This window comes from Chromohalobacter sp. 11-W, assembly GCF_029889905.1.
In the GTDB taxonomy this organism is placed as follows: Bacteria; Pseudomonadota; Gammaproteobacteria; order Pseudomonadales; family Halomonadaceae; genus Chromohalobacter.
In genome coordinates this window covers 1-56,525 of record NZ_JARANZ010000005.1, presented here as the reverse complement: position 1 = coordinate 56,525, position 56,525 = coordinate 1, and the positions used below count along the sequence as shown (strand labels likewise).

Below are 56,525 nucleotides of genomic sequence, written 5' to 3'. Positions count from 1 at the left end.
AATATACGCTGGACGTGTTGGACGCACTCGATGCATTGGGACTCGATCGCGCGCCGCTACTCGCGCATTCGATGGGTGCGGCTGTCTCGTGTCTGGTGGCGGCTGCGATGCCGGAGCGTGTCGCTCGGTTGGTGCTGATAGACGGCTTGGGCACCTTGACCACCGAGGTCGACGACACCGCCAAGCAACTGCGCATGGGCTTGATCCAGCGTCGTCGCTCGCGTTCCACGGTACCGCGCTATCCCGACGAGGCCACCGCTATTGCAGCGCGCGTGGCGGGTGGCGTGACACCCATCGATACCGATACGGCTACCCCCCTGGTACGCCGTAATCTGGATGTGGAAGACGATGGCCACGTGCGCTTGCGCTCTGACGGTCGCTTGCTGCGTCCCTCGTTAGTGCGCTTTACCACCGAGCAGATGCTGTCGCTACTGCGCACTATCGAAGCTCCGGTGCTGTTGATCGAGGGTGAGCAGGGCATTCTCGCCGAGCGTGCCTACGCCCAGCGAGCCCGTGACGCCATCGCTCGGTTAACGCGCGTGATGCTGCCTGGAGGACATCATCTGCATCTCGAAGCGCCCGCCGTCGACGCTGTGGCCGAGGCGATCATCGCCGACTCGGATGAGCCGACGAGACGTCATGCGTGAAGGAGAACGCTGACATGGGCAAGCGAGTGGCGTTGGTACTGGGCAGCGGTGGCGCGAGAGGTTACACGCATATCGGCGTGATCGAGGAATTGGTCGCTCGTGGCTATGAGATCGCCGCCATTTCGGGCTGCTCGATGGGGGCCCTGGTGGGCGGTATCTATGCGGCCGGCCAGCTCGATGCCTACCGTGACTGGGTCTGCCAGCTAGATTATTTCGATGTGCTCAAGCTGGTCGACGTCACCTGGAGCCCGATGGGTGCGATGCGCGCCAGCAAGGTGATGAACAAGCTCGAGAGCCTGATCGGGGATATCCGCATCGAGGACTTGAGCATTCCGTTGACGACCGTGGCCACCGACCTCAATCGGCAGAAGGAAATCTGGTTCCAGAGTGGTCCGCTCTTGCGCGCGATCCGTGCCTCCATCGCAGTGCCTGGCATCATCACACCGGTGCATCTGGACGGGCATGTTCTCGTCGATGGTGGTTTGCTCAACCCGCTGCCGATCATCCCCACCGTGGCGGTTCACGCCGATCTGGTGGTGGCGGTCAACTCCACCGCGCAGACCTCCCGGCAGGTGACGCTCGAGGAAATGCTGCCGCCCGAGGAAGCGGCCCAGGAAGTGGCACGCGAGCGTGAACGCGAATCGCGCGGGCAAGGATTCGGCGGCTGGCTAGGCGGTGTGCGCGAGCGTGTGCAGCACATGTTCGGCAACGGCCAGGAAGACGGTGAGGACAGCGAGTCCTCCGAACAAGCGGCGACCGAACGTGCCTGGGGCAAGCTCGATATGATGCTGGCGTCGTTCGATATCACCCAGGCGGCATTGGCCAAATACAAAGTGGCCGGGTATCCCCCCGATATCTTGATCGAGGTACCCAAGAGCGTGTGCGGTGCCTATGAGTTTCACCGGGCCGAAGCGCTGATTCAATTGGGGCATCATCTGGCCGCGCAGGCCATCGATCGTTACGAGGGGGATCGCGACATGACCGTGACCGGAGGGGACGTGACTGAAGCCAAGCATCATCCGCTGATGACACCCGCCAGGCGCAAGCCGAGTTGAAACTTGGATACGTTAAAACTTAGATATAAGTTGGAACTTGGATATAAGTTGGAACCTGGATATAAGTTGGAACCTGGATATAAGTTGGAACCTGGATAGTAGTTGGCACCTGGATGCTCGTGGCCGATAGCGGTTGATTAGACGGCATCGCCGCGCCGACGGAGCAGGATATAGACCGCTCCGGTACCACCATCCGCATCGCGTGCCGAGCAGAAGGCGAGCACTGCGGGCCATTCGCGTAGCCAAGCATTGACGTGGCTCTTGATGACGGGGTAATCGTCGTCCTTGCCCAGTAGCGATGCGCGAGCCTTGCCGTGTATCACCAGCACGCAACGCCAGCGTTGCCCGTGGGCGTCTTGAAGGAAGGTTTCGAGTTGCTCACGTGCTTCGCTGACGGTGTAGCCGTGAAGATCCAGGCCGGCTTCCCATTCGATATTGCCGCGCTTGAGCTGTGTCCGCGTTCGGTAGGGGAGGTCAGGGACCGCGAATTCCAGCGCCTCGCTGGGGCGCACCGGCTCGACGCGCCCATCACTGGTGCGGCTGGTGGGGGCTTGGGTGTCGGCGCTGGTGGCGGCGGCACGGCGCTCCGCCACGGCCTCGTCGTCGCGGCGACGCGGGCGTCCGGTATCGGCGCGGTTGGTATGCAGGCGATGCACACCGGCGTCTTCCAGCGCTTGACGAAACACGTTGATATCGGCGTCGTCGGGCTGGTCACGGCGTCGGCTCATGACGAAACTCCCCAGGCGGCACGGTCGGTTGAAAGGTCACCCAGTATAGCGACTTGCCCACGGCTGTGAACCGGCGCGCGCTCCGGGTACAATCGCCGATTCCATGGAACCGCTTAACAGGATGCTTCGTGCCTGCTTCCCGACCGACCGACGTTTCCACGCTGACCCTCGACGACGCATCACTGGCCGAAGGGCTGGTGTCGTTGCGTGATTGCCTGCGCTGGGCGACCAGTGAATTCAATGCGCATCGCCTGCATTTCGGGCATGGCACGGCCAGTGCGTGGGACGAGGCAGTGGCACTGGTGCTGGGCGCACTGCATCTGCCCTGGGATGTCGATCCGGCGGTGCTCGACGCTCGCTTGTTGCCGATCGAGCGTCGCCGGGTCGTGAGCCTGGTGCGCCAGCGCATCGAGCAGCGCACGCCACTGCCTTATTTGCTGGGCGAAGCCTTCTTCGCCGGCCATCCCTTCGAGGTCGACGAGCGGGTACTGATCCCGCGCTCACCGATCGCGGAGCTGGTCGAGGACGGCTTCGCGGCCTGGTTCCCCCAGTGGTCGCCGACGCGGGTGCTGGACTTGTGCGCCGGTTCCGGCTGTATCGGCATCGCCACGGCGCTGTACCTGCCCACGGCCGAGGTCGATCTGGTCGATATCAGTCCCGAAGCGTTGGCGGTGGCCAAGGCCAACATCGTGCATCACGATGTGGGTAAGCGCGTACGCGCGGTGACCTCGGATCTGTTCGCCGGCGTTGCCGGCCAGCGCTATGACATCATCGTTTCCAATCCGCCCTATGTAGACGCGCGTGACCTGGCGGGCATGCCGGCCGAGTTCCGCCATGAGCCGAGCCTGGCCCTGGCAGCGGGCGACGATGGGCTGGATATCGTGCGCCGCATGCTGCGCGAGGCGCGTGAGCATTTGACCGACGATGGCGTGTTGATCGTCGAAGTGGGCAATTCCGCGCGGCATCTCGACGCGGCGTTTCCCGAAGTTCCGTTCTTGTGGCTCGAGTTCGAGCGGGGCGGCGAGGGCGTATTCGCGCTGACCGCCGCCGAGCTCGACCAATATGCGGCATCGTTCGCCTGATCGTTGAGGAGCGCGGAATGTCCGGCAATACTTTTGGCAAGTTGTTCACCGTCACGACCTTCGGCGAGAGCCACGGCGAAGCGCTAGGCGCCATCGTCGATGGATGCCCACCGGGGCTCGAGCTCGATGCCTTGGATTTGCAGCATGATCTGGATCGGCGGCGGCCGGGCACCTCGCGGCATACCACGCAGCGCCGCGAACCCGATCAGGTGCGCATCCTCTCGGGAGTTTTCGAGGGCGTGACCACCGGCACGCCGATTGGTCTGTTGATCGAGAATACCGACCAGCGCTCCAAGGACTATTCGAAGATCAAGGATCAGTTCCGTCCCGCGCATGCCGACTACACCTATCATCACAAGTACGGGATTCGTGATTATCGCGGCGGTGGGCGTTCGAGCGCCCGCGAGACGGCCATGCGCGTCGCTGCCGGGGCTATTGCGCGCAAGTACTTGGCGTCGCAGGGCATCCGCGTGCGCGGCTATATGAGTCAGCTGGGCCCCATCGGCATCGACTTCAAGCAGTGGGAAGCGGTCGATAGCAACCCGTTCTTTTGCCCCGATCCGGACAAGGTCCCTGAGCTCGAGGCCTTCATGGATCAGCTGCGCCGCGACCAGGACAGTGTCGGTGCGCGGATCACCGTCGTCGCCGAGGGCGTGCCGGTGGGGCTTGGTGAGCCGGTCTTCGATCGTCTGGATGCCGAACTGGCCCACGGTTTGATGAGCATCAACGCCGTCAAGGGCGTGGAGATCGGCGACGGTTTTGCCGCCGTGGCAAGCCGTGGCAGCGAGCACCGTGATGAGATGACGCCCGAGGGTTTCCTCTCCAATCATGCCGGTGGCGTGCTGGGTGGCATCAGCTCCGGTCAGACACTGGTGGCGCACCTGGCGCTCAAGCCGACCTCGAGCATCACCCAGCCGGGGCGTTCGATCGATATCCATGGCGAAGCCGTGGAGGTCATCACCCGGGGGCGTCATGACCCTTGCGTGGGCATTCGGGCCACGCCCATTGCCGAGGCGATGATGGCGCTTACTCTGATGGATCACTTCCTGCGCCAGCGCGCCCAGAACGCCGATGTCGAGGTCGACACGCCCCGCTTGAGGTAGGCGTTTTCTTTTAAGCGTCGTTGTATCGAAAGTTGCCTGATCAGCGTCATGCATGACGAAGCCCGCCTTATTATTATCTAGGCGGGCTTTTTCGTAGGGGCGGCTCTCATTTTAGGCAAGGCTCGCTACACTGAAAGGAGCTAGCAATGGGAGCGTCTCATGAAAGTCCATGTCGAGTTCGACCTCACCCCCGCAGAATTCCGTCAGGCGATGGGGCTACCGGATGTCGAAGTCTTTCAACAGGAACTGATGGCCCATATCCGCCAGCAGATGGAAGCCGGGGTGGAGGGCTATGACCCCTGGAGTCTCATGCAGCCTTTCCTGCAGCAGGGCATGGCGCAGGGCGTCGCCAGTTTCGGCCACTACCAGCAGATGTTGATGGATATGCTGCGCCAGGCCGATACACAAAGTGACGGAGAGACTCACAGTTCGAAACGAAAAAAGTCCTAGGGTCTTGACATATGGCAATTGCAAGCTCAAAGGGGTAGGGCTATTATTTGTGCAGTGCAGCATAAATGCACTGGCCTTGCCTTAGATCCTCCAGGAGGAATCCGTCATGCAGGACAAAATGTTTAGTGCCTTTTCCGAACAGACGCGCGGCTTTTTCGAGCCGATGCGCAAGTTCAACGGTCTGATGCTGGACAATATGGAGCGGATGACCGAATACCAGCTCGATGCCATGAAGCGCTATAGCCAACTGGGCGTGGAGCGTATGCGGGCGGCCTCCGAGGTCAAGGACGCCGAGGACGCACGCGATTTCACCACCCAGCAGGCCGATATGCTGAACTCGCTGTCCAAGCAAATGCTGGAAGACGCCCGCGCAATGGCCGATATTAGCCTCAAGTTCAAGGCTGATCTGGAAGAGATGATGTCCGAAACGGGGCAGCAGGCTGCCGATCAAGCCTCTGAGAACATGAAGGCGGCGTCCGAACCCGCCAAGGCGGCGAGCAGCAATAGCCAATCGTCTTCTTCACGCAGTAGCAGTACCAGCAAAAACAAAGAGTAGAACAGCAGGCACCACGTGACGTGTCCCCGGCAGTCGCGAAGACAGGCGGCTGCCGACGGCGCGTATGCGCGTGAACCGTTTTGCGATGCGGGAGATGACGTATGTGGCAAGGGCCCGAGGAAGGCTATGACGCCTTCGGTGACCCGCACGCCTGGCAACGTCAGGTGAGCGAGTTCGGTGAGCAATACCAATCCCTCATGCAGGAAGCCTTCAATCGGTTGTGGCCCAGCGATGCGGGTGCTTCGGTGTATGCCGACATGCAGGAGAGTCTGCGTATCGGCGCCGAGGCCATGGTCTTCAATGCGCCGGCGGTCTATACCGTGCAGATGCGTCTGGCGCAGGATCAACTGCGTGTCTGGCAGAATGCTCTGCGGGAGCTCATGGGCGAGAATGTGCCTGCAGTGATCGAGCCGAGTCCCGAGGATCGACGCTTTCGCGATGATGCCTGGCACTCGCATCCCTTCTATCGCTATATCCTTCAGCAGTATTTGCTCTTCGTGCGTGCCGTCGACGAGTTGTTGGCGAATCTCGGCGGATTGACGCCGCAGACACGCCATCAACTGGAATTCTATGCGCGGCAGTACGTCAATGCGCTCGCGCCGAGCAACTTCGTGTCCACCAATCCGGAAGTGGTCCGCAAGACACTCGAAACCCGCGGGCAAAATCTTGTAGAGGGCCTCAAGCGTTTGCGCGAGGACCTGGCCAATTCCGCCGAGGGACTCAACGTCGCGATGAGCGATCGCAGTGCCTTTCGATTGGGCGAGAACCTTGCCATCACGCCGGGCGAGGTGGTCTTCGAAAACGATTTGATGCAACTGATTCAGTACCATCCGAGCACCGACGAGGTCTTCAAGACGCCGCTTCTGATCGTGCCGCCCTGGATCAACAAGTATTACGTGCTCGACTTGCGCCCGGATAACTCGCTGGTGAAATGGCTAGTGGCGCAAGGGCATACGGTGTTCATGATCTCCTGGCGTAACCCCGGGCCCGAGCAGCGTCACCTGACCTGGGCCGATTACATGCAGTTGGGACCGATCGCCGCCATGGGAGCCATCGAGCAGGCCTGTGGCGAGAAATCCGTCAACCTGTTGAGTTACTGCATCGGTGGCACGCTGGCGGCGACCACGGTGGCGTATCTGACCAGTAGTCTGCGTGGTCGCAAGGTACGTTCTGTCACCTACATGGCGACGCTGCAGGATTTCAGTGACCCCGGCGAAATCGGCGTGTTTCTCAGTGAGCCGGTGCTGGCTGGCATCGAGCGTCAGCTTGCGCGTGACGGCTACCTCGATGGTCGTGCCATGGCGTTTTCCTTCAACATGCTGCGCGAGAACGATCTTTTCTGGTCGTTCTATATCAGCAATTATCTCAAGGGCGAGGCGCCGGCGGCGTTCGATCTGCTGTATTGGAACAGCGACGGCACCAACCTGCCGGCGGGCACCCACGGCTGGTACCTGCGCCACATGTATCGCGAGAATCGTCTCGTCCAGCCCGGCGGCATCGAGCTCGATGGCGTCAAGATCGACCTACGCAAGGTCTCGACACCGAGCTATTTCGTCTCCACGCGCGATGACCACATCGCCAAATGGCGCGGCAGCTATTTGGGAGCTCGACTGCCTAAGGGCCCCGTGACCTTCGTGCTGGGGGGCGCCGGGCATATCGCGGGAATCGTCAATCCACCAGCGAAACGCAAGTACGGCTACTGGACCCATGATGAGATCCCCGACGACCCCGATGCCTGGCTCGAGTCGGCGACGTTTCAAGAGGGCTCCTGGTGGCCGCATTGGCAGGCCTGGATGACCGACAATCGCTACGCCGATCCCGATAAAACAGTCGCGGCGCGTCATCCGGGAGAGGGCGAACTAAAGCCCATCGAACCCGCTCCCGGCCGCTACGTGCGTCAAACCATCCCCGAGGTGCTGGGTACCCACCCTGTTGATGACGACAACTCGTCGTCATGATCGCGAATTGCCTCAGCGCTTGACGGGAAAAAGGCGCACAGGAACCACCGGTGCGTCTCGCGATTGCAGGCGGTCGTCGCTGGGCGCGCAGCCGAAGAAGCGACGGTAGGCACGGGAGAAATGCTCCAGGGAGCCGAAACCGGCGCAACTGGCGACCTCTGCCACGCTCAGGTCAGTTTGCTGCAGTAGTCGATGCGCGCGATTGATGCGCAGCCATAGATAGTAACGAATTGGCGTGACACCGAGTTCGGCCTTGAAGCGCCGCTCCAGCTGACGCGGCGAGAGCCCGACGAGGGCGGCCAGCGCCGGTGCCGAGAGCGGCGTCTCCAGGGTGCGGCGCATGGTGCGAATCACCTTGCGTAACTGCGCCGAGGTCTCGACATGGTGTTCGGGCGCCGCCGACAACTGTTCGCTGTCATCGCGCCGTTGGCGGCGTTCCAGCAAGTGATTGCGCAACTCTTCCATGTAGGGAGGTTCCACGCGCGGAGTGAGCCAGGCGAACATCATGTCGAGCACGGCGGTACCGCCGGCGCAGCTCAGCCGCTGGCCCGCGATGCGATAGAGATCGCTGGTGGCCTGGATGCGCGGATAAAGCTCGCGAAAGCCTTCCAGGTTATCCCAGTGCACAGCCACCTGATGATCGTCGAACACACCCGCCGCGGCCAGCACTTCGCTGCCCATCTCGATGCCGCCCAACGCCACGCCGGCCGCCGCACACTGGCGAAGCCACGTGGCGATGCGTTTGTCGCCGGTATACGTCTTCGTTTCGAAACTGGCGAGGACGAACACGCTATCCAGGTCGGTCGGTTCCGGCCACTCGGTGTCCACGTTTAGGGGGACGCCGTTGGAGGCGGCGACCGTGGCATCGCTGCCCAGCAACTGCCACTTGAAGCGCGACTCCTGGGTCAGCCAGTTGACGATGAACAGCGGATCCAGCATCGCCCCCAGGCCGGCAAAGGAAAACTGCGGCATCAGCAGGATCGCGATGCGCTCCGGCCCGTGCGTCGGACGCCGTGTGTCAATCACGGTAATCGGGGGCATCGCGGTCGAGTAGGCGCATCAAGGCGGCAAGATGCATGTGCGCCGAGCCTTGCGCCAGATAGTCCTCCCATTGCTGGGCGGTCTTGCGCGCGATCTCGGGCGCGACGGGACGCACGGGAAGGCCGCTGGCACGGGCCACCAGATAGGAGCGGCAGGCACGCTCGAAGTAGTAGAGGTGGTCGAAGGCTTCGGCGACGTCCCGGCCGGTGGCGACCACGCCATGATTGCCGAGCAGGAGGATCGGTGCCGTGCCGGCCAGCTTACCGAGGCGTTCCGCTTCCTCGTCGAGCCCCATGCCATCGAATCCGGCATCGACATGCACCCGCTCGAAGAAGCGCATGGCGTTCTGTTCCACCGGGGGTAGCTCCGGCATCTCCAGACAGGCCAGGGCGGTGGCGTAGAGCGAGTGGGCATGCATCACGCATCCCACGCCGCGGCCCTGACGATGCATGGCGCCATGGATTGCCCAGGCGGTGGGGTCGATGGACTCGGGGCGTTGCGCGGCGCTGGCATCCACCTCGACGAGATCGCTGGCACGCATTTCCGCGAAATGGCGTCCTTCGGGATTGACCAGAAAGCGCTTGCCATCCGCCTGGGTGGCCAGGCTGCAATGATTGGCGACCCCTTCGTGCATGTCGAGGCGGGCCAGCCAGCGGAACGCGCAAGCCAGTTGTTCGCGGGGAGTGCCGGGAAGCTCGGTAGCGGTCGTCATGTAACGCTCCTGTGGCGATGGCGAAACCGAGGCCATCAATAGTGGATCCAGCGCGTCTTGAGCGCCATGTACTTGTGCATGCCGGCCAGTGCGTAGTCGCGGCCTATGCCGGATTGCTTCATGCCGCCGAAAGGCGTCTGCGGGCTGACGGCATCGACGCCATTGACCGTCACGGTGCCAGCCTGCAGAGCATCGCAAAGGCGATGGGCGCGTCCCAGGTCGGCGGTCCAGAGAGACGCTGCTAAACCATACTGGCTGGCATTGGCCAATGTCACGCCCTGGCGCTCGTCGTTGAAGCGCGTCACGCTGAGCACGGGGCCGAAAATTTCTTCCTGGAAGAGCCGGTGATGCGGTTCGACATCGGTGAACACCGTAGGGGCGACGAACAAGGCGCCGCCTGCTGCCTGCAGCGTCTCGCCGCCGCTTAACAGCGTGGCTTCGCGCTTGCCAACCGCCAGGTAGTCGCGGACCTTGTCGAACTGCGCCTGGCTGACGAGCGGGCCGAGCGTCGTCGCCGGGTCAAGCGGATCTCCCGGCACGAGTGTCGCGATGCGTGCCTGCAAGGCCTCGAGAAAACGCTCGGCGATACCGTCTTGCAGCAACAGGCGCGAATGCGCCGAGCATACCTGGCCGGCATTGGTGAAGATGCCGGCCACGGCGTTGTCCACGGCGGCATCCAGGTCGGGGCAATCGTCGAACACCAGATGCGGGCTCTTGCCGCCGCATTCCAGCCACACGGGTTTCATGTTGGATTCGCCCGAGTAGACCAGAAAGCGCTTGCCGATCTCGGTGGAGCCGGTGAAGCCGAGCGCGTCGACATCCTCATGACGGCCCAGCGCTTCGCCGGCGATATGCCCGTATCCCGGCACGACATTGAGCACACCGGGCGGGAGGCCGGCCTGGGTCGCGAGTTCTGCCAGGCGCAGCGCGGAGAGCGACGATTCCTCGGCAGGCTTGAGCACCACGCTATTGCCGGCGGCCAGCGCGGGCGCCAGTTTCACCGCCGCGTTGTGCAAGGGAAAGTTCCACGGTACTACGGCGGCGGCGACGCCGAGAGGCTCGTGGGCCACCGTGGCCTGTACGTGATTGGGGCTGGGCGCGAGCTGGTCGTAGCATTTGTCCTGTAGCTCGCCGAACCAGTCGAAGAGCAAGGCCGCTTCCTCGACATCGTCCAGGGCTTCGTGGATGCACTTACCGACCTCCAGACTGTCGAGCAGGGCCAATTCCTCGGCGTGATCGCGAACCTGAGCGGCGAGCGCCTGCAAGCACCGGCGACGCGTCGTCGGCTCGGCATGTGACCAGTCGCCGGTGTCGAATGCCCGGCGCGCTGCATCGACAGCGTCATCGATATCCGACGTGTTGCAAGCCGCGATCGTCGTCAGTGAAGCGCCCGTCATGGGGTTGATCGATTCGAACGACTCGCCCTGACGTGTCGCGTAGCGGTGACCGTCGATATAGGCGGCGCCATCCAGCGAGAGGGTGGCGGCACGGTGTTGCCAGTCGGCGTGGGCGGTGGGCATAGGAGAGGAAGACATAACCATACCTTGGTGATTGTCGAATGAGTGTAGAAAGCGCTCGCGCTGGCGCGCTGTTTTCACAGGTCGAGCACCAGCCGCTCTCCCTGGGGACGCGAAACGCAGACGTAAATGATGTCGTTGGCAGCTTTTTCGGCATCGGACTGGAGAACGTCGCGATGCTCGACTTCGCCTTCGAGCACGGGAATACCACAAGTGCCGCAGGCGCCTTCGCAGCATAGGCTGTCCGGCGCCGCCCCGGCGCGTGCCAAGCCATCGAGCAGGGTTTCGTCCTCGGCGAGCGTGAACTGCTTGTCGCTGCGCGCGAGCTCGATTCGGCAAGGCGTGGTGCGCGCTGCTGGTGCTTGCGATGCGCCCCGGAAGCGTTCCATCTGTAGCGCTCCCTGAGGCCACTCTTGAGTTGCTTCGGTCAAGGCGTCCAGCAGGCTTTCGGGGCCGCAGGCATAGACGCCGGTGTCCGGCGTGTAGTCGCCCAGTAGCGCATGCGGGGCGAGTCTTCCCTGCGTGGCGGAGGCGTGCAGGTGCAACTGCGATGCGGGCAGGAACGCGCGGAGTTCGTCGAGGAATGCCGCCTCGTCCCGGTGGCGCACCAGATAATGGACCTCGACCGTATCGCCCCGCTCGACGAGTCGGCGCGCCATGGCGACGAGCGGCGTGATACCGATCCCGCCCCCGATCAGTCGGTAGTGCTGCCGGTCGTCGGCGAGGGGAAAGCGATCCTGGGGCGGGGAAACGCTTAGCCGCGTGCCGACGCTTGCCTGCTCGGCCAGAAAGGCGGATCCCCCGCGGGACACTGGGTCATGCAGCACGCCGATGCGATAGCGGCCGTGACGCGCGTCGTCCAGCAGCGAGTAGTGACGTATCAGACCATTGAGGAGGTGCACCTCGAGATGAGCGCCCGCCGGAGCAGGTGGCAGGACGGCGCCATCGGCGGCGACCAAGTCGATCTGGTAGATAGCGCTCGATAGCCGCTGGTGGCTCTCGATCACGACGTCGAATGGTGTCGCGGTCATGGCATGTCCTCCTCAACGTTGCTGGTGTTGCCAGTCGTCATGCAGCCAGAAGGGAGCATCCGAGGGAGCCGGCGGCGCGTGGCCGAGGATCATGTCGCTGGCCTTTTCGGCGATCATGACGGTCGGCGCATTGGTATTGCCGCTGACCACGCGGGGCATGATCGAAGCATCGACCACGCGCAAGCCGTCGAGGCCATGCACGCGAAGCTCAGGATCGACCACAGCCTCTGGATCGTCGGCCGGGCCCATCTTGCAGGTGCCGGCGGCGTGATAGCCGGTTTCGGTGGTGGCGCGCGCCCAGGCATCTAGCGCCTCATCGCTCTGGCAGTCGGCACCGGGGGAGATTTCCTCGCCCCGCAACTCCGCGAATGCCGGCTGTTCGACCAGTTCCCTGACCCGACGCACGGCCGCGCGCATGTCGGCGCGATCGCGCTCGGTGGCCAGGTAGTTGAAGACGATCTCCGGCGCCTGTGCGGGGTCCGCGCTCCCGAGGCGTAAGCGGCCCATGCTCGTGGGGCGCATCAAGTCGATGTGCACCTGGAACGCATGCTCGCGCAGGCTTTCGGTGGTGCCGGGCGCGATGGCCAGAGACATGAACGTCAACTGGATGTCGGGATGCTCTACCCCCGCCCGCGAGCGGATGAAGGCGCCGGCGTCGAACTGGTTGCTCGCCGCGAGGCCGCGCCGGTCGAGGAACCAGCGCATGCCCAGCCACCACTTGCGGGGAGCGTGGGTCCATAGCGCATGCGAGACCGGCCGGCGGCAACGGTATGCCACGACTGTGTCGGGATGATCGCTGAGGCGACGGCCCACGCCATCGAGCGTGTGTACCCGATGAATGCCCCAGCGAGATAGTTCGTCGTCGGGGCCGATGCCGGAGAGCATCAACAACTGGGGACTGTTGATGGCGCCACCTGCGAGGATGACCTCTCGGGTCGCCATTGCCTGTTGCAGCGCCCCGGCGTGGTGATATTCGATGCCCTCGGCGCCGGTTTCGCCGACGAGCACGCGGTGCGCCAGCGCGTGGGTGATGACCGTCAGGTTGGCGCGCTTTTCGGCACGCGCCAGATAGCCGCGCGCCGTACTCCAACGCTTACCCGCACGGGTCGTGCGGTCGACGCGACCGAAGCCTTCCTGACGATAGCCGTTGAGATCGTCGCTGGCGGCATAACCAGCCTCTTCACCGGCGGCCAGGAAGGCTTTCGCCAGAGGATCCTCGGGGCGACCGGCACTGACATGCAGAGGTCCCGTGTCGCCATGATAGGCATCGGCGCCCAGTTCGTGGGTTTCGGCGCGGCGAAAGTAGGGCAAAACGTGCCGGTAGCCCCAGCCGTGGCAGCCGGCGTCTTCCCAGGCATTGTAATCGCGGGCGTGGCCACGGATGTACACCATGCCATTGATCGATGACGAGCCGCCCAGTGTACGCCCGCGAGGTGTAGCGATGCGGCGTGCGTCGAGATAGGGTTCGGGGCCCGACCAGTAATGCCAGTTGAAGTGCGGGCCGTCGATGGCTGCCCCCATGGCAGCGGGCATGTCGATGGTCCACGAGCGATCGCGAGGCCCGGCTTCGAGCAGTAATACGCGTGATTCGCCATCGGCGGTGAGTCGGTCTGCCAGCACGCAGCCGGCCGAGCCTGCCCCGACGATGATGTAATCGTAATCTTGGTTAGCCGTCATGCAAGCATCCTGAGGCGAAGGTCGAAAGGTCAACGCGTGGCCTGATAGGCGTCTTGCGCACGCGTGTCGCCATCCGCTGTGGTGACACCTTCGAGCCAGGCGTTGACCCGCTCGGGATGCGACTGGATCCAGTCAGCGGCGACATCTTCCAGTGATTGATCCTCACGGCTGTAGGCGTAGACCCATTGGTCCTGCACCTCGATGGGCACGATCATGTTTTCGAGAAAGGTGATGACGTTGGGATGGTGCTCGGCGAAATCGCTGGCGACTACTGAGGAGACCGAGCTGGCGTCGCCCCAGAGGTTTTCGGGGTCCTTGAGATAGCGAATGTCGAAGTCGACATTCATCCAGTGTGGTTCCCAGCCCAGGAAGGCGATCCATTGGTCATTGCGAATATCGCTTTCGACCTGCGACATCATGCCGGTCTCGCTAGAGGCAGCGACTCGCCAGTCGCTCAGGTCGTAGGTGCCGTCGTCGATGGCCTTTTGCATCAATTCGTTGCCGACATTGCCCGGCTCAATGCCGTAGAAGGTGTGATCGAAGCGTTCCGCGTGTTCGGCGAGATCGGCCATCGAGTGCACGCCGGCATCCCACACATATTCGGGTACCGCGAGCTTAAAGCGTGCGCCGTCGATATTCTTGACGACTTCGACCAGCTCACCAGCTGCCAGGCGGGGGTCGAGCATGCCGCTTTGTGAAGGCCGCCAGAGCGCCATGTTGATGTCGAGATCGCCACTCGACATGCCTTCCAAAATGATCGACGAACTGGCTTCCCTCAGCGTGGTGTTATAACCCAGCGTGTCCAGGAGCTGCCGTGCCACTTCCGACTTGACGGTGGCGCCGGGCCACTGTGGTGTGCCGAAGCGAACCACGTCGGTCTCGGCTTGGGCGAGGCTGAAGGGCGTGAGCAGCAACGCGCCCATGGCACCGCCGATGAGAGCACTCATCAGGCGGCCATTCCGGGCACGGTGTGGGAGCGTATCGGTCATGGGAATATCCTCGTTAAGTCTGATGTTGTCGTTGTGCGTGCGGAGGGCGCGATACGTAGTGCTTAAAAGCCGCATACGCCACCACCGTCCACGGACAGAATGGCGCCATGTGTGAAGCCGGCTTGGGGGGAGGCGAGATAAAGCACGGCATCGGCGATCTCTTGCGGTTGCCCCATGCGCTTCAAGGGTGCACGTCGATGGGCGGCGTCTCGGTAGGCGCGTGGGTCGTCGCTAGTCTCGGCGGCGTGTTGGATCATGTCGGTCTCGACATTGCCCGGGCATACGCAGTTAAGGCGTATGCGACCAGCGAGCTCCAAGGCCAGGGCGCGGGTCAGGTTGACCACGGCGGCCTTGGCACCGGAATAGACGCTGCTTGGCGGAAAGCCAATCAGCCCGGCATCCGAGCCCAGATTGACGACATTGCCGCCACTGGACTCGAGGTGCGGTAGCGCTGCTTGGATGCAGAAGAACGTGCCGCCGACGTTGACGCGGAAGGTGGTATCCCAATGCGCCTGGGTAACCGCCTCGAAAGGCACCTCTTCGAAGACGCCGGCGCAATTGACCAGGATGTCGAGCCCTCCAAGGCGCTCGACGGCAGTCTCTACGACTGCCTGGCATTCGGCCTGGGTGCCGATCTCGCCGACGGCGGCTTCCACTGTGGACGTGGCAAGTTCGGTATCCGTCAGCGCGTCGCGAAATGCGTCGATGGACGATTGGTGACGGGCGCCGATGGCGACGTTCGCGCCCTGTTCCAGGAAGCGTCGTGCGGTGGCGGCGCCGATGCCACGGGCACCGCCGGTCACCAGCACGCGTTGACCGGTGAATGTCATGCTGGCGTCTCCTGACGTGCGGTGGCATCGCCGTGCAAGGCCTGGAACACCAAACGATGGAAGTGAAGCACCAGATGCTCGCTTTCATTGCTGCGCGCGGCATCGATCATGTAGCGCCCCTGGTCGTAGCCCAGGGAGTGGAGGCCTTTCTGCACGCTGATATTGAGTTCGATATCCTCGGGGCCGAGCTCTTCGTTCATCCAACGCATGCTGGCCTTGGTCACCTCTGGCAGCGTGTCGTGCGGGGTGTAATACCCGAAGCGCAGAATCGAACGCTCGGCATCCAGCGGGATGATCATGAAAGTGCCCATGCACTGCGAGAACGGAAACTGGTAGAAGGTGTTATGCGGCCAGATGCCGATGTTGAAAAAACCGTCGCCGTTGCCGACCGGGCGGTCCAGCGGCACGCCGTAAGCTTCCTCGGCGCTGGCATTAGGTGGTGCGCCATAGGTCCACCAGTTGTCATGATGGGTCAGGCGGTAGCCATCGAAATCGATTAAGGCAGCTAGATCGACGTGATGGGGCCCAGAAAGCTGGAAGTGATAGCCCTCAATGGAGTTATCCATGATCACTTTCCAGTTGGCGGGGATGATGACGTCGTCTTCCTGGATCAGCTGCATGTCGTCCAGGTCCGGAATTGCCTCGCGAATGGCAGTCTCTGCGCCAGGGAAGAGTGTCTGCATGTCGGCGGCATTGGGATCGAGATTGAAGTAGACGCACCCGGCGAAGACTTCCAGGCGTACTGGCGGGATGTGATAATCATCAACATTGAAGGCTGCAATCCGGTCACTGCGCGGCGCGGCGCGCAGGCTGCCGTCCAGCCCGTAGCACCAGGAGTGGTAGGCACAACGAATAACACCTTTCTGAACGCCTCGCGTCTCGTTGAGCAGACGGTTGCCACGGTGCTGACAGACATTATGAAATGCGTGCAAGTCGCCTTGGCGATCACGTATCACGATCACGCTCTGATCGAAGATCTCACGCACCACGAAAGCACCGGGCTCGGCCACCTCATTGACATGGCAGGCGAAGTGCCAAGCGCCCATGAAAATGCGATCGCGTTCGGCGGCGAAGAGTTGCGGGTCGAAGAAGTAGCGTGAAGGAAGCGTTAGCGCCTTTTCCGCAGGCTGGTCCGCCCACGCTTGGAAAGTCGTATTAGTCATGTCCTGCCTCATGCAAGCGTTTGTGTCGTTGGTCTGGCACAAGGCTAAGGCGGTACCGAGAAGGCTACATGATGTTTTCTGACATGACGTATCCGTCGAGTTGATAGTAAACGGCGTTTTTGTGTCGCTATAGATCAAATATGGATGACGAAAAAAGGCGAAAGCCTTGGCTGTCTATTGATTCCTGTTGATCTTTAACGACATTTTCATCATGACGACCAACCTTGAGCGGTCTTATCCTGGGCATCATCGAGCATGCCGAGCATGGCGCGTGCAGCATTGGAGAGGGTGCGGCTCTTGTGAAACAGATAGCCCAGCGGACGCTGGATGGGGCGGTGGTCGATGGGCAGGATCTCGATGTCGTCGTCGATCATGGTTTCAGGCAGCACGCTCCAGCCTAGCCCGATGGCGACCATCATCTTGAGTGTCTCGAGGTAGTTGGTGGATAGCGAGACGTTTACCTTGAGTCCGTCGCGGGCGAAGGTATCCACCACGATGCCGCGTGTGAAGGTCAAGTGCCCCGGTAGTACGGCGTCGTAATCGGACAGCGCCGATAAGGCGAGTTCCTCGCGCCCGGCGAGGGCATGCTCGCGCCCGCACACGAAACGCAACTGGTCGATCCACACCGGTACGACCGTCAGCGCTGGGTCGGGCACTGGCGCTAGCGTGACCACGGCGAGTTCCAGTTCGCCGTCCAGTACACCCTGATAGGCTTGCTCGGAATCCATAAAGCGCATGTCCATGCGCACCTCGGGATGCGCCTGGGTGTAGGCCTTAAGCAGCGGCGGCAGGCGATGCAGGCCGACATGATGGCTGGTCGCCATGGTCAAGCTGCCGCTGACGTCGCCGGCGAGGTTGGAAAGCGCGCGACGGCTATCGTCGAACATCACCAGAATCTCGCGGGCGCGAGGCAATAAGGTGCGTCCTGCCTCGGTGAGCGTCACGCGGCGGTTGATACGGTCGAATAACTGCGCGTCGACTTGAGTTTCGAGTCCTGCGATACGCTTGCTGACCGCAGGCTGGGTCAAGTGGAGCTGTTCCGCGGCGAGCGAAAATGAGCCATTGTCGGCCACGGCGAGGAAGGCTTGCAGACTTTGTGTATCCATGAACGCGCTCTAGTGGCCATGTATTCTATTAAGGAATGCAAAGCATAAATAACATGAATTGCTTTTATCCATAAGCCCCCTTAGGCTCGGGGATATCAAAGGTTGCGCCGGTTATCGCGGCGCGTTGCAAGGCGGCATGTTGCAAGACGACATGCTTCAAGACGACATAGAGCGTCATCGCCCAACCTTCCCGGTCGGGGAGGCACGAGTGGAGGAGATTCCATGGCAGGCCAGACTCTTTACGACAAGCTCTGGTCGCGGCACCTGGTAAAGGAACGCGACGATGGCACGGCGTTGATCTATATCGACCGTCACCTGCTGCATGAGGTGACCTCGCCCCAGGCCTTCGAGGGGTTGCGTCTCGCTGGGCGCAAGCCATGGCGGTTGGATACCAACCTCGCCACGCCGGACCATAACGTGCCGACCACGCTCAAGGAGCGTGCCGAGGGCAACGCGGGCATCGTCGATCCGGTCTCGCGCATTCAGGTCGAGACGCTAGACGACAACTGCACCAGCTTCGGCATCGAGGAATTCCGCATCAACGACGCGCGCCAGGGCATCGTGCACGTGGTCGGGCCGGAGCAAGGCGCCACGCAGCCGGGTATGACGGTCGTCTGCGGCGATTCTCACACCGCCACGCACGGCGCCTTCGGAGCCTTGGCGCACGGCATCGGCACCTCCGAGGTCGAGCATGTCTTGGCGACCCAGTGCCTGATTCAGCGCAAGATGAAGAACATGCAGGTGCGTGTCGAGGGTGAGCTTGGTCTCGGCGTGACGGCGAAGGACATCGTGCTGGCGGTGATCGGCCAGATCGGCACCGCCGGAGGCACCGGCTATGCCATCGAGTTCGCCGGTAGCGCGATTCGCGATTTGTCCATGGAAGGTCGCATGACCATCTGCAACATGGCCATCGAAGCCGGCGCACGCGTGGGGTTGGTGGCGGTCGACGAGACCACGGTCGAATACCTGCGTCGGCGCCCCTTCGCCCCCAGTGAGGAATACTGGGACGCGGCGGTCACCGATTGGCGCGAGCTGGTCTCCGATGACGATGCGCCGTTCGACAAGGTCATCGAGCTCGATGCCGCTGCGATCGAACCGCAGGTCACCTGGGGCACCAGTCCGGAAATGGTCGCGGGCGTCGGTGCACAGGTGCCGGATCCGGCCGCTGCCGGCGACGAGACCGTGCAGCAGGGCGTGTCGCGCGCGCTCGAGTACATGGGGCTCCAGGCGGGGCAGCAGATCACCGATATCCAGCTCGACAAGGTCTTCATCGGCTCGTGCACCAACTCGCGCATCGAAGATCTGCGTGAGGCGGCCAAGGTCGCCAAAGGCCGCAAGGTGGCGGATACCATCCAACTGGCGATGGTCGTGCCCGGCTCCGGACTGGTCAAGCGCCAGGCCGAGGAGGAAGGGCTGGACAAGATCTTCCTCGAGGCGGGCTTCGAATGGCGTGAGCCGGGATGCTCCATGTGCCTGGCGATGAACGCCGATAAGCTGGGTGCCGGTGAGCATTGCGCCTCGACCTCGAATCGCAACTTCGAGGGGCGCCAGGGCTATGGTGGCCGCACGCATCTGGTGAGCCCCGCCATGGCGGCGGCGGCGGCCATCGCCGGTCATTTCGTCGATGTGCGCGACTTCGGTGCCGAGCGCGCCGCCAACGACGACAGCCAAGTACAGGAGGCGTGAGCATGCGCAAGTTCGACCGCCATCAGGGCCTCGTGGCGCCCATGGATCGCGCCAACGTGGACACGGACCTGATCATTCCCAAGCAGTTTCTGAAGTCGATCAAGCGTACCGGCTTCGGCCCCAATCTGTTCGACGAGCTGCGCTATCTGGATGAAGGCTATCCAGGGCAAGATGTCGCCAATCGTCCGCTCAATCCGGATTTCGTGCTCAACCAGTTGCGCTATCAGGGCGCCAGCGTGCTGCTGGCGCGCCGCAACTTCGGTTGCGGCAGTTCGCGCGAGCATGCGCCCTGGGCGCTGGAAGATTTCGGGTTTCGCGTGATCATCGCGCCGAGCTTTGCCGATATCTTCTTCAACAACGCCTTCAAGAATGGCTTGTTGCTGATCACCTTTGACGAAGCCACGGTGGATCGCCTTTTTCAGGAAGCCGAGGCCGAGGAAGGCTATCGTCTGGATGTCGATCTCGAGAGCCAGCAGATCACCACGCCCAGCGGCGAGACACTGGCCTTCGAGGTCGATTCATTTCGCAAGCAATGCCTGCTCGAAGGGCTGGACGATATCGGCTTGACGCTCAAGGATGCCGATGCCATTGCGGATTTCGAGCAGCGCCATCGTCAGGCGCGGCCGTGGCTTTTCCGCCAGGCTGGATGACGCTGGCGGCCTTTGAATAATAACAACGCTGGACACAACCGATAGGGAGGCCCGGCTCAATGAGCCGGGATGGCAGGGAGTGCCCACCTTCTCGTGGTCGGCGTCGCGGCGCCGGCCACCCACGAACCATCAGTCACGTCATCCACGATGATGTGTCGAGTAGTGAGAGAGTACGCCATGAGTCGCAAGATTCTCGTTCTACCGGGCGACGGCATCGGCCCGGAAATTACCCGCGAGGCCGTCAAGATTCTCAACGCGTGCCGCGAGACCGGGCTAGACGTCGACCTCGAGGAAGGTCTCGTCGGCGGGGCGGGTATCGACGCCCATGGTGTACCGCTGCCCGATGAGACACTCGCGAGCGCCAAGGCCGCCGATGCCGTATTGCTGGGCGCCGTGGGTGGCCCCAAATGGGACAAGATCGAGGACCTGGCCAAGCGGCCCGAGAAAGGCTTGCTGGGCTTGCGCAAGAACCTCAACTTGTTCGGTAATCTGCGCCCGGCACTGCTTTATCCGCAGCTGGCCTCGGCCTCGAGCCTCAAGCCCGAGATCGTTGCCGGGCTGGATATCATGATCGTGCGCGAATTGACCGGCGGTATCTACTTCGGCCAGCCGCGCGGCATCGAAGAGCGTGATGGTGAGAAAGTCGGTTTCAATACCTACGTCTACGCCGAGCACGAGATCGAACGCATCGGGCGGGTGGCCTTCGAGATGGCGCGCGCGCGGGGCGGCAAGCTCTGCTCGGTGGACAAAGCCAACGTGCTCGAGGTCACCATTCTGTGGCGCGAGGTCATGGAGCGCCTGGCGCCGGAGTATCCCGACGTCGAGCTGTCGCATATGTACGTCGATAACGCCGCCATGCAACTGGTGCGTGCGCCCAAGCAGTTCGACGTCATCGTTACCGGCAACATGTTCGGTGATATCCTCTCCGATGCGGCGGCGATGCTGACGGGCTCGATCGGGATGCTGCCCTCGGCATCGCTCAACGAACAACGTCAGGGCATGTACGAACCCTGCCATGGCAGCGCGCCGGATATCGCCGGGCAAGGCATCGCCAACCCGTTGGCGACGATCTTGTCGGTGGCCATGATGCTGCGTTATTCCCTTGAGGCGCCGGCGCTCGCCGAGCGCATCGAACGCGCCGTAGGTTCGGTGCTCGACCAGGGACTACGTACCGCCGATATCGCCTTCGAGGGCACGGCCCCCGTCTCGACTCAGGCGATGGGCGATGCCGTGTTGGCGGCATTCCAGGCGCAGTGAGCGCGGCTCACGTATCATGGCCATACGCCCATTCGTAGATTTCAGGAGGACGACACATGCTTAGAGTCGGTTTTGTCGGTTGGCGGGGAATGGTGGGGTCCGTCCTCATGCAACGCATGCGCGAGGATGGCGATTTCGCCGGCCTCGAACCGGTGTTCTTCACCACCTCCCAGGTAGGTCAGCCGGGCCCTGACATCGGGGTCGAGGTACCGCCCCTCAAGGATGCCCGCGATCTGGAGGCCCTCAAGAGTCTCGACGTGGTGGTAACTGCGCAGGGCGGCGATTACACGGAAAGTGTCTACCGTCCGCTGCGCGAGGCCGGCTGGCAGGGCTATTGGATCGACGCTGCCAGCACGCTGCGCATGGCGGACGAGGCGACCATCGTGCTCGACCCGGTCAACCGCCATGTCATCGAGCGCAGTCTCGCCAACGGCGGCAAGACATTCGTCGGCGGCAATTGCACCGTCAGCCTGATGCTGCTGGGCCTGGGCGGTTTGTTCGAGGCCAACATGGTGGAGTGGATGACCTCCATGACCTACCAGGCCGCGTCGGGCTCGGGGGCCAAGCACATGCGCGAGCTGCTCTCCCAGATGGGCGCCCTGCATGGTGCGGCGTCGTCGGCGCTGGCCGATCCCGGCAGTGCGATCCTGGATATCGACCGCCAGGTGACGCAGGCCATGCGCGGCGGTGATTTCCCCACCGAGCAGTTCGGCGAGCCGCTGGCCGGCAGCCTGTTGCCGTGGATCGACAAGGCGATGGACAACGGCCAGAGCAAGGAAGAGTGGAAAGGCGGTGTCGAGAGCAACAAGATTCTCGCTACCGGCGATTCTCCGATCCCCATCGACGGTTTGTGCGTACGTATAGGTGCGATGCGTTCGCATAGCCAGGCATTCACCATCAAGCTCAAGCAGGATGTGCCGCTCGACGAGATCGAAGACCGTCTGGCCAAGCACAACCAGTGGGCGAAGGTGATTCCCAACGACAAGGACGCTACCTTGCAAAGCCTGACGCCGGCGGCCGCGACCGGCACGCTGGATGTCCCGGTGGGGCGCCTGCGCAAACTGGCCATGGGCGGTGAATATCTCTCTGCCTTTTCGGTGGGCGATCAGCTGTTGTGGGGGGCGGCGGAGCCGCTCAAGCGGATGCTGGGCATCCTGCGCGAGCAGCGCTGAACCGTACGCCTTGCAACTGTAGGTCTTGAAACGACACGCATAGAAAAGCAAGACGAAGGGCGCCGCATGGGCGCCCTTCGTGTGTGTGGACGTTGAGTCATGGAGCCGGCACTAGAACTGTGATTCCTCGGTGGAGCCCTTGAGCGCGGTCACCGACGATACGCCACCTTGGATGATGTTGGTCATGTCATCGAAGTAGCCGGTACCGACTTCCTGCTGGTGGGCGACGAAGGTGTAGCCACGCTCGGCCGCTTCGAATTCCGGCTGCTGGACCTTCTCGACATAATGCTTCATGCCTTCGCCTTGGGCGTAGGCGTGGGCGAGGTCGAACATGTTGTACCACATGTTATGAATGCCGGCTAAGGTGATGAACTGGTAGGTGTAGCCCATTTCGGCCAGGGCTTTCTGGAAGCCGGCGATCTCGGCGTCGTCTAGATTCTTCTTCCAGTTGAACGACGGCGAGCAGTTGTAGGCCAGCAACTGATCGGGATATTCGCGGTGGATCGCATCGGCGAAACGCTTGGCCTCATCGAGATCCGGCTTGGCGGTTTCGCACCAGATCACATCCGCGAAGGGCGCGTAAGCCAGGCCTCGGGCGATGGCCTGATCGAGCCCGGCGTTGACCCGGTAGAAACCTTCGGCGGTGCGCTCGCCGGTGATGAAGGGCTTGTCGTAGTCATCCACGTCGGCGGTGATCAGGTCGGCGGCGTTGGCATCGGTGCGTGCGATGACCAAGGTGGAAGTGCCCGCCACATCGGCGGCCAGTCGCGCGGCGACCAGCTTCTGCACGGCTTCCTGGGTGGGAACCAGCACCTTGCCACCCATATGGCCGCATTTCTTGACGGCGGCGAGCTGATCCTCGAAATGCACGCCGCTGGCGCCGGCGCGAATCATCGCCGTCATCAGCTCAAAAGCGTTGAGCACGCCGCCGAATCCCGCCTCGGCGTCGGCGACGATGGGCGCGAAGTAATCGACGAAGTCGTCATCGCCGGGGTTGGCGCCTTTCTGCCACTGAATCTGATCCGCACGGCGGAAGCTGTTGTTGATGCGCTCGACGACCTTGGGCACCGAGTCCACCGGGTAGAGCGACTGGTCGGGGTACATCGAGAGGTAGCTGTTGTTGTCGGCTGCGACTTGCCAGCCCGAGAGATAGATCGCCTCGATACCCGCCTTGACCTGTTGCATGGCCTGGCCGCCGGTCAGCGCGCCGAGACAGTTGACGTAGCCCTTGCGAGCCTCGCCGTTGACCAGGCGCCAGAGCTTTTCGGCACCTATCGTGGCGAGTGTATGCGCTTCATTGACGCTACCGCGAAGCCTTACCACTTCCTCGGCACTATACGGACGCATGACGTCCTTCCAGCGCGGATTCTCATTCCAATCCTTTTCCAATGCGGCGATTTGCTGTTCGCGTGTCTGGGACATGTCGCTTGCCTCTTGGTCGTCGTGAGCGTTCAGAGCGTGCCCAATAGGGCATTTCACGTTCAGCCGAAGTAGGTTCTTTTCCGCTGCAGTACGCGTGATGACGCGGATATTGCGCTGCAGTAAAACAACCGTTTTAAATTCGGCTTTACGAAAAATATGACGCACTCAAGCGAGACGAACAATGCCTAGTTAGGCGCAGGAAACGTTGTAGTTTGACTACATAACGCCCGAATGGCGCAGCGTCATGTAGTGTTTTTCCGAGAGGTAAGAAAGGCCCGAGACAACTTATTGAAAAAGCAGGTTATTGAAAATGCAGGCTCATATGGTAATGGGGGATATTGGCATCGAGAAACTCGTCGCCATGCGCGGTAAAGCCCAGACGTTCGTAGAAGGGGATGGCGTAGGTCTGTGCATCCAAATGCACGGCGTGGTGGCCGGCTTCGCGGGCCGCCACCAGCGTCGCTTCCATCAGATGCAGGCCAAGTCCTTGGCCGCGCACTTCCTCGAGAATCGCCACGCGTCCGATATGGCCGTCCGGCAAGAGGCGTGCCGTGCCCACTGGGCGGTCATCGACGTGCAGCAAAAAATGCAGACACTGTGGGTCGCGGCCATCCCATTCTTCCGCCTGGGGGACGTTTTGCTCTTCGATGAATACGACCTTACGGATCGCGCTGCACGCCGCGCCCAGCGTTTCCCAGTCGCCGCTGGTGATATGCCACTCACGCATCGCCGTCTTCCTGAGTTTCGTCTTCTTGCGTCTCGTCTTGCCAGTGGAGGCTGCCGTGATTGAGCAGCTCGGCGAGCAGCGTCAGGGCCTGATCGTCCAAGTGTGAGGCCAGCGTGGCGGCATGCAGTGGCGTGGTATCGGCCAGCAGACGCGCGAGCCCTGGCGGGCAGGCATGACCGTCGCCATCCGCGAACAACGTGGTGTGGCCGTTCTCCTCGTGAAACGCGAAGCGCGAGCCCAGCGCACGTTCCAAGTAGTGCCCCTTCGACAATGCCTCGGCGATGGCATCGCTGTCGGTTGGCGCCTCGAGAGGCGCGAGCTGGTCGGCATACTTGGGCTGGGTCATGACGCGCCCAAACCATTGCGTCATCTGCGCGGGATCGTCGATTACCGAGAGCATCAAGGTGCGCAGGCGCGCGATGGCGTCGTCATCGAGGCGGCCGGCGTGTTCGATGGGGCGCAGATCAGGGTCGGTGTAACGGGAGGTCTCGGACTGCATTTCACCGAGGTAGTCGGCGAACGAGGTGATGATCTCGTCAGTAGACGGTGCGCGAAAGCCGATCGAATAGGTCATGCAGTCGGCACTTTGGCTGACGCCGTGATGGGCGATGCGCGGCGGCAGATACAGCATGTCGCCGGGCTCGAGCACCCAGTCCTCGCCGGGGGTGACCTCGAAGCGTTCGAGCATGCGCAGGTCGACGCCGGAGACGATGGGGGCGTCGTCGGGCTGCTCGCCACCGAGCTGCCAGCGGCGCTGGCCGCTGCCCTGAAGCAGGAAGACATCGTAGCTGTCGACGTGGGGGCCGACGCTGCCCTCGGGGGGCGCGTAGCTGACCATGACGTCGTCGAGGCGCCAGCGCGGCAGGAAATCGAAGGCGTCGAGCAAGGTGGCGACTTCGGGCACGTAATGATCGACGGCCTGGACCAGCAGAGACCATTCTCGGTCGGGCAGGCGCGCGAAGGTGGCGTCATCGAAAGGCCCATGGCTGACCTGCCACGGCTTGTCGGGGCCGTTGGCCTCGACAAGCCGGGCCTCGATGCCGTCTTCGCAGGCCAGGCCGGCGAGTTCCTCCGGCGCGAGCGGCGACTCGAAGTCGGCGAAGGCGCCACGAATCAGCAGCGGTTTTTTCTGCCAGTAGTCACGCAGGAAAGTCTCGGCGGTCAAACCGCCGAGTATCGATAGGGGAGTGTCGCTCGACATAAGAATCTCGGGATTCGAAAGGGATGAGTGGGCAACCGCGACCATGTGTGAAGCTTGAAGAGCGGCGCTGCGCGCCTGGAAGCCGGAAGAAACGGCTTGGCACCGTTGATGGCGAGTTCATGCTTCCTTCCAGCTTCCAGCTTCCAGCTTCCAGCTACTTACAGCCCGCGCGCTTGCTCGGCGGCATTGCCGATGTAGGCGGCCGGCGTCAGGGCCTTGAGCTCGGTCTTGACGTCGTCGGGTAGTTCCAGAGAGTCGATGAAGGCCGCGAACCCGGCCTGGTCGACCCGCTTGCCGCGCGTCAAGGTCTTGAGCTTTTCATAGGGCTTTTCGATCCCGTAGCGGCGCATCACGGTCTGGATCGGCTCGGCGAGGACTTCCCAGTTCTGATCGAGGTCCTCGTCGAGGCGGGCCGGATTGGCCTCCAGCTTGCCGACGCCCTTGAGCGTGGCTTGATAAGCGATCAGGCCGTACGCTAGCCCCACGCCGAGGTTGCGCAGCACCGTGGAATCGGTCAGGTCGCGCTGCCAGCGGGAAATCGGCAGCTTCTCGGCGAGATGGCCGAGCAGAGCGTTGGAGAGCCCGAGATTGCCCTCGGAGTTCTCGAAATCGATGGGATTGACCTTGTGCGGCATGGTCGAGGAGCCGATCTCGCCCTCGACGGTCTTCTGCTTGAAGTAACCCAGCGAGATATAACCCCAGACGTCGCGATCGAAGTCGATCAAGATGGTGTTGAAGCGCGCGATAGCATCGAACAGCTCGGCGATGTAGTCGTGCGGTTCGATCTGCGTGGTGTAGGGATTGAACGTCAGCCCGAGCCCTTCGACGAAGGTGCGGGCGTTAGCCGCCCAGTCGACTTCCGGATAGGTGGTGAGGTGAGCGTTGTAGTTGCCTACCGCACCGTTGATCTTGCCGAGGATCTCGGCGGCTTCGATCTGCTTGAGCTGGCGGCGCAGGCGATACGCGACGTTGGCCATTTCCTTGCCCAGCGTGGTGGGGCTGGCGGTCTGGCCGTGGGTGCGCGAGAGCATGGGCTGCTCGGCGTGCTCATGGGCCAGCCGCTCGACCGCGGTGACGATCTCACGCAGCGTGGGCAGCAAGGTATCGAGGCCACCGCGCAGCATCACGCCGTGGGACAGGTTGTTGATGTCCTCACTGGTGCAGGCGAAATGGATGAACTCGGTGACCGCATGCAGTTCCGGGAAGTCGGCGACCTTTTCCTTGAGGAAGTACTCCACCGCCTTGACGTCATGATTGGTGGTGCGCTCGATTTCCTTGATGCGCTCGGCGTCGGCGACCGAGAACTCACTCACCAGCTGGCCGAGAAAGGCCGTGGCCTGTGCCGACAGCGGGGGCACTTCGGCAATCTGTGGATGCGCGGCGAGGCGCTCCAACCAGCGGACTTCGACGGTCACGCGGGCACGGATCAGGCCGTACTCGCTGAAATGCTCGCGCAGGGCCGCAGCTTTGGCGCCATAGCGACCATCGACGGGGGATAGGGCGGTGAGAGCGGAAAGTTCCATGGATGTCGTCTTCCGGGTCGTGGATCGAATCGCGCGGCGAGGACCGTCAGCGGTCGTCGAGGGCATTGAGTGATTTCTTGATGGACTGACGCTGAAGCAGCAGCTTCCAGCGACGGCCTCCTTGCTGGTGCCAAAGCAGGGCGAAGCGTACGCCCGTCAGCAAGGCGGCTCGCACGCGTTCGGGCATCATCCGGCTTTGTAGCAAACTCGGGTCACCTTGCACGACGATGCGGTAACGAAACGTGGACAGCGTGTCCTGATAGAGCTGACCGAGACTGGCGACCACGTTTTCGTGCGTCTCGCCGAAATGCTTGGCTTGGCCCTGCACGCGGCCCAGGCGCTCTCCCAGCGAGGCCAGCATGGCATCGTCCTTGCGCAGCTTCTGCATCAGCAGCACCAGCGAGAAGCCGTAACGCATCACGGCGGGATCGTTGCGCTGGCGATCCATCACCGCGCTGAGGGTGTCGATGCCCAGACGCAGATTGTTGTGATGGCCGCCGTAGATCGCCGCGAAGCTTTCGGGATTGGTCTCCAACGTGGCATGAATCAGCGTATTCCAGGCGCGTTCGTCGCACTGTCCGGTACGGGCCAGCTCGTCGACCACCGCAGCGGCCTGGAAGACGCCCGCCAGGGCCAGGGCCTGGCGGGCGACGGCGCTTTGTGGTGCGCTTTGGATCGGGGTGGGCGTCATGCGGCGTTGTCTCCTTGGCGCGCGTGTCGGTTCCATGTCTCGCGAATGACGCCGCCGCCCAGGCAGATATCATCTTCGTAGAGCACCAGCGACTGGCCCGGCGTGACCGCGCGTTGGGGGTCGTCGAAGAATGCTTCGACACCGCCGTCCTCGAGCACGCGAACTTGGCAGGCGACATCTTGTTGGCGATAGCGGGTCTTGGCCTGGAGGCGTGCCTGCGGTGCCGGCGGTTGACCGGCGACCCATTCCACAGGCTCGGTGCTCAGACTGTCGGTGTACAAAAGCGGATGGTGTTTGCCTTGCACGGCGACCAGGACGTTGCGTTCGAGGTCCTTGGCGGCCACGTACCAGGGCGCGTCGGGGTGGTTGGGCAGGCCGCCGATGCCCAGCCCCTGGCGCTGACCGAGGGTGTAATACATCAGCCCCATGTGCTCGCCGATGACCTCGCCCTCGGGCGTTTCGATCGTACCTGGCTGTGCGGGCAGGTACTGCTTCAGGAAGTCGCCGAAGCGCCGCTCGCCGATGAAGCAGATGCCGGTAGAATCCTTTTTGCGCGCGGTGGCCAGGCCATGGCGCTCGGCGATGGCGCGGACCTCGCTTTTCTCCATCTCGCCGACCGGGAATAGCGTACGCGCGATGGCGACTTCCGGCACGGCGTGCAGGAAGTAGCTCTGGTCCTTGTTGGCATCCAGACCCTTGAGCAGGCGCACGCGACCGTCACGCTCACCATTGCGCACGTAATGCCCGGTAGCGATGCGTTCGGCGCCGAGCATTTCGGCGTATTCGAGGAAGACCTTGAACTTGATCTCGCGGTTGCAAAGGATATCCGGATTGGGCGTCCGGCCGGCCTTGTACTCGGCGAGGAAATGTTCGAAGACGTTATCCCAGTACTCGGCGGCGAAGTTCGCGGTATGCAGCCGAATGCCGAGCTTGTCGCACACGGCCTGGGCATCGGCAAGATCGTCCTTGGCGGTGCAGTACTCGGTGCCGTCGTCCTCGTCCCAGTTCTTCATGAACAGGCCTTCGACCTCGTAGCCCTGCTCCAGCAGGACGAGGGCGGTCACGGACGAATCGACGCCGCCGGACATGCCGACGATGACTTTGCACGCGGTAGCGGCCCCCGCGGTGGAGGATTCCGTGGCGTGAGACATGGTCACTCTCGAATGGGTTGAGGATGGATTGATGTTCGGGGCGATATTATACCTGAAACCGGCTTCGTGCTTCGAGCTTGAGCCATCAGCGCTCGTAAATTGAGCCATCAGAGCTCGTGAATTGAGCCATCAGCGCTCGTGAATCACATCGAGCGGAAACTGGCGTCCGGCGATGGCGGCGCGTATGCGCTTGAGCACCAGCGGGCTGCGCAGGCGGTGCGCGCGCTCCAGTGCCTCGATTTCGTCGAGCGTGAGCCAATGCGCGGCGACGATGCCACTGTCCAGCGCATTACCCAGATGCGCCAGGGGAATCCCCACGAAGGCGTGGCTGTGAAACGTCACCTCATCGGGGGCGGTATACACATAAAGCCCCAGATAGCCGGTCAACGTGATGTGCCAGGCGGCTTCCTCGCGGGTTTCGCGTTCGGCAGCCTGGGTCAGGCGCTCGCCGGGTTCGAGATGGCCGGCGGGCTGGTTGAAGAGGCTGAACGGGCCGCCCTTGTCTTCCTCGACGAGTAGGTAACGGCCGGCGCGCTCGACGACGCTGGCAACAGTGACGTGGGGCGTCCAGCGGCTCATCGACGACTCCGGTGGCGCTTGGCCGGCGTAGAGGCCTTGCTGCGCGGCGCATGCAGTGTTTCCTTGCGCCAGGCGCCCGGCGCTAGATCATCGAGGCGCCAGGGGCCGATGGCGACGCGGATCAGGCGCAGCGTAGGATGACCGACATGTGCCGTCATACGGCGTACCTGGCGGTTTCGACCTTCGCTGAGGACGATTTCGAGCCAGGCGGTGGGAATGGCCTCGCGGTAGCGTACCGGCGGCTGGCGTGGTGCGATACCGGGCGCCTCGAGGCGCCGCACCTGGGCGGGCCGCGTCGGGCCGTCTTTTAGCGTGACGCCGCTGCGCAGCGCCTTTAGGGTCGTTTCTCCGGGGTCGCCTTCGACCTGCACCCAGTAGGTTTTGGGCTGCTTGTGACGCGGATGGCTGATGCGGTGCGCCAGGGCGCCATCGTCGGTCAGCAGGAGCAGGCCCTCCGAGTCGTAATCGAGACGCCCGGCGGGGTAGACCTCGGGGACATCGATGACGTTGGCGAGCGTTGCCCTGCCTTGCGTATCGGTAAACTGCGAGAGCATTTGATAAGGTTTATGCAGCAGGTAAAGCGAACTCATGGGCGGTCTCGGATCTTTCGACAAGCAGCGGCGATGGGCAAAGCCTACTCCGCACTCGGGGCGCGATGCCATACTTGCGCCTGCCAGGAGTGGGCTTTTTCATGGCGCCTACCTTGCATCCACGCCCAGCCGGCCGCACATTGAAGAAACCGGAGATAGGCGGCGGTGTTGGCCCTTGGGCGCTTCGTCTTGCCTATCCGGCGCGCACTTACGGACATTTCCATCTATGTTTGAATTAGAAAGCCCATTCGCATCTCGAGCGCCTGACGCGGCGGTCACCCTTGGCATGACGCGACCGCCCGGTGAGGATCCCCACGAAGACCCGGAGGGCGACGTATCGGTCCAGTCGGCGGACCCGGAGCTGGCCAAACCGCCGATGTACAAGGTCGTGCTGCACAATGATGACTTCACTCCCATGGAGTTCGTCGTCGAGGTGTTGCAAACCTTCTTTGCGTTGGAGCGGGAGAAAGCCGTGCAGATCATGCTTGTCGTGCATACCCATGGCAAAGCGACATGTGGCATCTTCACCCGTGATATCGCGGAAACCAAATGTCATCAAGTCAACGAGTACGCACGCGAATGCCAGCATCCGTTACTGTGCGATATCGACGAGGCGGACTGAGACGGCACTGCTGCGTTAAATCGTGGTCCAAGGTAGCACTTGCATAACCTCTGTTTGTGCCCGATTGTGAAAGTGCCGACAGACGCCATAGGCGGCTAAAAGGGGATTGCCATGTTGAGCAAAGAACTTGAACTCACCCTGAACACGGCCTTCACCGTGGCGCGCTCCAAGCGCCATGAGTTCATGACCGTGGAACACCTGCTGCTGGCGTTGTTGGACAATGCCTCCGCGGCCGATGTGTTGCGAGCCTGCGGCGCCAATCTCGAAAAACTGCGCGCCGATCTGCAGGACTTCATCAATTCCACCACCCCTTTGATCCCCGACGATCAGGAAGATCGTGAAACGCAGCCCACGCTGGGCTTCCAGCGCGTACTGCAGCGTGCCGTCTTCCATGTGCAATCCTCGGGGAAATCGGAAGTCACGGGGGCCAACGTCCTGGTCGCGATCTTCTCAGAGCAGGAAAGCCAGGCCGTTTACTTCCTCAAACAACAGAATGTTGCGCGCGTTGATGCGGTTAATTACATCGCGCATGGCATTTCCAAGGTTGCCGGACATGGCCAGTCTCCCTCTTCGCATGAAAGTGAAGAGGCCGAGGAGGGCGTGTCGGAGGGTAGCCCCCATCCGCTGACGGGCTATGCCACCAACCTCAACGAACAGGCGCGCCTTGGCAAGATCGATCCGTTGATCGGTCGCGACCATGAGCTTGAGCGCGTGATTCAGATCCTTGCGCGGCGGCGCAAGAACAACCCGCTGCTGGTGGGCGAGGCAGGTGTCGGCAAGACCGCCATTGCCGAAGGCCTGGCCAAGCGGATCGTCGAGGAAGATGTCCCCGATGTCATCAGCGATGGTGTCGTTTATTCACTGGACATGGGGACCTTGCTGGCCGGCACCAAGTACCGAGGTGACTTCGAGAAGCGGCTCAAGGGGCTGCTGGCCGAGTTGCGCAAACAGCCTAACTCGATCTTGTTCATCGACGAGATTCATACCGTGATCGGTGCCGGCGCAGCATCGGGCGGCGTCATGGATGCCTCCAACCTGCTCAAGCCGTTGTTGTCCTCGGGCGAGTTGCGCTGCATCGGCTCGACCACCTTCCAGGAATACCGTGGCATCTTCGAAAAGGATCGTGCCCTGGCACGGCGCTTCCAGAAAGTCGACGTGCCCGAGCCGACGGTGGACGACACCATCCGTATCCTCAAGGGGCTGCGTGGACGCTTCGAAGAGCATCACGCGCTCAAGTACACCGATGGCGCGCTGGACAGCGCGGTACGTCTGGCGGATCGCTACATCAACGATCGCTTCCTGCCGGACAAAGCCATCGATGTGATCGACGAGGCAGGGGCGCATCAGCGGTTGTTGCCGCCGGAAATGCGCGTCTCGACCATCGATGTCGATCAGGTCGAGGCGGTGGTGGCGTCCATCGCGCGGATTCCGCCGAAGAGCGTCTCCAGCTCGGACCGTACGCTGCTGTCGAATCTCGAGCGCGATCTCAAGATGTTGGTATTCGGCCAGGATGAAGCCATTACCAGCCTCTCGGCGGCGATCAAGCTATCGCGAGCGGGCCTTAAATCGCCCGACAAGCCGGTGGGCAGCTTCCTGTTCTCGGGGCCGACCGGGGTCGGCAAGACCGAAGTGGCGCGCCAGCTGTCGCAGTTGATGGGCATCGAGCTGGTGCGCTTCGACATGTCCGAGTACATGGAACGCCACACGGTGTCGCGTCTGATCGGCGCGCCTCCTGGCTATGTGGGATACGACCAAGGTGGCTTGCTGACCGAGGCGATCACCAAGCAGCCACATTGCGTGCTGTTGCTCGACGAGATCGAGAAGGCACACCCCGAGGTCTTCAACCTGCTGCTGCAGGTCATGGACCATGGCCGCCTGACGGACAATAACGGTCGTGAGGCCGATTTCCGCCACGTGATCGTGATCATGACCTCGAATGCCGGGGCCGAGCAGATCGCGCGTCGCTCCATCGGTTTCCAGACCCAGGATCATTCCACGGACGGCATGGAGGTGCTGCGCAAGACCTTCTCGCCCGAGTTCCGCAATCGCCTGGATGGCATCATCCAATTCCACGGCCTGGCACCTTCGGTGGTGCGCAATGTGGTCGACAAGTTCCTGGTCGAGCTACAGGCGCAACTCGACGAGAAACGCGTGCAACTGGATGTCGACGAATCGGCACGAGCCTGGCTGGCCGAGGAGGGTTACGATCCGGAAATGGGGGCGCGCCCCATGGCACGTGTCATCCAGGAGAAGCTCAAGAAGCCGCTTGCCGAGATGATTCTGTTCGGCGATCTCGCCGAGCACGGTGGCGTAGTGTATGTCACCCTCGAGGAAGGCGAGCTACACATGGAGACGGAGGCGGCCGTGGCCTGAGCGACTCCTCAACTCACGCCGTAACGCCGCACGCTTCACGCCCTGTCGTCATGACGGGGCGTTTTTCGTGGGCGCAGTAGCAAGCCGACAGCGCGAGTGCGCCGTGGTGGTGGCTCAGCGGGCGCGGTAGACGATGCGACCCTTGGAAAGATCGTACGGAGTCAGCTCGACCTTGACCTTGTCGCCGGTCAATATGCGGATGTAGTTCTTGCGCATCTTGCCGGAGATATGGGCCGTCACGACGTGGCCGTTTTCCAGTTCGACTCGGAACATGGTGTTGGGAAGGGTATCGACCACGACACCTTCCATTTCAATATGGTCTTCACGTGCCATATTAGGCGTTTCCTCGTATTGCGTTGAAAGCTTCTTCGAAAGTGCGCCACGGTTTGCGGCCGTTGCCAGCGCTAATTACCGACCGTGGCCAGCATCGGTTTTGAAGATAGCCCGATATTCTGCCGCATGCCGAGGGTTAAGGCAAAAATCATGTGCATGATGTTGCGCTAGCGTCATGATAAGGGCGTGTCGGCTAGGGGGATTCGACGCCGCCAATATCGGCCATCGAGGTATTCTAGAGGCTGAAAATCCTGTTTGTAGCGCATCTTGCGGCACTGACGAATCCAGTAGCCGAGGTAGACGTGGGGGAGCTCGAGCCGGCGTGCCAGCTCTATCTGATGGAGGATCGAGTAGGTGCCGAGAGAGCGGCGCTCGAATTCCAGTCCCGGGTCGAAGAAGGTGTAAATGGCCGACACGCCATGGCTCAGCAGATCCGTCGCCGCGACCGCGAGCAGTTGGCCTTCCAGACGAAATTCGATCAAGCGTGCGTAGGGGTGATCCAGGGTCAGGAAGGTGCGGTATTGCTCGTGGCTGGGCGGGAACATGTCGCCATCGGCGTGGCGGGTGCGAATGTAGCGTGCGTAAAGCGCATAATGTTCTTCGTGAAAAGCCGCCGGCCGTATGCGTGTTTCGAGGTCGGCATTGCGTGACATCAGCTTGCGCTGCGTGCGAGAGGCCGCGAAGTCTTGCACCGGGATACGTACCGAAATACAAGCCCGGCACCCCTCGCAGTGTGGGCGATAGAGATGTCGGCCGCTGCGCCGAAAGCCCAGCAACGACAGCGCGTCGTAGACGCCTTGACCGGGCTGTTCCTGAGGATCCAGAAATAGCGTAGTCGCCTCACGGTCCGGTAGATAGCTGCATCCATGCGGGACCGTGAGGAAGAAACGCAGATCTCGCGTGAGTTGGGATGGCGTGTTGCTGCTCACGTTGGCTTCGGCTCTTCGACTGGGAAATGATCGGGCGTAGCAGAAGACCACAGCATCGGTGATCCGTGGCCCTCCACATATTGGTCAAGATAGTCGATGAACGTTGAGCGGGCGATGCTGCGTGCGCCAAGACTGGCCAGATGAGGCGTATGCACCTGGCAATCGATCAGTCGTCCGCCGTGTGCCGCCAGATACCGGGCAAGATGCACCAGCGCCACTTTCGAAGCATCGGCGACGCGACTGAACATCGATTCGCCGAAGAACACGCCGCCCAGGCCGATGCCGTAGAGCCCGCCGACCAGTTCACCACCGCGCCATACCTCCACTGAATGGGCAACGCCTTCGGCATGTAAACGGCAGTAGGCATGGCGCATCTCTGGGGTAATCCAGGTGCCTGCATAGTCTTCGCGAGGCGTGGTGCAGGCGTCGATGACAGCGCTGAAAGCGTGGTCGAAGGTCACCGTGAAGCCCGCGTTGCGTAGGCGCTTGGCGAGGCTGCGGCGCACGTGGATCTCGTCGGGAAACAACACCAGGCGCGGGTCGGGGCTCCACCACAGGATGGGTTCACCCGGTGCGAACCATGGGAATATGCCGCGTCGATAGGCGCAGCGCAGCCAGTCCGGCGACAGCCCGCCGCCGGCGGCAAGCAATCCGTCGGGCTCGCGTAATGCTTGTTCGACGGGCGGGAAGCCGACCCGGTGGGGAGGTAGCCAAGGCAACATGGGTACGCGTCTCTGCTGATATCGTCCAAGAGGGAGCTTCAGCGTACGCCAGGTGCGGCATCGATAACTACCCGCTTCGCCTCCCGGCCGCGTGGCGTCGCCCTTCCGCGACAACGAGAGGTATGGCTTTTCCCCTGTGACGCAGCGCATGGGGTGGGTATGATGGCAAACCAGAAAAGCCCATCGGATGAGATGCGAGCCGTTCTCTCGCACGTGAAAGACAGGGACGGCACGCGTCGGGCAGTGTCGGCAACATTAGGTATCGCCATACGTGGCGCAAGGGGGATGGCCACTTGAGTGTCAATGGAAAACGCAACGAGCGCGGACAAACGGCGTCCCACGCCAAGGAGCAGGCACGTCGGGTCGTGATGCATTTGCAGGGGGTGACGCGCGAAGGCGCGGCCATCGTGCTGCTGGCTATCTGTGTCTTTCTCCTGTTGTCGCTTTTCAGTTATGTGCCTGGCGACCCGGGCTGGTCACACAGTGGCCCCAATCAAACGATCAATAACTGGATGGGCCCCGCCGGGGCGTGGCTGTCGGATGTGCTGTATTCGCTGTTCGGTGCCAGTGCCCTGTGGTGGCCGGGCATGTTCGGCTTCGCGGCCTGGCGGATGCTGCGTGCGCGGGAAGTGAATATCGCTTGGGACCCGACGGCGCTTTCGGTACGTACCAGTGGTCTGGTACTGCTGCTGCTGAGCACGACTACCCTGGGGGCGCTGCATTTCTATCATCCCGATAGCGAGCTGCCTTACGCGGCGGGCGGTATTCTCGGCGAAGGGCTGGTCGGTGCGTTACAGCCGCTGCTCAATGTGCAAGGCACCACACTGGTATCACTGGTCGCTTTCATGTGCGGCTTTACCCTGTTCACCGGCATGACCTGGCTGGCGGTCATGGATGAACTGGGGCGTGGCATGTATCGCCTGCTGGCGTGGAGCATCGCCAAGTGGCGCGGTAGTCGGCAGCGTTCAGCCCAGCGACGTGATGCCTACGACGAGGACGACATGGATGCCGCCGAGGCCGATGCGGCATTGGAGGAGGATGAGGCGCCGGCGAATGAGGGAAAACGCCCCTCATGGTGGCAGCGCTGGCGGGCGTCACGGCGGGCCCCGCAATTGGCGAGTGCGGCCGCGGCGCCATCATATGCGACTGCTAGCGAACGTCGTGTGGAACCCTCTTTCGAGACTACCGAGCCCACGCTTGGAACCTCGGCGTGGCGCAATGATGGCAAGACCGATATCCCCTGGGATGTTCCCGAGCACACGCCCTCCGCCAAGCGCCCGGATGCTGCCTATACGGCCCGCCAACGAGCCGATGACGAGCGAAGCGGCTCCACCAACTCTGACGCGCCACAGCACCACGCGGCCACTGCCTCAGCGTCGCATGACCGGGCTCGCAACGCGCGTGGCGAGAGCGAGGAATCTCGCCCCACGGCGCATGCCTCCGATGAGCCTGACGTGTCGTCTCAGACGCCGTCCCAAGCGGATACGAGCTCTGCGGCCTCGATGCGCGCCGATGTTACCCGACGGCGTGTTCCTGAACCCATCCCGGAGCCGCTGACCGCTGACGACGATGACGACGTTCCGCTCGGTGATTGGGGCATCCAGGCCCGCCGCGACGATGATGACGTCGGAACGGCGCCCCCCGCCACGTCAGCACGCGAGCCGGATGACGCTTCGACGACGGCGTCCGAGGATGCCACGTCGCCGGAACCCGCGCCCGAGGCGCCGTCGGAGCCGCCACGCCCCCGCATCAGCTGGGACGACGAAGCCCCGGAAGCACGCTCATCGGCACCGGCCTCGGCGCCGCCCGAGCCCGAGGTGCCGGATGCGCCTTCGGAGGATATGTCACGGTCAGCGCCGCGTGGCCAGGTAGAAAGCGCCCCCGGGGAAGCGCCCGACGTGCGCACGGCCGAGCCGTCGGCGAGCGAGCCGGAAGGCGATGATGAGGCTCCGGCATTGTGGACGGTGGAGCATCTGCAGAATCAGCGTCCCGAGACCGTGCCATCGACCGAGCCCGAGGGGGCGTTGCCCACGTTGCGGCTGTTGACGCCGACCGGTGAGCAAAAACCCAACTATACCGATGAGCAGTTGGCGGACATGGCCGAGCTGCTGGAAACGCGGCTGCGTGAGTATGGTGTCAAGGCAGAGGTCGTCGACACCTGGCCGGGCCCGGTCATCACCCGTTTCGAGATCAAGCCCGCCGCTGGGGTCAAAGTCTCCAAGATCAGCAATCTATCGAAGGACTTGGCGCGTTCGCTGATGGTCAAGAGCGTACGCGTGGTGGAGATCATCCCTGGGCGTCCCACGGTAGGGATCGAAATCCCCAACCCTAACCGCGCCATGATTCGGCTGCGCGAAGTACTGGACTCGGATGTCTACCAGCAGGCCGATTCGCCGGTCACTATGGGACTGGGGCAGGATATCGGTGGTAATCCCGTGGTCACCAATCTCAATAAGATGCCACACCTGCTGGTGGCCGGGACCACGGGGTCGGGCAAGTCGGTGGGCGTCAATGCCATGCTCATCTCGATGTTGCTCAAGGCGACGCCGGATGAAGTACGCATGATCATGGTCGATCCCAAGATGCTGGAACTGTCGGTCTACGACGGCATTCCGCATCTGCTGGCGCCGGTAGTCACCGACATGAAGGAAGCCGCCAACGCATTGCGCTGGTGTGTGGCCGAGATGGAGCGACGCTACAAGCTGATGGCGGCGATGGGCGTGCGCAACCTGGCCGGCTTCAACGCCAAGCTCGACGAGGCCGAACGGCATGGCGCCCAGGTTGCCGATCCGCTATGGGAGCCTCAGCCGTGGGAGATGCATCAGCAACCCCCGGTACTCGAGAAGTTGCCATACATCGTGGTCGTGATCGATGAATTTGCCGACATGTTCATGATCGTCGGCAAGAAGGTCGAAGAGTTGATCGCACGCTTGGCGCAAAAGGCCCGCGCCGCAGGGATCCATTTGATCCTTGCCACTCAGCGTCCTTCGGTCGACGTGGTCACGGGTCTCATCAAGGCGAATATTCCGACGCGCATGGCGTTTCAGGTGTCCTCCAAGGTCGATTCGCGCACCATTCTCGATCAGGGCGGAGCAGAGAACTTGCTCGGCCACGGCGACATGCTGTATCTGCCCGCTGGTGCCGGCATGCCGACGCGTGTGCACGGCGCCTTCGTCGACGACGATGAAGTGCATCGTATCGTTGAGGACTGGAAGCGGCGCGGCGAGCCTGAATACGTCGATGAGATCCTCTCGGGAGGTGTCTCGGCGGATGCCTTGACGGGGCTCGAGTCGGAAGGTGCTGAAAGCAACGATCCCGAGCGGGACGCGCTCTACGATGAAGCCGTGCAGTTCGTCACTGAGTCACGTCGCGCTTCGATCTCGGCGGTGCAGCGTCGTTTCAAGATCGGCTACAACCGGGCCGCACGCCTGGTCGAGGCCATGGAGTCGGCGGGTGTCGTGTCGTCGATGGGTACCAATGGGTCCCGCGAAGTGCTGGCATCGCCACCTGCCGCCGATCATTGAGCGCACAAGCGCTCCTAGAGGCCAGTAAAAAGTGCAAAGACGGTGAACGTTGCCTCGGGCGTTGCAACTTTTTCGTCCGAGGTGGCGTCACACCGTGTAACGCAGGATGAGGAAACAAGGAGTGGTAATGAAAACATTCAAGCTGGCCTTGGCCCTGGGCGCGGCATTGGCGTTTCCGAGTATGGCGCAAGCGGATGGTGTGGAACGTTTGACGAACTTGTTGGAGCCGCTGGACAGCTATTCGGCGGATTTCGAACAGCAGATCCTCGATGGTAGCGGCCAGCGCCTGCAGAAGGTCGAAGGCCATATGTGGTTGTCCCGTCCCGGCAAGTTCCACTGGGAAGTCGACGCGCCGTATCAGCAGGTCGTGGTCTCCGACGGTGACAAGGTGTACCTCTACGACCCCGATCTGCAACAGGTCAGTGTTCGCCCGCTCGATACGCGGGTGACACATACGCCAGCATTGTTGCTTTCGGGAAGCGCCGAGGCATTGACCGAAAACTATGAGGTAACGAGCCGCCAAGAATCCGGCATCGAAACCTTCACGCTCATACCCAAGTCGCCCGACACGTTGTTCGAGAGCCTCGAGCTTACCTTCGAGGATGATCGCCTGGAGGGGTTGCAGATGGAAGACAGCACCGGACAGCGTACCGCGATCAACTTCGATGACATCGACGTCAACGACGACATTTCGGACTCGCGTTTCGAATTCGAGATTCCCGACGGGGCCGACGTCATCCGCGAAGGCGGTTGATCGGCGCCGTCTACTGATGCGCCAGGCCCACGTGGCCTGGCGTTTTGCGTTTCAGAGCAGGCTTGCCGAGAGTTACCGAGGCGAGCGTCAAGACGAGGAGGAAGTGCTATGCATGTCATCGTCGATCTATGCGTCGTGCCGTTGGGCGTGGGCGTTTCGGTGGGGGAGCACGTCGCGGCCTGTCAGCGCGTTATCGAGGCCTCGGGGCTTGAGTACCGCATGCATGCCTACGGCACCAACATCGAGGGCCCGTGGGACGACGTCATGGCGGTGGTCAAGGCGTGCCATCAGCGCGTGCACGAAATGGGCGCGCCACGCATTACCACGACGCTGAAGATGGGCACGCGCACAGATCGCGAGCAGCACATGGATGACAAGGTCGCCAGCGTCGAGCGGCACCTACAGTCGCCCTGATTGCGACCATTAGGCCGTCTAGAGTAGGGGTTGAGACTGCGGTGAGGGCGGCATGAGCCAAGCGCTGCTCATAGCGAGCAAATGAGTGGTCAAGGCGTCCAATGTGTCGCCACCGTGGCGCCAATGATGCCAGTACAGCGGCACATCGATGTAGCTGTTCGCGTCGAGGTCGACCAGACGCCCCTCACGTCGTTCGCGTTCCACCTGTCGTTCGGGAATCAATCCGTAGCCCATACCGGCCAGGGCCAGATGCACGAAGCCTTCCGAGGACGGGCATAGATGGTGTGGAAATGATTCCTTATAGCCTCGCATCTCCAGGTAACGATGCTGAAGGCGATCATCAGGCCCGAATACGATGGCCGGCGCCTTGCGCAAGGCATCGTGCGTCAGCCCTTCGCTGAAATGGCGTGACACGTAGCCGGGGCTGGCGATGGCACGGTAGCGCATGCTGCCCAGGGCGTGCGCGCGGGCCCCTTGAACGGGGCGCGGCGTGGCGCAGATGCAGCCAGCGACCTCGCCATCGCGCATGCGCTTGAGCGCGACATCCTGATCCTCGACGATCAAGTCCAATAAAACGCCTTGGCGTCGGCAGAAGTCGCCGGTGGTCGGCGACCACCAGGTGGCCAGGCTGTCGGCATTGATGGCCAGGCGCAGGCGTTGCTCGCGCTCTCCCAATGCCGGGATCTGGTCGAGCAGGTCATGCTCGAGCAGCCGAACCTGTTGCACGTGATTGAGAAGCCGCCGACCCAGCGGTGTCGGAGCAAGCTTGGGCGTGCGTACTAGCACCGGTTGGCCGAGGCGCGCTTCCAACAATTTGATGCGTTGCGAGACAGCCGACTGAGTGAGCCCCAGATAATGCGCCCCGCGTTCGAATCCTCCTTGGTCGACCACGACGGCCAGTGCTTCGAGCAGTTTGTAATCAAGCATCAGTAAACGTTATCACCCATTCCTTGAATTAATTTAACTTATTCTTGTAGTCAAGCGTATTCTGCGTCACTTATCAATGTATCCCGGGTGAAAAGAGGGGACGGATATGTGGGGTTCTTGGCTCAATGGTCTGTTCGTGGGGGCGGGGTTGATCATTGCCATCGGCGCGCAGAATGCGTTCGTACTTCAACGCGGGCTAACGCATGAATACCCCTGGTGGGTGGCGACCGTCTGTGCATTGTGCGATCTGATGCTAATCGGTGCGGGCGTGCTAGGGCTGGGGGCTTTGCTAACGTCGCATTCGGTGCTCATGCAAGTAGCGCGCTGGGGCGGAGTAGCGTTCTTATGTTGGCAGGCGTGGCAGGCCTGGCGTCGTGTGCGTCGTCCTTCCTCGCTAAAGGCCGGCGGTGAGACACGACCTCGCCTGTGGGGTGTGTTGATGGCAACGCTGGCCGTGACCCTGCTCAATCCGCATGTGTATCTGGATACGGTGATCATGCTCGGCGCCATCGGCGCCCAACAAGCCGTGCCCGAAGCCTTCGTGGGTGGCGCGGCCATGGCTTCGTTGGGATGGTTCTTCGGGCTCGTGGGGGGCGCGAGCTGGTTGGCACCGCGTCTGGCCAACCCGCGTGCTTGGCAGATCATTGAGGGCGGCATCTGCGTCATACTGCTATTAGTGGCATGGCAACTGGCCACGGCGCCATTGGGAGCTGCCTGAGCTTGCTACCAATGTCATCCCATAAGATTCAAACGAACGCTTGACTTGGTCATTGTCGGCGCTTAATTTCAAACGCATGTTTGATGTCCTCGGGACACCTGCCCCGTACCGTTCAGGAGCTTCAAGATGCCCAGTTACCAGGCGCCGCTACGCGATTTTCGTTTCGTGATGGACGAGGTTCTCGACTATCCGCGTCATTATGCTCAGTTGCCCCAGGCCGAAGAGATCACCCCGGATGTGGTGAGTGCGATCTTGGAAGAGGGCGCACGCTTTACACGCGAGGTGTTACTGCCGCTCAACCAGACCGGCGACGAGCAGGGCTGTCGACTCGAAGGTGGCGAGGTGCTGACGCCTGCGGGATTCAAAGAGGCCTATGCCCAGTACGTGGCAGGCGGCTGGCCGAGTCTATCAGGCGATACGGCGTATCACGGTCAAGGATTGCCGACGTCACTCGGCATGATGCTCTCGGAGATGGTGTGTTCGACCAATTTGGCGTGGGGCATGTACCCAGGGCTTTCCCAGGGCGCCGCCGATGCGCTTCGTCATCATGGTAGCGACGAGCAGAAGGCGCAGTATCTGACCAAGCTCAATGACGGCACCTGGACGGGCTCCATGTGCCTGACCGAGCCGCAATGCGGCACCGACCTGGGCCTGATCAAGACCCGAGCGCGTCCCGACGAGGCGGGTGGTTATCTCATCACCGGGACCAAGATATTCATCTCCGCGGGCGAGCACGACCTGGCCGAGAACATCGTGCACCTGGTTCTGGCCAAACTGCCCGACGCACCGGAGGGTACCAAGGGGATCTCCCTATTCGTGGTGCCCAAGTACCTGCCCGATACCGAGGGCGAAGTCGGTGAACGCAATGCCGTGAGTTGCGGCGCCCTGGAGCACAAGATGGGCATTCACGGCAACGCTACTTGCGTGATGAACTTCGATGGTGCGCGCGGATATCTCGTCGGCAAACCCCATAAGGGGCTGGCCTGCATGTTCACCATGATGAACGTGGCGCGTATCGGTGTTGGCATCCAGGGACTGGGGCTGATAGAGGTAAGCTTTCAGAATGCCTTGGCCTACGCCCGCGATCGCCTACAGATGCGTGCATTGTCCGGCACGCGGGAAGCGGACAAGCCAGCCGATCCCATCATCTCGCATCCCGATGTGCGCCGCATGTTGTTGACCCAGAAGGCGTTTGCCGAGGGTGGTCGCATGCTGGTGCTGCATGCCGCGCAACTAGCGGATCGCGTGGAATGCGCGACCGACGCCGCCGAGCGCGAAGCGGCTGAAACCGAATTGGGATTGCTGACGCCCATCGTCAAGGCATTCTTGACCGAGGTAGGTTTCGAGGCCACCAATGAGGGCGTGCAAGTCTTTGGGGGGCACGGCTACATCCGCGAATGGGGCATGGAACAGTATGTGCGCGATGCCCGCATCACGCGGCTTTACGAAGGCACCACAGGTATCCAGGCACTGGATCTATTGGGGCGTAAGGTGTTGATGAGTCAAGGGGAAGCACTCAAGCCCTTCACCAAGCAGATCCACAAGTTCTGTCAGGCTCACGAGGGCGATGACGCCATGGCGGAGTTCGTCACCCCCTTGGCGAAGCTCAACGCAGAGTGGGGTGATCTGACCATGGCGGTCGGCATGAAGGCCATGCAGGACCGTGAGGAAGTGGGCGCCGCGAGTGTCGATTATCTGATGTATGCCGGCTATGTCACTCTGGCGTTCTTCTGGGCCCGCGCGGCACAGGCGGCGCATCAGTCCCTGGCCGGTAACCCCGACGACGCGGCGTTTTACCGTGCCAAGCTCGATACCGCTCGCTTCTATTTCCAGCGTCTGTTGCCGCGTACCCGCGCGCATGCCGAGATGATACGCGCCGGTGGTGAGACGTTGATGGCCATGCAGGCTGAGGACTTTGGGCACGGTTTCGACATTTGATCGGGCCTTGAGCTTGCGCAACTGAATGATGCGTGGCGGACCGGAGCGTGTCGGGTCCGCCTTTTAGTCTCTCGTGGCGGGGAGTGGCGTTTGTGCAAGTAACCCCTGCCAGGCAGAATAGGGCCTTGGTTTCGTCAAGGATGCGAACGCCCCATGCCCCCCGGACACGACCCCGGTTCACAGAACCTACCTCTCAACTTGATGCTGACCCTGGCGTCTTTGGTGATCATCGTTGGCGGCATGCAGGCAGGCGCCGACTTGCTGATTCCCATACTGCTATCACTGTTCATCGCCGTGATCTGCACATCACCGGTGCATTGGCTGCATGAGCGCGGCTTGGGCATGCGGCTTTCGGTATTGGCCACGTTGCTGATACTCGGCGTGTTGATGACCTTGTTGGGTGCACTTCTCGGCAACAGTTTCACGACCTTCATGGACGCCTTGCCCAAGCTTCAGGACCAGCTGCAAGAGCACTATCTGACCGTGCTGCGATGGCTGGCGGGGCAGGGGATATCCATTGATCCCAAGGGTGTCTCCGAGCTTTTCGATGCCTCCCGGGCGACCGACTGGGTTCCCGTTTTCCTTGGCAGTGTGGGTAACCTGCTCTCGCAGAGCGTTGTGATCATGCTGTTGGTGATCTTCATGCTGTTCGAGACATTGGATTTCCGCAACAAGGTCTCGCAAGCGTTGCTCAACCCGGCGCCGAGCCTAAAGCGTTTCACCGAGTTCAGTCGCAATCTCAAGCGCTACCTAGCCATCAAGACGGTGATCAGTTTGGTGACCGGTGTGCTGGTGTGGGGCACGTGCATGGTGATCGGAGTCGACTTCGCGCTGTTGTGGGGAACCTTGGCGTTCTGTCTCAACTACATTCCCAATATCGGCTCGGCCTTGGCGGCCGTGCCTGCCGTGCTCTTGACCTTGGCGATGCCGGAAGGTGGCCCCTTCAAGGCGATGCTGCTGGCGGGTGCCTATCTGGCGATCAATTTCCTCATGGGAAATATCATCGAGCCCCGGGTCATGGGACGCACGATGGGACTTTCCACGTTGGTGGCGTTCTTGTCGCTGGTGGTATGGGGATGGATCTTCGGGCCAGTGGGCATGTTGCTGTCGGTGCCGTTGACCATGACGCTCAAGATTGCGCTGGATAGTCATCCCGAAACGCGTTGGTTAGCGAAATTACTGAGCCCTTCCGAACGCGCGCGGCGCCGGCGTGCCGAGATGAGATCCCCGGAACCGCCTCCCGAGTAGTCTAAGCCTCGACGTCCCCCGTAACGACAATCGCCCCGCATGAGCGGGGCGATTGTCAGCATCCTTCGACGGCTTAACGCCGTGACGATCAGGCGTTCTGATCGATGAACTGTGTCAGCTGCGACTTGGACTGTGCGCCGACCAAGGAAGCCACCTTGGCGCCGGACTTGAACATCATCACAGTCGGAACACCGCGCACGCCTTGCTCGGCGGCGATTTCCGGTGCGTCGTCGACGTTAATGCTGACGACCTTGAGACCACCGGCTTTCTCATCGGCGACTTCATCGACTACAGGGGCCATCATCTTGCAAGGGCCGCACCACGGCGCCCAGAACTTGAGCAGTACGGGCTGTTCGGCGTTGACGACTTCCTGCTCGAAGTTAGCGGAGGTGACATCGACATTATTAGCCATTACGAATCTCTCCAGTATTCCGTTGCGCTTTTGCGAGCGTAGATGAGGCGATGGTAGCCGCTGACCATGGCCCTGGCAAATGCCCCATCGGTATGGTGACAATAGCATCAGCCTATCATGTCGGCGCTTTTCCACGCACCACCACGGTGCGGTATTGCCAGGGTGTCGACGCTCTTCTACTCTCGCACCATATGCTTTAAAGTAATCACAAATTTAAATTTTATGCCATAAAAGATTGCCAGGTCGGGAGGCATCGCTCATGAAACTCCAGCAACTGCGCTATATCTGGGAAGTTGCCCGGCACAACCTCAATGTCTCCGCTACCGCGCAGAGTCTGTTTACTTCTCAGCCGGGCATTTCCAAGCAGATACGCTTGCTGGAGGATGAGCTGGGGGTGGAAATCTTCGCGCGTAGCGGCAAGCATCTAACCCGTGTGACACCGGCCGGCGAGGCGATCATCGAGCTGGCCGGCAAGGTGCTGCGCACCGTCGACAATATCAAGCACGTTTCGCAAGAGCACAGTGACGAGCGGCGCGGTAGCCTATCGATCGCCACTACCCATACCCAAGCGCGTTATGCCTTGCCGCCGGTCATTCATGAATTTCGGCAGAAGTATCCCGATGTCGCCCTGCACATGCAGCAGGGGACACCCAAGCAGATCGCCCAGATGGTCAGCGAAGGGCAGGCCGATTTCGCGATCTGCACCGAGTCGCTGGAGCTTTTTACCGACCTGGTGCTGTTGCCATGCTATCGCTGGAACCGCTGCGTGCTGGTTCCACAAGACCACCCTTTGGCGTCGGTGGAAACACTGACGCTCGAAGCCCTGGCCGAGTATCCGCTGGTGACCTACCTGTTCGGCTTTACCGGCCGTTCGCAGCTCGACGATGCCTTCAAGGCACATGATCTGACGCCCAACGTGGTACTCACCGCTGCCGATGCCGATGTCATAAAGACCTACGTTCGCCTGGGGCTCGGCGTGGGTATCGTCGCACACATGGCGGTCGACCCTGTCGTCGATCGCGACTTGGTAGCGCTCGATGCCAGCCACCTGTTCGAGAGCTCGACGACCAAGATCGGTATTCGTCGTGGCACCTTCATGCGCGGTTTCATGTTCGACTTCGTCAATCGCTTTGCCCCCCATCTCGATCGAGACAGTATCGAAGCCGCGCTGGCGGCGGGGCCACGTCACGAGCAGGTGTTGTTCGAGGGCATCCAACTGCCGGTGCGCTGAGAACGGCCTGGCAATACGAGAATGCCGATGCCCCATAAAGGCGGCATCGGCATGGCAGGCGTCGTGTCATCGGTTCGGCGGATGCTGGGTTTCGGCGCCTAGTGCTGAAGGTGCAGCCCGCACTCGCGCTTGTCTTCCACCTTGGTCGGGTCGAAGTAATCGAAGTTGTTGGGCAGATCGTGCTTCTGCAGGTACTGATACATATCCTTGGCGCTCCAGTGCAGTACGGGCGCGACCTTGATCAAGCCATCCTGATTGATTGATACCGGCTGCATCTGGGCACGTTCGGCGGTGTCTTCGGCGCGCAGTGCGGTGAGCCATACACGCGGCGCGGCCTCGCGCAGCGCCCGCTGGAATGGCTCTAGCTTGACTTCCTCAGTGAACGCCGCGTGGCGCGGATCGTCGATGGTCGGAAACTCACCCTCGACGGCATCGCGATGCGCGCGTGAGCGGCGCGGATGATAGATCGTCAAGTTGAGGTCCAACTGACGGCTGATCTCTTCTGCGAAGCGATAAGTGGCCTCGGTGTTATAGCCTGAGTCCATCCAGACCACGGGAATGTTCGGCTGCACCTGCGTGATCATATGCAGGATCACTGCCTCGAAAGGCCGGAAGTTGGTCGTGCAGATTGCCTTGCCATCGAGCGAGAGTGCCCAGCGCACCAGGGCCTCCGGGTCGTGGCCAAGATCGCGATTGATGGCATCGATATCGAGCGACATGATGAGCTCCTGTGGAAGGTGGCGTGAAGTCTGCCGACTTCGACGAATGGCCATACCCTAGCAAACCGCCGAAACGATCCCCCAATATCGATTGGTTCGAAGCTTATATGCCTTTAACGAAGGCAGTGCTTGTCTTGTTAGAACCTATCTGCATGAACATTGCCTAGGGAGTGAATCGCTGTGAGGGGCGTGATACGCGGCGGCTCGTCGTCCGGCCATTCGATGTGCGCCTCGATGGCATAGACATCGCGCAGGCGCGCATGGGTTAGGACGTCGCTGGGAGTGCCGCTGGCAGCGACGCGGCCTGCCTTGAGCATCCATACATGATGGGCGAAGCGCGCCGCCAGGCTAAGGTCATGAATGGCGATGACGACGATGATGTGGCGCTGCGCCGCGAGGCGAGTCAGCCAGTCGAGCACTTGCAATTGATGATGAAGGTCCAGCGCGCTGGTCGGTTCGTCGAGCAGTAGCAGCGACGGCTCACGCGTCACGGCTTGCGCGATGGCGACCCGTTGTCGTTGACCGCCCGAGAGCTGGCTCAAGTCGCGCTCGGCCAGTGGCTCCAGCTCCAAAGCCTGAAGTGTCTCCTGCACCTTACGTAGCGCGCATTCATGCGCTTCGTGAATGCAGGTGCGGCGTGCCAGCAAGACCGCTTCGAACACGCTGAGCACGGCGCGTGAGCCGAGCTCTTGCGGCAAGTAATAGAGGTATCGGGCACGTCGTTCGAGCGATAGCGTTATCAATTCCTGGTCATTCAATATGAGCGAGCCGTCGGCACGCTGGAGGCCAGCGATGGCCTTGAGCAGTGTCGATTTCCCGGCGCCATTGGGGCCGATCAGGGCGGTGACCTCGCCGGGACGTGCCTGCAGACCGGCGATGCCCTCGAGGACGGGCGTGCCTCCCAAACGGCAATCGAGACGTTCGAGTCTGAGTGTCATCCCCATATCTCCTTACGGCTGCGCAGGATCAGCGAGACGAAAAACGGCAACCCGATGAGTGCGGTGAGTAAACCAATCGGCAGCAGAATGCCGGGCACCAGGGTTTTCGAGAGGATCGAGGTGGCGGACATGATCAGTGCCCCGCTGAGGGCGGACATGGGCAGAAAGACACGCTGATCCTCGCCAACCAGCAAACGCGCGATATGCGGGCCCACCAGGCCGACGAAACCGATCGTCCCCACGAAGGCTACGGCGGTGGCGGCCAAAAGCGAGCAGCACAGCAGGATACGCAGTCGTAAGCGCCCGACATTGATGCCCATGGCCTGGGCGTGAAGATCGCCTAGGCGCAGCGCGGTGAGTCGCCAGCCGGCATGGAGAAATACTGGCAGCGTCACGCAAAGCGCGAGTGTCGCCAGGCCGACCTTGCCCCAACTGGCCTTGCCGAGACTGCCCAGTGACCAGAACACCAGTTGCTGCAAGGCCTCGGCGGAGGCGACGTACTGCATCAAACCGAGCATGGCGTTGAAGAAGAACATGATGGCGATGCCCATCAGCACCAGGGTCTGCACGCTGACGCCGCGCAGACGACTCACCCCCCAGATGACCAGCGATGCGGCCAGGGCCAGCAGGAAGGCATTGCCGGTGACCAGTAATGTATCGGCGAAGGGGACGATGCCAACGCCAAGGGTGATGGCGAGCGCTGCGCCGACACTCGCCGCCGAGGAAATGCCCAGCGTGAACGGATCGGCGAGGGGATTGTTGAGGATGGTCTGCATCTCAGCGCCGGCGAGCGCCAGGCTTACCCCGACGACTATGGCCATCAAGGCCACCGGCAGACGAATGCCCCACACGATGACGCGCAGCGCGTCCGAAGCGCTACTTGGTGCGACGAGGGTCATGAGCACATCGCGCAATGGGTAGTGACCCGGACCGGTGGCGATGTCGACGATGACCATGGCGAGTGTTAGCAAGGCAACACCGACGATGAGACGACGCTGGCGCCGCCGCCGCGTGCGATACCGGGAGACGCTGTCGGCAGGGGAGGACTCAGGCATTGCGGTTGTCATTCGCTCAGGATACGCGATTCGTCGCGCTCATGGGGTCCATCGGTGCCGAGCGCTTCCATAAGGCGCGAGATCTTGGCGAGTGTTTCCTGGTATTCGGCCTCCTCGTCGGAGTCGGCGACCAGGCCACCGCCGCCCCACAGGTGGAGCTGGCCGGCATCCGCCACGGCGGTGCGGATGGCGATGGAGGTATCCATTCGCCCGCGCGTATCGACGTAGCCGATGCTCCCGCAATACACGCTGCGGCGACTGGGTTCGAGATTGTCGATGAGCTGCATGGCACGGACCTTGGGCGCGCCGGTGATCGAGCCACCGGGGAACGCCGCTCCCAGCAGATCCAGCGCATGCCGTGTCGCGTCGAGTTCGCCGGTGACCACGCTGACCAGGTGATGGACGTTGGCATAGCTCTCCAGGCCGCATAACTGTGGGACGCGTACGCTTCCCGGCTGACAGACGCGCCCCAGGTCATTGCGCAGTAAGTCGACGATCATGACGTTTTCGGCGCTATCCTTGAGGCTGTCACGCAGCTCGCGGGCGTAGCGCCGATCCTCTATGGAGGTGCTGCCGCGCGGCCGAGTGCCCTTGATGGGGCGCGTTTCCACGCGTCCCTCGACGACTTCGAGAAAGCGCTCCGGCGACAGCGATAGAATGCCCTTGTCGTCCCAGGCGAGATAGGCGCCATAAGGCGTCGGCGTGGCTTGGCGCAGCCGCCGATAGGCGTGCCATAAATCGCCTTGGTAGTGAGTGCTGAAACGCTGGGCCAGGTTGATTTGGTAACAGTCGCCGCTGCGGATGTAATGCTGCACGGCACGGAAGCGCTCGCCGTAGGCGGCGCGGTCGAGTTCACCTCGAAAGGGGGCAAGCAGTTGAAACGTCGAGGCTGGTGATGGCGCTGCTTGTAGCCATTCCAACACCTGGGCGCGGCGCGCCGGCGTGGCCACGAGCCAGGCTTGGCGGGCGTGATGATCGTGGATGAGGGCCCAGTCGTAGAGGCCGACACGGCTGTGGGGCAGCGTGACCGCCTCGCAAGCATGGCCTGAGAAAGCCTCCAAATGGCGTCCGAAATCGTAGCTCCAGTAGCCGATCAAACCGCCCAGAAACGGCAGTTCACTCGTCACGTCGGTGGAGGGAAGACGCTCGAGCAAGGCACGCTGAGCGGCGAGCGGATCGTCGGGAAGATGCGCGACGTTACTGGTGACCTGGCCGTCTCGGTTCACTTCCAGCCATGCGATGGGGTCGCTAGCGATAATGTCGTAACGTCCGCCGGGAGCCGCCGGGAAGCCGCTATCCAGCAGCACGGCATCGGGGCGACGGCGCAGGCGCTCGAAGCGTGCCAGCGGATCGCCATGATAGGGCAGGGGCGTCAATTCGAGTGTCGGCATCGGTGCAGCATCCTGTCGCGGGCGACTCATTTTAGGGAAGCTAGCCGGATTTGTCCGCCCATGAGCGTGTGCGGATAATGACGGCCATTCAACGCCCCAGAGGCGTGGCACATAGAGGATGACGAATATGACAACGTCGCTGGACGAAGGCGAGATGCGGCAAGGCACACTGGCGCGCCCGGATCAGCAGTGCCATTGGCGTCGTCTCGAGCGTCGCGAGGGCGCGGGCAATGTGGTCATGCTGCATGGGGCAGGGGTAGCGGCCGAGCTGACCTGGGGACCGATGGTGACGTATCTCGATGCCTGGCGGACGTTCCTGATGCCCGACTTGCGGGGCATGGGAGCGACGCGTGCGGTAGATGGCCGTGAGCGGCCTTTCTCGCTGGATGAAGTCGTCGACGATGTCGAAGCCGTGCTCGAGGCCCAGGATATCGAGCACTGCGATGTCATTGGCTATTCGTTTGGTGGGCTGGTGGCGATGCGTCTCAAGCAGCGCTTGGGTACCCGCATCGGGCGTATGATGTTGCTCGAGCCGGCACTTCTGGAGCGCGAAGACCGCGCGACAATGGTACGCGTGCGCGATGGCTATGCCGAGGCGGCGCGTGCCATTCGCGAGGCGTCGACGCCGGAAGCGGGTGTCGTCGCCTTTCTGGATTTGATCGCGCCACATCGCTCGCGCAACCCACGGGCCGAGCGCATGATGATACGGCGCCTCGCGCAACGTCCCTTGGGATTCGCCAATGCGCTGGATTGCGTGACCGATGCCGTCCGGCATCTCGACCGCGACGCCTTGCTCGAGGCGCAACGGGATGTGACGAGTGTCGTGGGAGGCAAGAGCCTCGCGGCCATGCAAGACTACCACTCAACCTTGGCGCAGCGACGCTCCGACTGGCGCTACATCGAACTGCCGGGCACTGACCATTCGCTGCCGTTTCAAAAACCCCGGCGGCTCGCCGGCCTGTTGCAAGAAACATCTTCGCTTAATTAAGGATGAAGATGATTGATTGTCGACAATATGGGCACCGGTAAGTGCTGCCCATGCGGCGAAAGGTGTAGGGGCGCCGGGCTTCAGGCAGTTGACCCTTTTGGGGTAGATTACTAAAGTAATGCTTATTCTTTATTGTCGACAATTACATGACGCTTCCTCCTTTACCTCATAACGCCGATTCTCATGATGCTTGGCAATCGGCGACTGGTCATGACGACGCTCCCGAAGTGCGCACACTCGCCGAGCGCGTCTTTCACCAACTGCAAAGCGCCATCGTGCGGGGTGAGCTGGCGCCCGGTGCCAAGATCACCGAGCCAGGCCTGGCCAAGGCTTACGGCATCTCCCGCGGGCCTTTGCGCGAGGCGATGCGTCGCCTGGAAGCCCACCGCTTGATCGAGCGTATCCCGCATGTCGGTGCACGCGTAGTCAAACTCTCCATGCGTGAATTGCTGGAGTTGTTCGATCTGCGCGAAGCCCTGGAGAGCATGGCGGCGCGCCTGGCGGCGCGACACATGACGGCGCCGGAAATCGCTGGGCTGCGCGAGGTGCTGGCGGTCCACGAGCGACAGGAGGACCTGCAGCGCAACGAGGCCTATTTTCAGCGCGAGGGCGACCTGGACTTCCACTACTGCATCGTACAAGGCAGTCACAATCGCATGCTGATGACCATGCTGTGTGACGACCTTTATTACCTGGTGCGCCTTTACCGTACGCAATTCAGTGCCAGCGGCGCGCGCCCGCAGCGGGCTTTCGTCGAGCACCACCGTATCGTCGACGCCATCGAGGCGGGCGATGAGGAACTGGCCGAACTCTTGATGCGTCGCCACGTCAGTGCGTCTCGCGAGAATGTCGCCAAGCACTATGCCGAGACGCTCGATGAACAGTCGTCCCATACCCATTTCGAGGAGAATACGACGTCATGAGCCATTCTACTCCCGGTGCGCGTTTTCGTGCGGCACTCGAGGCGCACCGTCCCTTGCCGATCGTCGGTACCATCAACGCCTATACGGCTCTCATGGCCGAAAAGGTTGGGCACCCGGCGATTTATCTCTCCGGGGGCGGCGTGGCCAATGCGTCCTTCGGCTTGCCCGACCTGGGTATGACCACGATGAACGATGTCGCCGAGGACGCTCGGCGTATTACGGCGGCCTCAGATACGCCGCTGCTGGTCGATATCGATACGGGATGGGGTGGGGCGTTCAATATAGAGCGTACCATCAAGGAAATGCAGCGCGCTGACGTGGCAGCGGTGCACCTGGAAGATCAGGTCGCGCAGAAGCGCTGCGGACACCGGCCCAACAAGGAGATCGTTTCCCAATCGGAAATGGTCGATCGCATCAAGGCGGCAGCCGATGCGCGTCTGGATGACGATTTTTATCTGATCGCGCGTACCGATGCCTTTCAGAAGGAAGGGTTGGAAGCGGCTATCGAGCGCGCCAATGCCTGTCTCGAGGCCGGTGCCGATGCCATCTTCGCCGAGGCCGTGCATAGCCTTGAGGACTATCGCGCATTTTGCACGCGCGTCAATGCGCCGATCCTGGCCAATATCACCGAGTTCGGCGCCACGCCGTTGTTTACTCAGCAGGAGCTGCATGATGTGGGTTGCCGCATGGTGCTGTATCCGCTGTCGGCCTTTCGCGCCATGAATGCTGCGGCACTCGAGGTGTATCGCAGCATTCACGACAATGGGCATCAGCGCGATGTCCTCGACAAGATGCAAACGCGCGATGAGCTTTACGAGTTTCTCGATTATCACGCCTTCGAGCGCAAGCTGGATGCCCTGTTTGACGAAGACAAGTGAACGGGCGGCATGGCTGTGCACTATCTAGCGTGAGGCAACAACGATAACGATCTGGCACAAGGAGGCTCGCCATGGCGGATAAAACGCCCACCAGTACCGGCTTGCGCGGCATGAGTGCGGGCAGCACCGCGTTATGTACCGTTGGCCAGTCAGGCTCGGGGCTGACATACCGTGGCTATGACATTCACGACCTCGCCGAGCATGCGCGCTTCGAGGAAGTCGCCTATCTATTGTTCAAGGGGAAATTGCCCAATCAGGCGGAGCTCGAGGCCTACGTGGCGCGACTCAAATCGCTGCGTGGCCTGCCCGCATCGCTGAAGGCTGTGCTCGAACAGATTCCCGCCGAGGCCCATCCGATGGATGTGATGCGCACCGGGGCGTCGATGCTGGGCAATCTCGAGACGGAGGAGGGCTTCGCCGAGCAGCAGGATAAAAGCGATCGGATGCTGGCGGCATTTCCCTCGATCATCAATTACTGGTATCGCTTCAGCCATGACGGCGTGCGCATCGATACCGAAACCGACGATGACTCGGTGGGTGGCCATTTCCTGCACTTGCTGCATGGTAAGCCGGCCTCTGAATTGCATGCGCGGGTGATGAACGTTTCGTTGATCCTGTACGCCGAGCATGAGTTCAATGCCTCGACGTTTACCGCTCGCGTGTGCGCCTCGACGCTTTCGGATATTCATTCCTGCGTGACTGGCGCCATTGGCTCGCTACGCGGTCCGCTGCATGGTGGCGCCAACGAAGCGGCGATGGCCATGATCGAGGATTGGCAAACGCCGGAAGAGGCCGAGCGCGAGCTGTTGGGCATGCTCGCGCGCAAGGAAAAGGTCATGGGCTTCGGACATGCGATCTATCGCGAATCCGATCCGCGTAACGCCATCATCAAGCAGTGGTCGAAACGTCTCGCGGACGACGTTGGCGATACGCGCCTCTATCCCGTCTCCGAGCGTGTCGAGGCGGTGATGTGGCGGGAGAAAAAACTCTTCTGCAACGCCGACTTTTTCCATGCCAGCGCCTACCACTTCATGGGCGTTCCCACCAAACTGTTCACCCCGATCTTCGTGTGCTCGCGCCTCACTGGCTGGTGTGCCCATGTGTTCGAGCAGCGCGAAAACAACCGCATCATCCGGCCCAGCGCGGACTATGTCGGGCCGGAAAAACAGGCGTGGGTGCCGATCGAGCGACGTCATTGATGTCGGGGGTCGTGGGAGCGAATTTATTCGCGATTAAGCGGCTTGATCCATCGGGAACAAGTTCCCTCCCACAAGACCGTTAGCCGTCTCGGCCAAGCCGGTCTAGTAACAAGTTCAAGGAATCAACATGAGTGCCAACGTCGAACAGAACCAGCGCCCCGACTACGATCCCGAGCTACAGGCGATCGCCGATTACGTGCTGGACTATCGCGTCACCGGTCAGGAGGCCCTGAAGACCGCCCGTTATTGCTTGATGGATACGCTGGGGTGCGGCTTGTTGGCACTGCGTTTTCCCGAGTGCACCAAGCATCTAGGGCCGTTGGTCGAGGGAACAGTGGTGCCGCACGGTGCGCGGGTGCCGGGCACCCAGCTACGTCTCGATCCGGTCAAGGCGGCCTGGGACATCGGCGCCATCATTCGTTGGTTGGATTACAACGACACCTGGCTGGCGGCGGAGTGGGGGCATCCCTCAGACAATCTGGGAGGAATCCTGGCGGTTGCCGATCATTTGTCGCAAAAGCGCGTGGCCGAAGGTGAAGCGCCGTTGACCATGCGTGACGTACTCGAGGCGATGGTCATGGCCCATGAGATTCAGGGCGTGCTGGCACTCGAGAACTCATTCAATCGGGTAGGGCTCGATCACGTTGCCTTGGTAAAGGTCGCCTCGACGGCAGTGGTCGCCAAGCTGATGGGGGCGGATCGAGAGCAGTTGCTTGCCGCGCTGTCACATGCCTTCGTCGACGGCCAGAGCCTGCGAACTTATCGGCATGCGCCGAACGCCGGGTCACGTAAGTCCTGGGCGGCGGGCGATGCAACCTCGCGCGGCGTGCGCCTGGCGGATATCGCCATGCGTGGCGAAATGGGCATTCCCGGTGTGCTGAGTGCGCCGCAATGGGGCTTCTATGATGTGCTGTTCTCCAAGACCAATAAGGACCAGCAACTCAAGCCGGAAGAAGATCGCCAATTTCGAGTCAGTCAGAACTACGGCTCCTATGTCATGGAAAACGTGCTGTTCAAAATCAGCTTTCCGGCAGAGTTTCATGCCCAGACCGCCTGTGAGGCAGCCGTGACGCTGCATCCTCAGGTCAAGGACCGCCTGAGAGACATCGACAGGGTGGTGATCACCACCCATGAATCGGCGATTCGCATCATCTCCAAGCAAGGGCATCTGGCCAATCCTGCCGACCGCGACCATTGCCTTCAGTACATGACGGCCGTCCCTTTGATCTTCGGACACTTGGTCGCCGAGCACTACGAAGATGCCTTCCATGCGGCGAACCCGGTCATCGATCAATTGCGTGACAAGATGGAAGTGGTTGAAGACGCGCGTTACAGCCGTGAGTATCTTGAGGCCGACAAACGCTCCATCGCCAACGCGATTCAGGTGTTCTTCAAGGATGGCAGCAAAACCGAGCAAGTGGCCGTCGAATACCCCATCGGCCATCGTCGGCGCCGGGAAGAAGGTATGCCCCTTCTAGAGGCGAAGTTTAGCGCTAACCTCGCGACACGCTTCCCGGCACGCCACTGTGATGACATTCTGGCGCTGTGCGCGGATCAGGCGCGCCTGGAAAGCACCCCCGTACATCGTTTCGTCGATCGCTTCGTAATCTGAGCAAAAACCCCTTGCGTTCACGACGGCGGATCCGTAAAGTACGCATCCGCTGCCGGCGACGGACCTCGTGGCCAGCGGTGGAGAGGTAGCGCAAGTGACTGACGTGCTTGAGAAATTCAAACCTTCGGGGGTGCTTTCTCGCTTGACAGTGACGCCGGTTTCGGTAAAATGCGCCGCACCTCGAAAGGCCTCTGATAACGCCCGCATGTCGGCCGATATCAGCGATTGTCTCCTCGGCTAACGCCTTGACAATCACGGCGCTTTCGGTAGAATACGCCTTCCTTGCGAGGCGGCCCATCGGGCCAACGCAAGCCGCTCCGCTCTTGTATATCGAGCCCGGAGCCGCTCTTTAACAAACGATCAGGTAATTCATGTGGGCGTTT

At 61.8% G+C, this 56,525-nt stretch carries 52 protein-coding genes (1 of these 52 running past the window's edge); 25 read left to right on the top strand and 27 right to left on the bottom strand.

Annotation, left to right across the window (positions count from 1 at the left end; translation table 11 throughout):
* On the top strand, positions 1–647 hold the 3' portion of the coding sequence (locus tag OP494_RS08420) for an alpha/beta hydrolase (RefSeq protein ID WP_280540296.1). Its footprint begins 235 nt before the window's first position; the window shows 647 of its 882 coding nt (coding positions 236–882); its start codon lies off the left edge, out of view; the stop codon is at positions 645–647.
* A 14-nt stretch (positions 648–661) separates the two neighbouring features.
* Positions 662–1,702, top strand: a complete 1,041-nt coding sequence (locus OP494_RS08415; RefSeq protein WP_280540295.1) for a patatin-like phospholipase family protein — start codon at positions 662–664, stop codon at positions 1,700–1,702.
* Positions 1,703–1,839: 137 nt separating this feature from the next.
* Here OP494_RS08415 and OP494_RS08410 read toward each other — a convergent pair whose 3' ends face one another.
* A complete protein-coding gene (locus OP494_RS08410; protein ID WP_280540294.1) occupies positions 1,840–2,430 on the bottom strand; it encodes a Smr/MutS family protein in 591 nt (196 codons plus the stop codon).
* Positions 2,431–2,558: 128 nt separating this feature from the next.
* On the opposite strand from OP494_RS08410, the gene prmB reads away from it, so the two are divergent.
* The 5 genes from prmB to phaC all read left to right on the top strand — a co-directional run bounded on the left by prmB (position 2,559) and on the right by phaC (position 7,579).
* Positions 2,559–3,512: a 50S ribosomal protein L3 N(5)-glutamine methyltransferase gene (gene prmB, locus OP494_RS08405; protein ID WP_280540293.1), complete on the top strand. Its 954-nt coding sequence runs from the start codon at positions 2,559–2,561 to the stop codon at positions 3,510–3,512.
* A gap of 17 nt (positions 3,513–3,529) precedes the next feature.
* A complete protein-coding gene (gene aroC, locus OP494_RS08400) occupies positions 3,530–4,615 on the top strand; it encodes a chorismate synthase (protein ID WP_280540292.1) in 1,086 nt (361 codons plus the stop codon).
* A 159-nt stretch (positions 4,616–4,774) separates the two neighbouring features.
* Positions 4,775–5,065, top strand: coding sequence for a hypothetical protein (locus OP494_RS08395; protein ID WP_280540291.1), 291 nt, complete (start codon positions 4,775–4,777; stop codon positions 5,063–5,065).
* A 106-nt stretch (positions 5,066–5,171) separates the two neighbouring features.
* Positions 5,172–5,621, top strand: coding sequence for a phasin family protein (locus OP494_RS08390; protein WP_280540290.1), 450 nt, complete (start codon positions 5,172–5,174; stop codon positions 5,619–5,621).
* 101 nt (positions 5,622–5,722) lie between these two features.
* The gene (gene phaC / locus OP494_RS08385; RefSeq protein WP_280540289.1) at positions 5,723–7,579 is read left to right on the top strand and encodes a class I poly(R)-hydroxyalkanoic acid synthase; all 1,857 of its coding nucleotides are present in this window, start codon (positions 5,723–5,725) and stop codon (positions 7,577–7,579) included.
* 12 nt (positions 7,580–7,591) lie between these two features.
* Here phaC and OP494_RS08380 read toward each other — a convergent pair whose 3' ends face one another.
* The 9 genes from OP494_RS08380 to OP494_RS08340 form a co-directional block, all read right to left on the bottom strand.
* A complete protein-coding gene (locus OP494_RS08380; RefSeq protein ID WP_280540288.1) occupies positions 7,592–8,605 on the bottom strand; it encodes a GlxA family transcriptional regulator in 1,014 nt (337 codons plus the stop codon).
* The gene (locus tag OP494_RS08375) at positions 8,598–9,332 is read right to left on the bottom strand and encodes a class II aldolase and adducin N-terminal domain-containing protein (RefSeq protein WP_280540287.1); all 735 of its coding nucleotides are present in this window, start codon (positions 9,330–9,332) and stop codon (positions 8,598–8,600) included. The genes OP494_RS08380 and OP494_RS08375 overlap by 8 nt, the downstream gene beginning before the upstream one ends.
* Before the next feature lie 35 nt (positions 9,333–9,367).
* Positions 9,368–10,867 (bottom strand): aldehyde dehydrogenase, encoded by a 1,500-nt coding sequence (locus tag OP494_RS08370; RefSeq protein ID WP_280540286.1) that lies wholly within the window; start codon positions 10,865–10,867, stop codon positions 9,368–9,370.
* Between the two features lie 59 nt (positions 10,868–10,926).
* Entirely contained in the window at positions 10,927–11,880 is a 954-nt protein-coding gene (locus OP494_RS08365; protein WP_280540285.1) for a PDR/VanB family oxidoreductase, read from the bottom strand.
* A 12-nt stretch (positions 11,881–11,892) separates the two neighbouring features.
* A complete protein-coding gene (locus OP494_RS08360) occupies positions 11,893–13,557 on the bottom strand; it encodes a choline dehydrogenase (RefSeq protein WP_280540284.1) in 1,665 nt (554 codons plus the stop codon).
* 29 nt (positions 13,558–13,586) lie between these two features.
* Positions 13,587–14,546, bottom strand: a complete 960-nt coding sequence (locus tag OP494_RS08355) for an ABC transporter substrate-binding protein (protein ID WP_280540283.1) — start codon at positions 14,544–14,546, stop codon at positions 13,587–13,589.
* Positions 14,547–14,608: 62 nt separating this feature from the next.
* The gene (locus OP494_RS08350) at positions 14,609–15,376 is read right to left on the bottom strand and encodes an SDR family NAD(P)-dependent oxidoreductase (RefSeq protein ID WP_280540282.1); all 768 of its coding nucleotides are present in this window, start codon (positions 15,374–15,376) and stop codon (positions 14,609–14,611) included.
* Entirely contained in the window at positions 15,373–16,539 is a 1,167-nt protein-coding gene (locus tag OP494_RS08345; protein WP_280540281.1) for an aromatic ring-hydroxylating dioxygenase subunit alpha, read from the bottom strand. Before OP494_RS08345 ends, OP494_RS08350 begins: the two co-directional genes overlap by 4 nt.
* Positions 16,540–16,748: 209 nt before the next feature.
* A complete protein-coding gene (locus tag OP494_RS08340) occupies positions 16,749–17,645 on the bottom strand; it encodes a LysR family transcriptional regulator (protein WP_280540280.1) in 897 nt (298 codons plus the stop codon).
* 222 nt (positions 17,646–17,867) lie between these two features.
* Here OP494_RS08340 and leuC point away from each other — a divergent pair, with 222 nt between their 5' ends.
* The 4 genes from leuC (at position 17,868) to asd (ending at position 22,410) form a co-directional block, all read left to right on the top strand.
* Entirely contained in the window at positions 17,868–19,331 is a 1,464-nt protein-coding gene (gene leuC, locus OP494_RS08335) for a 3-isopropylmalate dehydratase large subunit (protein WP_280540279.1), read from the top strand.
* A 2-nt stretch (positions 19,332–19,333) separates the two neighbouring features.
* Positions 19,334–19,981, top strand: coding sequence for a 3-isopropylmalate dehydratase small subunit (gene leuD / locus OP494_RS08330; protein WP_280540278.1), 648 nt, complete (start codon positions 19,334–19,336; stop codon positions 19,979–19,981).
* A gap of 177 nt (positions 19,982–20,158) precedes the next feature.
* Positions 20,159–21,238 (top strand): 3-isopropylmalate dehydrogenase, encoded by a 1,080-nt coding sequence (gene leuB / locus OP494_RS08325; RefSeq protein WP_280540277.1) that lies wholly within the window; start codon positions 20,159–20,161, stop codon positions 21,236–21,238.
* Positions 21,239–21,294: 56 nt separating this feature from the next.
* Positions 21,295–22,410, top strand: a complete 1,116-nt coding sequence (gene asd, locus OP494_RS08320) for an aspartate-semialdehyde dehydrogenase (RefSeq protein WP_280540276.1) — start codon at positions 21,295–21,297, stop codon at positions 22,408–22,410.
* 111 nt (positions 22,411–22,521) lie between these two features.
* On the opposite strand, the gene aceA is transcribed toward asd, so the two are convergent.
* The 8 genes from aceA to OP494_RS08280 all read right to left on the bottom strand — a co-directional run bounded on the left by aceA (position 22,522) and on the right by OP494_RS08280 (position 30,294).
* The gene (gene aceA / locus OP494_RS08315; protein WP_280540275.1) at positions 22,522–23,832 is read right to left on the bottom strand and encodes an isocitrate lyase; all 1,311 of its coding nucleotides are present in this window, start codon (positions 23,830–23,832) and stop codon (positions 22,522–22,524) included.
* A gap of 301 nt (positions 23,833–24,133) precedes the next feature.
* The gene (locus OP494_RS08310; protein ID WP_280540274.1) at positions 24,134–24,559 is read right to left on the bottom strand and encodes a GNAT family N-acetyltransferase; all 426 of its coding nucleotides are present in this window, start codon (positions 24,557–24,559) and stop codon (positions 24,134–24,136) included.
* On the bottom strand, positions 24,552–25,760 hold the full coding sequence (locus tag OP494_RS08305) for a cupin domain-containing protein (RefSeq protein ID WP_280540273.1): 1,209 nt from the start codon (positions 25,758–25,760) through the stop codon (positions 24,552–24,554). The genes OP494_RS08310 and OP494_RS08305 overlap by 8 nt, the downstream gene beginning before the upstream one ends.
* Before the next feature lie 158 nt (positions 25,761–25,918).
* Positions 25,919–27,283 (bottom strand): adenylosuccinate lyase, encoded by a 1,365-nt coding sequence (gene purB, locus OP494_RS08300; protein ID WP_280540272.1) that lies wholly within the window; start codon positions 27,281–27,283, stop codon positions 25,919–25,921.
* Between the two features lie 46 nt (positions 27,284–27,329).
* Positions 27,330–27,974, bottom strand: coding sequence for a high frequency lysogenization protein HflD (gene hflD, locus OP494_RS08295; RefSeq protein ID WP_280540271.1), 645 nt, complete (start codon positions 27,972–27,974; stop codon positions 27,330–27,332).
* On the bottom strand, positions 27,971–29,125 hold the full coding sequence (gene mnmA, locus OP494_RS08290; protein WP_280540270.1) for a tRNA 2-thiouridine(34) synthase MnmA: 1,155 nt from the start codon (positions 29,123–29,125) through the stop codon (positions 27,971–27,973). Before mnmA ends, hflD begins: the two co-directional genes overlap by 4 nt.
* Before the next feature lie 129 nt (positions 29,126–29,254).
* Positions 29,255–29,704, bottom strand: coding sequence for an NUDIX hydrolase (locus OP494_RS08285; RefSeq protein ID WP_280540269.1), 450 nt, complete (start codon positions 29,702–29,704; stop codon positions 29,255–29,257).
* Complete coding sequence (locus OP494_RS08280; protein WP_280540268.1) at positions 29,701–30,294, bottom strand: pseudouridine synthase; 594 nt, start codon at positions 30,292–30,294, stop codon at positions 29,701–29,703. The genes OP494_RS08285 and OP494_RS08280 overlap by 4 nt, the downstream gene beginning before the upstream one ends.
* A gap of 286 nt (positions 30,295–30,580) precedes the next feature.
* Here OP494_RS08280 and clpS point away from each other — a divergent pair, with 286 nt between their 5' ends.
* Both clpS and clpA read left to right on the top strand, forming a co-directional pair.
* Positions 30,581–30,916 carry an ATP-dependent Clp protease adapter ClpS gene (gene clpS / locus OP494_RS08275; RefSeq protein WP_245798073.1) on the top strand — a complete coding sequence of 112 codons (336 nt, stop codon included), beginning with the start codon at positions 30,581–30,583 and terminating at the stop codon, positions 30,914–30,916.
* Positions 30,917–31,027: 111 nt separating this feature from the next.
* Positions 31,028–33,289, top strand: coding sequence for an ATP-dependent Clp protease ATP-binding subunit ClpA (gene clpA, locus OP494_RS08270; RefSeq protein WP_075369070.1), 2,262 nt, complete (start codon positions 31,028–31,030; stop codon positions 33,287–33,289).
* 114 nt (positions 33,290–33,403) lie between these two features.
* Here clpA and infA read toward each other — a convergent pair whose 3' ends face one another.
* The 3 genes from infA to aat form a co-directional block, all read right to left on the bottom strand.
* Complete coding sequence (gene infA / locus OP494_RS08265) at positions 33,404–33,622, bottom strand: translation initiation factor IF-1 (protein ID WP_011507732.1); 219 nt, start codon at positions 33,620–33,622, stop codon at positions 33,404–33,406.
* A gap of 173 nt (positions 33,623–33,795) precedes the next feature.
* Positions 33,796–34,551 (bottom strand): arginyltransferase, encoded by a 756-nt coding sequence (locus tag OP494_RS08260; protein ID WP_280540267.1) that lies wholly within the window; start codon positions 34,549–34,551, stop codon positions 33,796–33,798.
* On the bottom strand, positions 34,548–35,273 hold the full coding sequence (gene aat, locus OP494_RS08255) for a leucyl/phenylalanyl-tRNA--protein transferase (protein ID WP_280540266.1): 726 nt from the start codon (positions 35,271–35,273) through the stop codon (positions 34,548–34,550). Before aat ends, OP494_RS08260 begins: the two co-directional genes overlap by 4 nt.
* Before the next feature lie 368 nt (positions 35,274–35,641).
* Here aat and OP494_RS08250 point away from each other — a divergent pair, with 368 nt between their 5' ends.
* The 3 genes from OP494_RS08250 to OP494_RS08240 all read left to right on the top strand — a co-directional run bounded on the left by OP494_RS08250 (position 35,642) and on the right by OP494_RS08240 (position 39,965).
* Positions 35,642–38,797: a DNA translocase FtsK 4TM domain-containing protein gene (locus OP494_RS08250; protein ID WP_280540508.1), complete on the top strand. Its 3,156-nt coding sequence runs from the start codon at positions 35,642–35,644 to the stop codon at positions 38,795–38,797.
* Between the two features lie 127 nt (positions 38,798–38,924).
* A complete protein-coding gene (lolA, locus tag OP494_RS08245; protein ID WP_247620654.1) occupies positions 38,925–39,551 on the top strand; it encodes an outer membrane lipoprotein chaperone LolA in 627 nt (208 codons plus the stop codon).
* A 108-nt stretch (positions 39,552–39,659) separates the two neighbouring features.
* Positions 39,660–39,965 (top strand): MTH1187 family thiamine-binding protein, encoded by a 306-nt coding sequence (locus tag OP494_RS08240; RefSeq protein WP_097024111.1) that lies wholly within the window; start codon positions 39,660–39,662, stop codon positions 39,963–39,965.
* 18 nt (positions 39,966–39,983) lie between these two features.
* On the opposite strand, the gene OP494_RS08235 is transcribed toward OP494_RS08240, so the two are convergent.
* On the bottom strand, positions 39,984–40,892 hold the full coding sequence (locus OP494_RS08235; protein WP_280540265.1) for a LysR family transcriptional regulator ArgP: 909 nt from the start codon (positions 40,890–40,892) through the stop codon (positions 39,984–39,986).
* Positions 40,893–40,998: 106 nt separating this feature from the next.
* Here OP494_RS08235 and OP494_RS08230 point away from each other — a divergent pair, with 106 nt between their 5' ends.
* The 3 genes from OP494_RS08230 (at position 40,999) to OP494_RS08220 (ending at position 44,796) form a co-directional block, all read left to right on the top strand.
* Positions 40,999–41,610, top strand: coding sequence for a LysE/ArgO family amino acid transporter (locus tag OP494_RS08230; RefSeq protein ID WP_247620656.1), 612 nt, complete (start codon positions 40,999–41,001; stop codon positions 41,608–41,610).
* A 126-nt stretch (positions 41,611–41,736) separates the two neighbouring features.
* Positions 41,737–43,548, top strand: coding sequence for an acyl-CoA dehydrogenase C-terminal domain-containing protein (locus OP494_RS08225; protein ID WP_280540264.1), 1,812 nt, complete (start codon positions 41,737–41,739; stop codon positions 43,546–43,548).
* Between the two features lie 153 nt (positions 43,549–43,701).
* The gene (locus OP494_RS08220) at positions 43,702–44,796 is read left to right on the top strand and encodes an AI-2E family transporter (protein WP_280540263.1); all 1,095 of its coding nucleotides are present in this window, start codon (positions 43,702–43,704) and stop codon (positions 44,794–44,796) included.
* Positions 44,797–44,884: 88 nt separating this feature from the next.
* Here OP494_RS08220 and trxA read toward each other — a convergent pair whose 3' ends face one another.
* Positions 44,885–45,208 carry a thioredoxin gene (gene trxA / locus OP494_RS08215; RefSeq protein ID WP_075369080.1) on the bottom strand — a complete coding sequence of 108 codons (324 nt, stop codon included), beginning with the start codon at positions 45,206–45,208 and terminating at the stop codon, positions 44,885–44,887.
* A gap of 259 nt (positions 45,209–45,467) precedes the next feature.
* On the opposite strand from trxA, the gene cysB reads away from it, so the two are divergent.
* Positions 45,468–46,439, top strand: coding sequence for an HTH-type transcriptional regulator CysB (gene cysB / locus OP494_RS08210; protein WP_280540262.1), 972 nt, complete (start codon positions 45,468–45,470; stop codon positions 46,437–46,439).
* Positions 46,440–46,537: 98 nt separating this feature from the next.
* Here the strand turns inward: cysB and OP494_RS08205 are convergent, their stop codons facing one another.
* From OP494_RS08205 to pabB, 4 genes are all read right to left on the bottom strand, one after another.
* Positions 46,538–47,158, bottom strand: a complete 621-nt coding sequence (locus OP494_RS08205) for a phosphoadenosine phosphosulfate reductase family protein (RefSeq protein WP_280540261.1) — start codon at positions 47,156–47,158, stop codon at positions 46,538–46,540.
* A 137-nt stretch (positions 47,159–47,295) separates the two neighbouring features.
* Positions 47,296–48,096, bottom strand: coding sequence for an ABC transporter ATP-binding protein (locus OP494_RS08200; protein ID WP_280540260.1), 801 nt, complete (start codon positions 48,094–48,096; stop codon positions 47,296–47,298).
* On the bottom strand, positions 48,093–49,151 hold the full coding sequence (locus OP494_RS08195) for an iron ABC transporter permease (RefSeq protein ID WP_280540259.1): 1,059 nt from the start codon (positions 49,149–49,151) through the stop codon (positions 48,093–48,095). Before OP494_RS08195 ends, OP494_RS08200 begins: the two co-directional genes overlap by 4 nt.
* Before the next feature lie 8 nt (positions 49,152–49,159).
* Positions 49,160–50,542: an aminodeoxychorismate synthase component I gene (gene pabB, locus OP494_RS08190; protein WP_280540258.1), complete on the bottom strand. Its 1,383-nt coding sequence runs from the start codon at positions 50,540–50,542 to the stop codon at positions 49,160–49,162.
* A 127-nt stretch (positions 50,543–50,669) separates the two neighbouring features.
* On the opposite strand from pabB, the gene OP494_RS08185 reads away from it, so the two are divergent.
* From OP494_RS08185 to prpD, 5 genes are all read left to right on the top strand, one after another.
* Positions 50,670–51,530 (top strand): alpha/beta hydrolase, encoded by an 861-nt coding sequence (locus tag OP494_RS08185; protein WP_280540257.1) that lies wholly within the window; start codon positions 50,670–50,672, stop codon positions 51,528–51,530.
* A 146-nt stretch (positions 51,531–51,676) separates the two neighbouring features.
* Positions 51,677–52,453: a GntR family transcriptional regulator gene (locus OP494_RS08180; RefSeq protein ID WP_280540256.1), complete on the top strand. Its 777-nt coding sequence runs from the start codon at positions 51,677–51,679 to the stop codon at positions 52,451–52,453.
* Entirely contained in the window at positions 52,450–53,331 is an 882-nt protein-coding gene (prpB, locus tag OP494_RS08175) for a methylisocitrate lyase (protein ID WP_280540255.1), read from the top strand. Before OP494_RS08180 ends, prpB begins: the two co-directional genes overlap by 4 nt.
* 71 nt (positions 53,332–53,402) lie before the next feature.
* A complete protein-coding gene (prpC, locus tag OP494_RS08170) occupies positions 53,403–54,530 on the top strand; it encodes a 2-methylcitrate synthase (RefSeq protein WP_280540254.1) in 1,128 nt (375 codons plus the stop codon).
* 127 nt (positions 54,531–54,657) lie between these two features.
* Positions 54,658–56,142: a 2-methylcitrate dehydratase gene (gene prpD / locus OP494_RS08165; RefSeq protein ID WP_280540253.1), complete on the top strand. Its 1,485-nt coding sequence runs from the start codon at positions 54,658–54,660 to the stop codon at positions 56,140–56,142.
* Positions 56,143–56,525 lie beyond the last annotated feature (383 nt).

What these genes read in the sequence shown, in the direction of transcription:
- OP494_RS08415 (WP_280540295.1), top strand. Translation starts at nt 662, where the DNA reads ATGGGCAAGCGAGTGGCGTTGGTACTGGGCAGCGGTGGCGCGAGAGGT.
- OP494_RS08410 (WP_280540294.1), bottom strand. Translation starts at nt 2,430, where the DNA reads ATGAGCCGACGCCGTGACCAGCCCGACGACGCCGATATCAACGTGTTT.
- aroC (WP_280540292.1), top strand. Translation starts at nt 3,530, where the DNA reads ATGTCCGGCAATACTTTTGGCAAGTTGTTCACCGTCACGACCTTCGGC.
- OP494_RS08395 (WP_280540291.1), top strand. Translation starts at nt 4,775, where the DNA reads ATGAAAGTCCATGTCGAGTTCGACCTCACCCCCGCAGAATTCCGTCAG.
- OP494_RS08390 (WP_280540290.1), top strand. Translation starts at nt 5,172, where the DNA reads ATGCAGGACAAAATGTTTAGTGCCTTTTCCGAACAGACGCGCGGCTTT.
- phaC (WP_280540289.1), top strand. Translation starts at nt 5,723, where the DNA reads ATGTGGCAAGGGCCCGAGGAAGGCTATGACGCCTTCGGTGACCCGCAC.
- OP494_RS08375 (WP_280540287.1), bottom strand. Translation starts at nt 9,332, where the DNA reads ATGACGACCGCTACCGAGCTTCCCGGCACTCCCCGCGAACAACTGGCT.
- OP494_RS08370 (WP_280540286.1), bottom strand. Translation starts at nt 10,867, where the DNA reads ATGTCTTCCTCTCCTATGCCCACCGCCCACGCCGACTGGCAACACCGT.
- OP494_RS08365 (WP_280540285.1), bottom strand. Translation starts at nt 11,880, where the DNA reads ATGACCGCGACACCATTCGACGTCGTGATCGAGAGCCACCAGCGGCTA.
- OP494_RS08360 (WP_280540284.1), bottom strand. Translation starts at nt 13,557, where the DNA reads ATGACGGCTAACCAAGATTACGATTACATCATCGTCGGGGCAGGCTCG.
- OP494_RS08355 (WP_280540283.1), bottom strand. Translation starts at nt 14,546, where the DNA reads ATGACCGATACGCTCCCACACCGTGCCCGGAATGGCCGCCTGATGAGT.
- OP494_RS08350 (WP_280540282.1), bottom strand. Translation starts at nt 15,376, where the DNA reads ATGACATTCACCGGTCAACGCGTGCTGGTGACCGGCGGTGCCCGTGGC.
- OP494_RS08345 (WP_280540281.1), bottom strand. Translation starts at nt 16,539, where the DNA reads ATGACTAATACGACTTTCCAAGCGTGGGCGGACCAGCCTGCGGAAAAG.
- OP494_RS08340 (WP_280540280.1), bottom strand. Translation starts at nt 17,645, where the DNA reads ATGGATACACAAAGTCTGCAAGCCTTCCTCGCCGTGGCCGACAATGGC.
- leuC (WP_280540279.1), top strand. Translation starts at nt 17,868, where the DNA reads ATGGCAGGCCAGACTCTTTACGACAAGCTCTGGTCGCGGCACCTGGTA.
- leuD (WP_280540278.1), top strand. Translation starts at nt 19,334, where the DNA reads ATGCGCAAGTTCGACCGCCATCAGGGCCTCGTGGCGCCCATGGATCGC.
- leuB (WP_280540277.1), top strand. Translation starts at nt 20,159, where the DNA reads ATGAGTCGCAAGATTCTCGTTCTACCGGGCGACGGCATCGGCCCGGAA.
- asd (WP_280540276.1), top strand. Translation starts at nt 21,295, where the DNA reads ATGCTTAGAGTCGGTTTTGTCGGTTGGCGGGGAATGGTGGGGTCCGTC.
- aceA (WP_280540275.1), bottom strand. Translation starts at nt 23,832, where the DNA reads ATGTCCCAGACACGCGAACAGCAAATCGCCGCATTGGAAAAGGATTGG.
- OP494_RS08310 (WP_280540274.1), bottom strand. Translation starts at nt 24,559, where the DNA reads ATGCGTGAGTGGCATATCACCAGCGGCGACTGGGAAACGCTGGGCGCG.
- OP494_RS08305 (WP_280540273.1), bottom strand. Translation starts at nt 25,760, where the DNA reads ATGTCGAGCGACACTCCCCTATCGATACTCGGCGGTTTGACCGCCGAG.
- purB (WP_280540272.1), bottom strand. Translation starts at nt 27,283, where the DNA reads ATGGAACTTTCCGCTCTCACCGCCCTATCCCCCGTCGATGGTCGCTAT.
- hflD (WP_280540271.1), bottom strand. Translation starts at nt 27,974, where the DNA reads ATGACGCCCACCCCGATCCAAAGCGCACCACAAAGCGCCGTCGCCCGC.
- mnmA (WP_280540270.1), bottom strand. Translation starts at nt 29,125, where the DNA reads ATGTCTCACGCCACGGAATCCTCCACCGCGGGGGCCGCTACCGCGTGC.
- OP494_RS08285 (WP_280540269.1), bottom strand. Translation starts at nt 29,704, where the DNA reads ATGAGCCGCTGGACGCCCCACGTCACTGTTGCCAGCGTCGTCGAGCGC.
- OP494_RS08280 (WP_280540268.1), bottom strand. Translation starts at nt 30,294, where the DNA reads ATGAGTTCGCTTTACCTGCTGCATAAACCTTATCAAATGCTCTCGCAG.
- clpS (WP_245798073.1), top strand. Translation starts at nt 30,581, where the DNA reads ATGACGCGACCGCCCGGTGAGGATCCCCACGAAGACCCGGAGGGCGAC.
- clpA (WP_075369070.1), top strand. Translation starts at nt 31,028, where the DNA reads ATGTTGAGCAAAGAACTTGAACTCACCCTGAACACGGCCTTCACCGTG.
- infA (WP_011507732.1), bottom strand. Translation starts at nt 33,622, where the DNA reads ATGGCACGTGAAGACCATATTGAAATGGAAGGTGTCGTGGTCGATACC.
- aat (WP_280540266.1), bottom strand. Translation starts at nt 35,273, where the DNA reads ATGTTGCCTTGGCTACCTCCCCACCGGGTCGGCTTCCCGCCCGTCGAA.
- OP494_RS08250 (WP_280540508.1), top strand. Translation starts at nt 35,642, where the DNA reads ATGCATTTGCAGGGGGTGACGCGCGAAGGCGCGGCCATCGTGCTGCTG.
- lolA (WP_247620654.1), top strand. Translation starts at nt 38,925, where the DNA reads ATGAAAACATTCAAGCTGGCCTTGGCCCTGGGCGCGGCATTGGCGTTT.
- OP494_RS08240 (WP_097024111.1), top strand. Translation starts at nt 39,660, where the DNA reads ATGCATGTCATCGTCGATCTATGCGTCGTGCCGTTGGGCGTGGGCGTT.
- OP494_RS08235 (WP_280540265.1), bottom strand. Translation starts at nt 40,892, where the DNA reads ATGCTTGATTACAAACTGCTCGAAGCACTGGCCGTCGTGGTCGACCAA.
- OP494_RS08230 (WP_247620656.1), top strand. Translation starts at nt 40,999, where the DNA reads ATGTGGGGTTCTTGGCTCAATGGTCTGTTCGTGGGGGCGGGGTTGATC.
- OP494_RS08225 (WP_280540264.1), top strand. Translation starts at nt 41,737, where the DNA reads ATGCCCAGTTACCAGGCGCCGCTACGCGATTTTCGTTTCGTGATGGAC.
- OP494_RS08220 (WP_280540263.1), top strand. Translation starts at nt 43,702, where the DNA reads ATGCCCCCCGGACACGACCCCGGTTCACAGAACCTACCTCTCAACTTG.
- trxA (WP_075369080.1), bottom strand. Translation starts at nt 45,208, where the DNA reads ATGGCTAATAATGTCGATGTCACCTCCGCTAACTTCGAGCAGGAAGTC.
- cysB (WP_280540262.1), top strand. Translation starts at nt 45,468, where the DNA reads ATGAAACTCCAGCAACTGCGCTATATCTGGGAAGTTGCCCGGCACAAC.
- OP494_RS08205 (WP_280540261.1), bottom strand. Translation starts at nt 47,158, where the DNA reads ATGTCGCTCGATATCGATGCCATCAATCGCGATCTTGGCCACGACCCG.
- OP494_RS08200 (WP_280540260.1), bottom strand. Translation starts at nt 48,096, where the DNA reads ATGACACTCAGACTCGAACGTCTCGATTGCCGTTTGGGAGGCACGCCC.
- OP494_RS08195 (WP_280540259.1), bottom strand. Translation starts at nt 49,151, where the DNA reads ATGCCTGAGTCCTCCCCTGCCGACAGCGTCTCCCGGTATCGCACGCGG.
- pabB (WP_280540258.1), bottom strand. Translation starts at nt 50,542, where the DNA reads ATGCCGACACTCGAATTGACGCCCCTGCCCTATCATGGCGATCCGCTG.
- OP494_RS08185 (WP_280540257.1), top strand. Translation starts at nt 50,670, where the DNA reads ATGACAACGTCGCTGGACGAAGGCGAGATGCGGCAAGGCACACTGGCG.
- OP494_RS08180 (WP_280540256.1), top strand. Translation starts at nt 51,677, where the DNA reads ATGACGCTTCCTCCTTTACCTCATAACGCCGATTCTCATGATGCTTGG.
- prpB (WP_280540255.1), top strand. Translation starts at nt 52,450, where the DNA reads ATGAGCCATTCTACTCCCGGTGCGCGTTTTCGTGCGGCACTCGAGGCG.
- prpC (WP_280540254.1), top strand. Translation starts at nt 53,403, where the DNA reads ATGGCGGATAAAACGCCCACCAGTACCGGCTTGCGCGGCATGAGTGCG.
- prpD (WP_280540253.1), top strand. Translation starts at nt 54,658, where the DNA reads ATGAGTGCCAACGTCGAACAGAACCAGCGCCCCGACTACGATCCCGAG.